Annotated in this window: 50 protein-coding genes and 1 pseudogene (1 of these 51 running past the window's edge); 23 read left to right on the forward strand and 28 right to left on the reverse strand. The window is 60.0% G+C overall.

What is annotated here, in order from left to right; all coding sequences use genetic code 11:
• Nucleotides 1-1050, forward strand: the 3' portion of a protein-coding gene (locus AXG89_RS36750; protein WP_075360098.1) for a glycosyltransferase family 4 protein. Its footprint begins 138 nt before the window's first position; the window shows 1050 of its 1188 coding nt (coding positions 139-1188); the start codon falls outside the window, past its left edge; its stop codon occupies nt 1048-1050.
• A gap of 48 nt (nt 1051-1098) precedes the next feature.
• On the opposite strand, the gene AXG89_RS36755 is transcribed toward AXG89_RS36750, so the two are convergent.
• Together AXG89_RS36755 and AXG89_RS36760 are read right to left on the reverse strand one after the other, a co-directional pair.
• A complete protein-coding gene (locus AXG89_RS36755; RefSeq protein WP_062001181.1) occupies nt 1099-1689 on the reverse strand; it encodes a phosphatase PAP2 family protein in 591 nt (196 codons plus the stop codon).
• Between the two features lie 55 nt (nt 1690-1744).
• Complete coding sequence (locus AXG89_RS36760) at nt 1745-2953, reverse strand: O-antigen ligase family protein (protein WP_075360099.1); 1209 nt, start codon at nt 2951-2953, stop codon at nt 1745-1747.
• Nucleotides 2954-4199: 1246 nt separating this feature from the next.
• Between AXG89_RS36760 and AXG89_RS36770 the strand changes: the two genes are divergently transcribed.
• Nucleotides 4200-5711 (forward strand): mannose-1-phosphate guanylyltransferase/mannose-6-phosphate isomerase, encoded by a 1512-nt coding sequence (locus AXG89_RS36770; protein ID WP_075360101.1) that lies wholly within the window; start codon nt 4200-4202, stop codon nt 5709-5711.
• A gap of 30 nt (nt 5712-5741) precedes the next feature.
• Complete coding sequence (locus AXG89_RS36775; protein WP_062001177.1) at nt 5742-7118, forward strand: undecaprenyl-phosphate glucose phosphotransferase; 1377 nt, start codon at nt 5742-5744, stop codon at nt 7116-7118.
• A 54-nt stretch (nt 7119-7172) separates the two neighbouring features.
• Here the strand turns inward: AXG89_RS36775 and AXG89_RS36780 are convergent, their stop codons facing one another.
• Nucleotides 7173-8759, reverse strand: coding sequence for an esterase/lipase family protein (locus AXG89_RS36780; protein ID WP_075360345.1), 1587 nt, complete (start codon nt 8757-8759; stop codon nt 7173-7175).
• Nucleotides 8760-9038: 279 nt separating this feature from the next.
• On the opposite strand from AXG89_RS36780, the gene AXG89_RS36785 reads away from it, so the two are divergent.
• A complete protein-coding gene (locus tag AXG89_RS36785) occupies nt 9039-10538 on the forward strand; it encodes a SulP family inorganic anion transporter (protein WP_075360102.1) in 1500 nt (499 codons plus the stop codon).
• A 25-nt stretch (nt 10539-10563) separates the two neighbouring features.
• On the opposite strand, the gene AXG89_RS36790 is transcribed toward AXG89_RS36785, so the two are convergent.
• From AXG89_RS36790 to AXG89_RS36810, 5 genes are all read right to left on the reverse strand, one after another.
• Entirely contained in the window at nt 10564-13740 is a 3177-nt protein-coding gene (locus AXG89_RS36790; RefSeq protein WP_075360103.1) for an EAL domain-containing protein, read from the reverse strand.
• A gap of 164 nt (nt 13741-13904) precedes the next feature.
• Nucleotides 13905-14459, reverse strand: coding sequence for a spermidine N1-acetyltransferase (gene speG, locus AXG89_RS36795; RefSeq protein ID WP_119024786.1), 555 nt, complete (start codon nt 14457-14459; stop codon nt 13905-13907).
• A 72-nt stretch (nt 14460-14531) separates the two neighbouring features.
• Nucleotides 14532-15086 (reverse strand): hypothetical protein, encoded by a 555-nt coding sequence (locus AXG89_RS36800; RefSeq protein ID WP_075360346.1) that lies wholly within the window; start codon nt 15084-15086, stop codon nt 14532-14534.
• A gap of 70 nt (nt 15087-15156) precedes the next feature.
• On the reverse strand, nt 15157-16551 hold the full coding sequence (locus AXG89_RS36805; RefSeq protein ID WP_075360105.1) for a selenium-binding family protein: 1395 nt from the start codon (nt 16549-16551) through the stop codon (nt 15157-15159).
• 98 nt (nt 16552-16649) lie between these two features.
• Nucleotides 16650-17540: a LysR family transcriptional regulator gene (locus AXG89_RS36810; RefSeq protein ID WP_062001171.1), complete on the reverse strand. Its 891-nt coding sequence runs from the start codon at nt 17538-17540 to the stop codon at nt 16650-16652.
• 129 nt (nt 17541-17669) lie between these two features.
• Here AXG89_RS36810 and AXG89_RS36815 point away from each other — a divergent pair, with 129 nt between their 5' ends.
• Both AXG89_RS36815 and AXG89_RS36820 read left to right on the forward strand, forming a co-directional pair.
• Nucleotides 17670-18413: an SDR family oxidoreductase gene (locus AXG89_RS36815; RefSeq protein ID WP_075360106.1), complete on the forward strand. Its 744-nt coding sequence runs from the start codon at nt 17670-17672 to the stop codon at nt 18411-18413.
• Between the two features lie 73 nt (nt 18414-18486).
• On the forward strand, nt 18487-19044 hold the full coding sequence (locus tag AXG89_RS36820; RefSeq protein ID WP_075360107.1) for a hypothetical protein: 558 nt from the start codon (nt 18487-18489) through the stop codon (nt 19042-19044).
• A gap of 15 nt (nt 19045-19059) precedes the next feature.
• Here the strand turns inward: AXG89_RS36820 and AXG89_RS36825 are convergent, their stop codons facing one another.
• Nucleotides 19060-20091 (reverse strand): hypothetical protein, encoded by a 1032-nt coding sequence (locus tag AXG89_RS36825; RefSeq protein WP_144029462.1) that lies wholly within the window; start codon nt 20089-20091, stop codon nt 19060-19062.
• 315 nt (nt 20092-20406) lie between these two features.
• Here AXG89_RS36825 and AXG89_RS36830 point away from each other — a divergent pair, with 315 nt between their 5' ends.
• The 3 genes from AXG89_RS36830 to AXG89_RS36840 are packed head-to-tail and all read left to right on the forward strand — an operon-like array spanning nt 20407 to nt 24306.
• Complete coding sequence (locus AXG89_RS36830) at nt 20407-22206, forward strand: ShlB/FhaC/HecB family hemolysin secretion/activation protein (RefSeq protein ID WP_075360109.1); 1800 nt, start codon at nt 20407-20409, stop codon at nt 22204-22206.
• A 38-nt stretch (nt 22207-22244) separates the two neighbouring features.
• Nucleotides 22245-24116: a filamentous hemagglutinin N-terminal domain-containing protein gene (locus AXG89_RS36835; protein ID WP_119024788.1), complete on the forward strand. Its 1872-nt coding sequence runs from the start codon at nt 22245-22247 to the stop codon at nt 24114-24116.
• Nucleotides 24079-24306 (forward strand): hypothetical protein, encoded by a 228-nt coding sequence (locus AXG89_RS36840; RefSeq protein ID WP_075360111.1) that lies wholly within the window; start codon nt 24079-24081, stop codon nt 24304-24306. The genes AXG89_RS36835 and AXG89_RS36840 overlap by 38 nt, the downstream gene beginning before the upstream one ends.
• Nucleotides 24307-24352: 46 nt before the next feature.
• Here AXG89_RS36840 and AXG89_RS44545 read toward each other — a convergent pair whose 3' ends face one another.
• Nucleotides 24353-24679 (reverse strand): SymE family type I addiction module toxin, encoded by a 327-nt coding sequence (locus AXG89_RS44545; protein WP_305954652.1) that lies wholly within the window; start codon nt 24677-24679, stop codon nt 24353-24355.
• 34 nt (nt 24680-24713) lie between these two features.
• Here AXG89_RS44545 and AXG89_RS36850 point away from each other — a divergent pair, with 34 nt between their 5' ends.
• Together AXG89_RS36850 and AXG89_RS36855 are read left to right on the forward strand one after the other, a co-directional pair.
• Nucleotides 24714-25028: a hypothetical protein gene (locus AXG89_RS36850; RefSeq protein ID WP_075360113.1), complete on the forward strand. Its 315-nt coding sequence runs from the start codon at nt 24714-24716 to the stop codon at nt 25026-25028.
• Nucleotides 25029-25771: 743 nt separating this feature from the next.
• Nucleotides 25772-26566, forward strand: a complete 795-nt coding sequence (locus AXG89_RS36855) for an SDR family NAD(P)-dependent oxidoreductase (protein WP_075360115.1) — start codon at nt 25772-25774, stop codon at nt 26564-26566.
• Nucleotides 26567-27172: 606 nt separating this feature from the next.
• Here the strand turns inward: AXG89_RS36855 and AXG89_RS36860 are convergent.
• On the reverse strand, nt 27173-28582 hold the full coding sequence (locus AXG89_RS36860) for an amidase (protein ID WP_119024789.1): 1410 nt from the start codon (nt 28580-28582) through the stop codon (nt 27173-27175).
• Between the two features lie 121 nt (nt 28583-28703).
• Between AXG89_RS36860 and AXG89_RS36865 the strand changes: the two genes are divergently transcribed.
• Complete coding sequence (locus AXG89_RS36865) at nt 28704-29285, forward strand: TetR/AcrR family transcriptional regulator (protein ID WP_075360117.1); 582 nt, start codon at nt 28704-28706, stop codon at nt 29283-29285.
• Between the two features lie 121 nt (nt 29286-29406).
• Here AXG89_RS36865 and AXG89_RS36870 read toward each other — a convergent pair whose 3' ends face one another.
• Together AXG89_RS36870 and AXG89_RS36875 are read right to left on the reverse strand one after the other, a co-directional pair.
• Nucleotides 29407-29742 carry a DoxX family protein gene (locus AXG89_RS36870; protein ID WP_236873679.1) on the reverse strand — a complete coding sequence of 112 codons (336 nt, stop codon included), beginning with the start codon at nt 29740-29742 and terminating at the stop codon, nt 29407-29409.
• A gap of 2 nt (nt 29743-29744) precedes the next feature.
• Nucleotides 29745-30668 carry an NAD-dependent epimerase/dehydratase family protein gene (locus tag AXG89_RS36875; RefSeq protein WP_075360347.1) on the reverse strand — a complete coding sequence of 308 codons (924 nt, stop codon included), beginning with the start codon at nt 30666-30668 and terminating at the stop codon, nt 29745-29747.
• Between the two features lie 242 nt (nt 30669-30910).
• On the opposite strand from AXG89_RS36875, the gene AXG89_RS36880 reads away from it, so the two are divergent.
• Nucleotides 30911-31405, forward strand: a complete 495-nt coding sequence (locus AXG89_RS36880) for a TetR/AcrR family transcriptional regulator (protein WP_236873707.1) — start codon at nt 30911-30913, stop codon at nt 31403-31405.
• A gap of 89 nt (nt 31406-31494) precedes the next feature.
• Here the strand turns inward: AXG89_RS36880 and AXG89_RS36885 are convergent, their stop codons facing one another.
• Complete coding sequence (locus AXG89_RS36885) at nt 31495-33039, reverse strand: methyl-accepting chemotaxis protein (protein WP_075360348.1); 1545 nt, start codon at nt 33037-33039, stop codon at nt 31495-31497.
• Nucleotides 33040-33472: 433 nt separating this feature from the next.
• Between AXG89_RS36885 and AXG89_RS36890 the strand changes: the two genes are divergently transcribed.
• The gene (locus AXG89_RS36890) at nt 33473-34429 is read left to right on the forward strand and encodes a DMT family transporter (protein WP_075360120.1); all 957 of its coding nucleotides are present in this window, start codon (nt 33473-33475) and stop codon (nt 34427-34429) included.
• A 34-nt stretch (nt 34430-34463) separates the two neighbouring features.
• Nucleotides 34464-34655, forward strand: coding sequence for a hypothetical protein (locus AXG89_RS36895; protein WP_075360121.1), 192 nt, complete (start codon nt 34464-34466; stop codon nt 34653-34655).
• Here the strand turns inward: AXG89_RS36895 and AXG89_RS36900 are convergent, their stop codons facing one another.
• From AXG89_RS36900 to AXG89_RS36910, 3 genes are read right to left on the reverse strand one after another with little or no spacing between them, the layout of a single operon-like run.
• Nucleotides 34656-36116: an efflux transporter outer membrane subunit gene (locus AXG89_RS36900; protein ID WP_075360349.1), complete on the reverse strand. Its 1461-nt coding sequence runs from the start codon at nt 36114-36116 to the stop codon at nt 34656-34658.
• A gap of 19 nt (nt 36117-36135) precedes the next feature.
• The gene (locus tag AXG89_RS36905) at nt 36136-37728 is read right to left on the reverse strand and encodes an MDR family MFS transporter (protein ID WP_075360122.1); all 1593 of its coding nucleotides are present in this window, start codon (nt 37726-37728) and stop codon (nt 36136-36138) included.
• Nucleotides 37721-38860: an HlyD family secretion protein gene (locus AXG89_RS36910; RefSeq protein ID WP_062001158.1), complete on the reverse strand. Its 1140-nt coding sequence runs from the start codon at nt 38858-38860 to the stop codon at nt 37721-37723. Before AXG89_RS36910 ends, AXG89_RS36905 begins: the two co-directional genes overlap by 8 nt.
• A 99-nt stretch (nt 38861-38959) precedes the next feature.
• On the opposite strand from AXG89_RS36910, the gene AXG89_RS36915 reads away from it, so the two are divergent.
• On the forward strand, nt 38960-39772 hold the full coding sequence (locus tag AXG89_RS36915; RefSeq protein ID WP_075360123.1) for a CerR family C-terminal domain-containing protein: 813 nt from the start codon (nt 38960-38962) through the stop codon (nt 39770-39772).
• Between the two features lie 65 nt (nt 39773-39837).
• Here the strand turns inward: AXG89_RS36915 and AXG89_RS36920 are convergent, their stop codons facing one another.
• Together AXG89_RS36920 and AXG89_RS36925 are read right to left on the reverse strand one after the other, a co-directional pair.
• Entirely contained in the window at nt 39838-41112 is a 1275-nt protein-coding gene (locus AXG89_RS36920) for an MFS transporter (RefSeq protein ID WP_062001156.1), read from the reverse strand.
• A 20-nt stretch (nt 41113-41132) separates the two neighbouring features.
• The gene (locus AXG89_RS36925) at nt 41133-42317 is read right to left on the reverse strand and encodes a M20 aminoacylase family protein (RefSeq protein WP_083638105.1); all 1185 of its coding nucleotides are present in this window, start codon (nt 42315-42317) and stop codon (nt 41133-41135) included.
• Between the two features lie 117 nt (nt 42318-42434).
• On the opposite strand from AXG89_RS36925, the gene AXG89_RS36930 reads away from it, so the two are divergent.
• Nucleotides 42435-43397 (forward strand): LysR family transcriptional regulator, encoded by a 963-nt coding sequence (locus AXG89_RS36930; protein WP_075360124.1) that lies wholly within the window; start codon nt 42435-42437, stop codon nt 43395-43397.
• Between the two features lie 19 nt (nt 43398-43416).
• Here AXG89_RS36930 and AXG89_RS36935 read toward each other — a convergent pair whose 3' ends face one another.
• Nucleotides 43417-44304, reverse strand: coding sequence for a LysR family transcriptional regulator (locus tag AXG89_RS36935; RefSeq protein WP_075360125.1), 888 nt, complete (start codon nt 44302-44304; stop codon nt 43417-43419).
• A 123-nt stretch (nt 44305-44427) separates the two neighbouring features.
• Between AXG89_RS36935 and AXG89_RS36940 the strand changes: the two genes are divergently transcribed.
• The gene (locus tag AXG89_RS36940) at nt 44428-45498 is read left to right on the forward strand and encodes an NAD(P)H-dependent flavin oxidoreductase (RefSeq protein WP_075360351.1); all 1071 of its coding nucleotides are present in this window, start codon (nt 44428-44430) and stop codon (nt 45496-45498) included.
• Nucleotides 45499-45501: 3 nt separating this feature from the next.
• On the opposite strand, the pseudogene AXG89_RS36945 reads toward AXG89_RS36940, so the two are convergent.
• Nucleotides 45502-46852 (reverse strand): annotated as a pseudogene (locus AXG89_RS36945) (aminotransferase-like domain-containing protein).
• A 156-nt stretch (nt 46853-47008) separates the two neighbouring features.
• Here AXG89_RS36945 and AXG89_RS36950 point away from each other — a divergent pair.
• Nucleotides 47009-47905 carry a DMT family transporter gene (locus tag AXG89_RS36950; protein ID WP_075360127.1) on the forward strand — a complete coding sequence of 299 codons (897 nt, stop codon included), beginning with the start codon at nt 47009-47011 and terminating at the stop codon, nt 47903-47905.
• A gap of 3 nt (nt 47906-47908) precedes the next feature.
• Here AXG89_RS36950 and AXG89_RS36955 read toward each other — a convergent pair whose 3' ends face one another.
• Nucleotides 47909-48895, reverse strand: a complete 987-nt coding sequence (locus tag AXG89_RS36955; protein WP_075360352.1) for a zinc-dependent alcohol dehydrogenase family protein — start codon at nt 48893-48895, stop codon at nt 47909-47911.
• Between the two features lie 110 nt (nt 48896-49005).
• On the opposite strand from AXG89_RS36955, the gene AXG89_RS36960 reads away from it, so the two are divergent.
• Nucleotides 49006-49860 (forward strand): LysR family transcriptional regulator, encoded by an 855-nt coding sequence (locus AXG89_RS36960; RefSeq protein ID WP_075360128.1) that lies wholly within the window; start codon nt 49006-49008, stop codon nt 49858-49860.
• 456 nt (nt 49861-50316) lie between these two features.
• Entirely contained in the window at nt 50317-50610 is a 294-nt protein-coding gene (locus AXG89_RS36965) for an H-NS histone family protein (protein ID WP_062001149.1), read from the forward strand.
• A gap of 39 nt (nt 50611-50649) precedes the next feature.
• On the opposite strand, the gene AXG89_RS36970 is transcribed toward AXG89_RS36965, so the two are convergent.
• The 4 genes from AXG89_RS36970 to AXG89_RS36985 all read right to left on the reverse strand — a co-directional run bounded on the left by AXG89_RS36970 (nt 50650) and on the right by AXG89_RS36985 (nt 52857).
• Entirely contained in the window at nt 50650-50967 is a 318-nt protein-coding gene (locus AXG89_RS36970; protein WP_075360129.1) for a hypothetical protein, read from the reverse strand.
• Nucleotides 50964-51380 carry a MarR family winged helix-turn-helix transcriptional regulator gene (locus tag AXG89_RS36975; RefSeq protein WP_075360130.1) on the reverse strand — a complete coding sequence of 139 codons (417 nt, stop codon included), beginning with the start codon at nt 51378-51380 and terminating at the stop codon, nt 50964-50966. Before AXG89_RS36975 ends, AXG89_RS36970 begins: the two co-directional genes overlap by 4 nt.
• A gap of 101 nt (nt 51381-51481) precedes the next feature.
• Nucleotides 51482-52249 carry a hypothetical protein gene (locus AXG89_RS36980; RefSeq protein ID WP_075360131.1) on the reverse strand — a complete coding sequence of 256 codons (768 nt, stop codon included), beginning with the start codon at nt 52247-52249 and terminating at the stop codon, nt 51482-51484.
• 2 nt (nt 52250-52251) lie between these two features.
• Nucleotides 52252-52857, reverse strand: coding sequence for a nitroreductase family protein (locus AXG89_RS36985; RefSeq protein ID WP_075360353.1), 606 nt, complete (start codon nt 52855-52857; stop codon nt 52252-52254).
• A gap of 144 nt (nt 52858-53001) precedes the next feature.
• On the opposite strand from AXG89_RS36985, the gene AXG89_RS36990 reads away from it, so the two are divergent.
• On the forward strand, nt 53002-53649 hold the full coding sequence (locus AXG89_RS36990; protein WP_075360132.1) for a 4'-phosphopantetheinyl transferase family protein: 648 nt from the start codon (nt 53002-53004) through the stop codon (nt 53647-53649).
• Between the two features lie 38 nt (nt 53650-53687).
• Nucleotides 53688-54179 (forward strand): GAF domain-containing protein, encoded by a 492-nt coding sequence (locus AXG89_RS36995; RefSeq protein ID WP_075360133.1) that lies wholly within the window; start codon nt 53688-53690, stop codon nt 54177-54179.
• An 18-nt stretch (nt 54180-54197) separates the two neighbouring features.
• On the opposite strand, the gene AXG89_RS37000 is transcribed toward AXG89_RS36995, so the two are convergent.
• Both AXG89_RS37000 and AXG89_RS37005 read right to left on the reverse strand, forming a co-directional pair.
• Nucleotides 54198-55247: a HoxN/HupN/NixA family nickel/cobalt transporter gene (locus AXG89_RS37000; RefSeq protein ID WP_119024791.1), complete on the reverse strand. Its 1050-nt coding sequence runs from the start codon at nt 55245-55247 to the stop codon at nt 54198-54200.
• 150 nt (nt 55248-55397) lie between these two features.
• The gene (locus tag AXG89_RS37005) at nt 55398-56693 is read right to left on the reverse strand and encodes an L-fuconate dehydratase (protein ID WP_075360135.1); all 1296 of its coding nucleotides are present in this window, start codon (nt 56691-56693) and stop codon (nt 55398-55400) included.
• Nucleotides 56694-56850: the final 157 nt, after the last annotated feature.

Here is a 56850-nt window from a genome sequence, read left to right on the forward strand (position 1 = left end):
GGGAAGTCGGTCAACACATCGTTTATCCAGAAGCTGCCGTTTGCGAAGAAGCGGTATCGCGGATATTTGCCGCTCATGCCGCTTGCCATCGAACAACTCGATTTGTCCGGCTACGATCTCGTCATCTCGAGTTCGCACGCGGTTGCCAAAGGGGTTCTGACAGGCCCTGATCAGATGCATGTCAGCTATGTGCATTCGCCGATTCGCTACGCGTGGGATCTGCAGCATCAATATCTACGCGAATCAGGCTTGGCAAATGGTTTGAAGTCGGTGATGGCGCGACTTCTGTTGCACTACATTCGCAGTTGGGATGCGCGCTCGGCCAACGGCGTGGACCACCTCCTGGCGAACTCGCAATTCATCGCAAGGCGCATCAAGAAGGCGTATCAGCGCGATGCAACGGTGCTTTATCCGCCGGTCGATTTCAAGGGCATGACCTTGTGCACGGAGAAGGATGATTTCTATGTGACGGCGTCGCGCATGGTTCCGTACAAGCGCATCGACCTGATCGTAAAAGCGTTTTCGCAGACGCCGGAGCGCAAACTCGTTGTGATTGGCGATGGTCCCGAGATGAAACGTATCCGCGCGGTTGCCGGGGACAATGTCACCATCCTGGGCTATCAGTCGTTCGAAGTTCTGCTCGACCATTTGCGCCGCGCACGTGCGTTTGTCTTTGCCGCGGAAGAAGATTTCGGCATTTCGATTGTGGAAGCGCAGGCTTGCGGGACGCCTGTCATTGCGTATGGCAAGGGCGGAGCGCTTGAATCGGTGATCGGACTTCCGCGTGAACGGCCAACCGGCGTGTTCTTCCGTGAGCAGACGACGGAGTCGCTACTGGACGCCGTCACTCAATTCGAAGCCAACGCAAGCCTGTTCGATCCGCGGCAGTGCAGGAGAAACGCCGAACGTTTTTCGGCGGAAAACTTCAAGGCAAAGCTCGTGGACTTCATCGATGCAAAGCTGCCGCGCGCACGCCCGGATGTGCCGTTCCTCTATCCGGTGAAGGACGTCAAGCCGGCCGAAGAACATTCGCTGGTGGATTACGGCTGAGATGTGCAGATGACGCTGCGGGTGACGCCGGACAAAGGCGTCACCCGACTAGAAGAATCGCGCGATATTCGCCGCAAAACGATTATGAAGGCCGGCGGAGTGAGCATCGATCAGCCGTTCGAACGGCGCGGTGTGTCCGTAGGTCAGCACCGAAACAAACAACAGAGCTGCTGTGACGCCGACGGGACTAAAACGCTCGGTTGCCACGCGCCAGGCGCTTCGCAAGACTGCCGCCGCAACCAGCACACCCAGAGCCCATCCAATCGCCACTTCCGATAACGAATGCGAATGGTCATGCACGCGTGCGAGTCCCGTCAATGCACCCAGCAAAAGTCCGGCAACTACGCCGATGTAAGGCGGCTGGCGCCAGCTCCTTAGTAGCAGCGTGAACGCCACGGTCCACACGGAAGTCGACAACATGGCGTGTCCGCTGATCACGCGGAAATCAAATGCGGGAAACGAGATGTCCCAGCCGGCGTAAAGGATCTTCGTCACGCCAACGAGCGCCATGCCAAGCGCGAGCGCCAGCACCCAGCGAAATGCCAGCCGTACATCCGATCTCGCGATCCAGACGGTGCAGATGAACGCTGCGGGTAACGTCATGGCTGCATCGCCAATCTTGGTGAACACTGGCCACATATGAATGAAATGTCCTTGTATTGATGGGCCGCCTCTTTCCGGGACGGCCCGTCGCTTACATTGAATAGCGGGCCGGCGGACGCCATGCCAGTAACAACGACACCACGAGCGAAAGAATCAGCACGTTCGACGGCGACACCAGCCGGTGCTCCGTCGCCGCCATCACGAGCAGGCAGATCGCCGACAACTCGACGAATCTGTACGCAGTGAAATTCACACCTTTCTCGGCGATGGCCGAAATCGCTGCGCCGTCCTTGGCCCACTGGATAAGCCTCCAGTAGAACGCGAGCATGAGCGTCAGTCCGACTATGCCAGTTTCCGCGAGGAAGTTCAGATACGAGTTGTGAGCATGTGAATCGCTATGTTCGACGGTGATCCCTGAGGGAATGCCGACCAGTCCGAAGTACGAGGTGACAGTATGGATCTGGTCATCGAACGAACCAAAACCCAATCCGATGATCGGGCTCTGCTCGAAGTAAGCGAGAGCGCGCGGCCACAGCCATTCATAGCGGATATTGAGGTTGGCGACCTTCGCATCGGAGTTCGCGATGGTGAAGGTGTAGCCCATGTAGTTGACCGTGGGATCGGTGTTGTGGATTGCCATCGCAATCGAACCGGCGAGAAGTACGACGATGAGCGTAGCCAGGCACCAGCGCTTGCGGCCAAGGAACAGGTAAGGCAGGACTGCCATTGCGCCCAGCAACGAACCCCGGCTATAGGTTGAGAAGAGCATCAGCAAGTTGAATCCGAGCATCCCAAGAAGCAGCTTGCTGCGTTGCTGCAGATAACAGGCGAGACCGAGGCAGAACAGCATGGCGAGGAAGCCGCCCGCTGCGTTACGGGCAATGAAGTAGCTGCCGAAGCTCAGGTCCGGATTGGTGAAGATGCCCAGCAAGCCGCTTTGCGTGATGTAGTACAGATACAAAGGGACGTTCAGCACAATGGCAAACGTGTAGAACGTGCGCAAGACCTTGTTTAGATCCCATCGATGAATGTAGAGGCAGCCTGCAAGGATCGGTGCATAGGAGATGAAGAAGTTGCCATCGCGCCTGTAAAACTCGAAGGTCACGAGAGAGATCGGGTCGTACAGCAAGGTCGAGATCACAGCAAGCGCAGCGAACGCGACAAGCGGAGTGATGAACCGCGGATAGTTTCTGCCGAAGAAGCGCCAGCCGCACAAGAAGATTGGCAGCAAGCCAACCGCGCTGAGAGGCACGAGATTGGTGACGGTAAGAAATAACGCCAGCAGCGTTATGTAAGCCATTGCGGGTCCTTATGTTGAGACGGCGCACGGCCGTTCTTTTGACGACCGGCAAGATGCGGCCAGTACGGTACTGCAGGTCAGGTCAAGGTGGTCCACTAAAATGAAGAGCACACAACGCATGCGTCGTGCAGTCACGCGGGATTTTACCGGTCCCGGGTGACCCGTGGGACCGGCCAATTTAAATGTGGGGTCTTAGCGGAACCTGTTCGAGACCCACAATGCAGGAACGTTCAACTCTTATGCAGAGCGCGGCGTCTAAGACAGATGTTTTGGCGTAGAACAACGACCTGATGATTGAAGGAAGGCCACGCTAGCAATGTGTACGCGAGTGCGTCTGCTTATCGTGCAAAATGCTTGCAGTAATCACGTTGTTGATTTGAAAGCGTATTCACCTGTAAGGCCTTTAAATACAGTTTTCTTAATAGCGGTTCACGCAGGTAAATCAGAGCGTATTTTATTTACACACTGTCACATTATCAGCAATGCTGACGTATTGCGGCAGCCCTCCAGTAATTCCCTTGGCCAAGGTCGCGAGGATGACACACAGGCCCGCGCCAAAACCTCAACCCTTTACGCCAGGAAAACCCTAATGCAATTTACTCTGCATATGATTCGGTCATTGATCACGCGTTTTCGAAACCTGGCTGGCTCAGGAACGTCATGCGTTATCTCAGGCTAGCCGATGCGAGAGGATCACTGCTTTCTGGTCCTTGCAAGCTTCACGTTCAACGCTACCTTACTTCGCAAATTCAGTTGTTCCGGGTTTTCTTCTTCGCTGCAGAGCTTTGTCGCACAACATCTTTGGGCTGTTCAGGCCAGTTGCTTGCTGCTGTGTATCCGTACCTCAGATGCAGGACCTAAGTCGACTCAGGATGTTTGAAGGAACCTCCGGTTCATTCTTTAGACCTTAAGCGTGGCATTGGATGATCAAGCCGCGCTGCCAAAAAAAGTTTCAGGCGCATCCGGCGCAGTTGCGATTGCCAGCACGCCGATTCGCGCACGTACGGCACTCGTTGACGTAATCAAGCGAGCGCGCTCAGCCGACAACAACGGCACGATCCAAGCCGATCAAGCCAGGAGACGCATGACCTGCTGATTCGCATTTTCCAATGCGGGACGGGAATTGTCCGCGCGATGGAATCCACGACACATTGCAGGGCAAATTATTTACGCGTTTTCATCGCGCAGAAATATTGAGCGCGCAGAGAAACGCCCGGCAACGGGCTCAAGTACAAGGAATTTGAAAATGGACAAGCTTAAGTTGGGTACGGAAGATGCCGCAGGTGCAACAGTTGTGGAAGGCGCAGCAGATTGCAGCCGCCTCGTACAAGTGATCCTTGCGGGCGGTTCCGGCACGCGTTTGTGGCCCGTCTCGCGTGAACATTTTCCCAAGCAACTGATCGGCGTGATCGGCAACGAATCCTTGCTGCAGGCTACCGTGATGCGCATGAAAGGCTTTCCGGCAGGCTGGGAAGTGGCTGCCGACCCGGTCATTGTCTGCGGTGAGGATCATCGCTTTGCAACCGGCGAGCAAGTGCGTGCGAGCGGCGTGACGGCGCGTATTGTCGTTGAGCCTGCCCGCCGCGATACCGCCCCGGCACTCACGCTTGCAGCATTGACCGCTTGCGCCGACGGCAACGATGCAATCCTCGTTGCAATGCCGGCGGATCACGCCATTGCCGACCTTGCTGCGCTTCACGGCGCGATCGATATCGCAGCACGTCATGCGCAAGCCGGCGAGATCGCCACGCTCGGCATTCCGCCGACACGTCCCGACACCGGCTTCGGCTACATCCGTCTTGGCGATTCGCTCGATCACGGCGCGCACATGATCGAACGCTTTGTCGAAAAGCCCGCTGCCGAACTCGCGGCCCAATATGTTGCGTCGGGCAACTACTGGTGGAACAGCGGCATCTTTATCGTGCGCGCATCGGTATGGCTTGCAGCGCTCGAACAGCTTCAGCCGGACATGCACGCAGCATGCGTGGCGTCGTTCAAGGAGGCCACGCGCACCGATGAATACTTCCGCCCGAACGCAGCGGCTTTCGCAACGTCGCCGTCCGACTCCATCGACTATGCGGTGATGGAACACCTCGGCAAGCCCGGTTCGCCGTTCAAGGGCGTGGTCGTGCCGCTCGAAGCAGGCTGGTCCGATCTCGGCTCGTGGGACGCCGTATGCGATGCACTGGAGAAGGACGAAGACGGCAACGTGGGAAGCGGCCGTGTGCTGTTCGAAGGCGCGACCGCGAGCTATGCGCGTTCGGAAGGCGGCAGGCTGGTTGCATGCGTGGGCACGAACAACATCATCGTGGTCGAGACGGATGACGCCGTACTCGTGGCCGACCGGTCACGCGTGCAGGACATCAAGGGCCTCGTGTCGCGTATCAAGCTGTCGAAGTCGCCCGAAGCGGACATGCACAGAAAAGTGCGCCGTCCGTGGGGCTTCTACGATTCCATCGACAACGGTCCGCGTTTCCAGGTCAAACGCATCGTGGTGAATCCGGGCGCTCGCCTGTCGCTGCAGATGCATCACCATCGCGCGGAACATTGGGTCGTGGTCACCGGAACGGCGCTCGTCACGCGCGGCGAAGAAGAAATTCTTCTCAGCGAAAACGAATCGGTCTATATCCCGCTCGGCGTGAAGCATCGGCTGGAAAATCCGGGCCGCGTGCCGCTCGAGATCATCGAGGTGCAGTCGGGCACGTACCTCGGCGAAGACGACATCGTCAGGTTCGACGACAAGTACGGCCGCAGCTAAGCAGGTAGCCAATCGTTCGGGGAGAAGAACATGCGCGGAATAAGCAAGCTACTAGCGAGGCTGTTCGACGTTTCGATGATCGTGGGCGGCGCGCTCATCGCTTCACAGATTCGTTTCGACGATGTATCGCAACGGAGTTTCTATCTGGCATTCGTGGCCTTTGCCGCGGCGTTTTCGCTTGCCGTGTTTCCGGCATTCGGCGTGTACGAATCATGGCGGGGGCGCTCGAAAGGCGCGCTTGCCGGACAAGTCGCGCTGAGCTGGCTCATCGTGCAGGCTTGCGCCATGGCGTTGATGTTTTCGCTGCATCGCATCGACTTCGTGTCGCGCCTCTGGTTCGTGTACTGGACCGGCATTTCGGGCGCCGCGATGATCGCGGGACGCATGGTGACGCATACGGTGCTCGGGCGCGTACGCAATGCAGGGCTGAACTTGTCGCAGGTCGCTATTGCAGGCATTGGCGATCACTGCGATGCAATCGTTCGCAAGATCGATACAGCACCTGCCGCGGGCTTTCGTGCAACGGCCGCATTCAACGTGCAGGCCGGCACGAAAATGAACACCCGCGTGCCGGTGTTCGACGACCATGCGGCGTTCGCCAGTTATGTACGCACGCAGAACGTGGCTGAAGTCTGGCTCGCGTTGCCGCTGACGGAAGAACGCACGATCCTGAAACTGGTCGATGAGTTCCGCGACGACCTCATCAACATCCGTTTCATGCCGGACGTACGCACGCTTTCGCTATTCGAAGGCAGCGTGACGAGCCTGCTGGGCGTGCCGACGATCAACCTTGCTGCATCGCCGCTGCCGCCGAATGCGCTGATGCAGAAAGAGGTCTTCGACCGCATCTTCGCAGCCGGTGCCTTGCTCGCTGTGTCGCCGATCATGATTGCGTGCGCGATTGCCGTGAAGCTCAGTTCGCGAGGCCCTGTGTTCTTCAAGCAACGCCGCAAGGGCGCCGATGGTCAGGTCTTCAACATCTACAAGTTCCGCTCCATGCGTCAGCATGTGCAGAAAGCAGGTGTTGTGGAGCAGGCCACGCGTGGCGATCCGCGCATCACCCGGGTAGGTGCGTTCCTTCGACGCACGAGCCTCGACGAGTTGCCGCAGTTCATCAATGTGCTGCGCGGCGAAATGTCGGTGGTCGGCCCACGCCCACATGCGCTGGAACATGACGACCTGTACCAGAAGGTCGTGTCGGGCTATATCCATCGATACCGGATCAAGCCGGGCATCACCGGCTGGGCGCAGGTCAACGGCTTTCGCGGCGAGACCGATCGGATCGAGAAGATGGAAGGGCGCGTTGCGCATGACCTGTATTACCTCGGCAACTGGTCATTCGGGCTCGACATGAAGATCATTGCTGCAACGGTGTTCAAGGGGTTTCGACACTCGAACGCTTATTAACAAGCGCTATTTGTGAAAGAAGAAGGGCAGCGAACGCTGCCCTTTTATACGTCATCACCACGGCCGCACCACCATGCGCAGCGCGCCCTTGATTCCTGGCGTACTGGCGCTGTCGAAGGGAATGATCACATCCGGTGGGACGCCCTTCGTGAAGTCGATGGCAGTTATCTGCGTCGTGCCGTTCGCCCATCCGTATTCCACTGTCCATGGACTTGCCGCCGCGTTGTCCGGCGGCGGTGTGACTCGCACGATCGCATTGCCCTGGAACAGGTCGGCGCCTTCAAAATGTCCGTCAGGCCAGAAGCGCTTTTCGATTTCATAGTCAGGAACCTTGGCCGCGAAAATCATTGCGTACGAAAGTGTGGACGAACTTCGGTCGACGCGCGACTTCTTGGAAAGAAACACGCTGCCCAGATAGATCTTTCTTGCGTTGGCGTCGGCGCCGGTCAATTGCTGGTGGGATCGAACAGCGGGTGAATCCTCCACGGACTTTCGGCGCGTGAGGAACCAGCGCTTCCCTTTTGGGGCGGCGCACATCTCGAACTGGTAAAGCGCCGTGACACTCGATGCCTGCGGAACCAGTTCATCAGGCAAGGTAACGCTGTCTATGTCAGCCCAGATGTCTACGCGTACATCGCCGAACAAGAACCTCACGAGGTTCTGGTACGCCTCTTCCGAATTGACGATGCCGAAGTAGCCCGAATGCGACCGGAACGCGTAGTTGGTGGCGACTTGCCGGGTTGCCATGTTGTCATCGACGCCCCAGAGCGACGCGTTGTCCACGCGCACCAGTCCGTCGCTGCCGTTGCCTACGAACGCGCGAACAACACCTTGCAGCACTTCGTAATCGCCGCGATTCGTTCCGACCATGCAAAAGATCCGGTCCGATGGCATCGCGCTTTGTGGAATCAGATCGACACGGCCATTGAATTGCGGCGAGATCTGCTGGAGGTTCAGGTACGTGGTCATCTCGCTACGGTTGAACGTGTTGGTCTGTTCCGCGGTGAGCCATGACGGCACGTTGATGCCGAGCACATCGATTCCATTGTGGGGCGTGGCGAAGGTAAAGAACTTGTCGGCAGCTTCGCGCATCGGTCTGAAGTCTTCGCTCGTGTTGTGAAGAAACGCACGCGCTACAAGACCTCCCATGGAATGCGCCACGAGGTAATACTTGAAGTCCTTGTCGGTCATCGGCGGGCTGCCGTCGGCCGGCTGATGCTGCAAAACGAGTTCCTTGACGCGCTTCAACAGGTCGTTCAGGCCTTGCGCATAGACTTCGACCTTTCTGGATTTACCGTCGCCGAGAAGTGCCGAGCCGTCGTCGTAGTACCGGTAGATGATGATCGATGAAGCGGGTATTCCGGGAATCGAGTTGCCATTGTCATCTCGTGGTGGCGACCAGTCCGGGTCCATGATGTCGTATCCATCCTGATACACATGCTGGTACTGATATTCCGATGCAAGCCGGACAAGCGGCGACTCGAACACGAACTTCGCGGGCTGCCTGTCCGAAGCACCCGTAGCCCTATACAGCGTGGACCCTACGTTGAAACCGCAGAACGGGTCCGCAGCTGTATCGTTTCGCTCCGATACCGTCATTGCGTAGCCGCGAATGTAGATGATGGGATAGCGATTGGGCATGGCGTCTCCGTTTTCGTTTTCGCATACCGCGTAAAACGATCCAGGGCGCATGTTTTTTAAAGGCAATGCTCGAGGCCGTTTTTAAGCGTTTGCCTCAAGTGTTGTAAAATTTGGCCTTGCTTGTTGTGTCCTCATCTTCTTCACATCGTCACCCCTTGATCAGACCCATGTAGTTGCGCAGGCATTGTCCACACGTCATCACGGCTCCCGGTAGTCAAAACGCACACACCATCTGCCGGCGCTGATCCCGTATTGCTTCAAGCACAATCCACGCACCACATGAAAACCGGCTCTTCTCTGCAGCGGCAAAGCCGCTTCGTCCACGATATAAAAAGCAACGTCCTCGCAGGCCTTACGTCGTCATTCGCGCTCGTTCCTGAATGCATCGCCTTTGCGCTCGTGGCACAAGTGAACCCATTGATGGGTCTGTACGGTGCTTTTATGATCTGCACGATCACAGCGCTGTTCGGCGGACGGCCCGGCATGATCTCCGGTGCGGCGGGCTCCATGGCCGTGGTCATCGTTGCGCTGGTTGTTCAGCACGGCGCGCAGTATCTGTTAGCCACGGTCGTGCTGAGCGGCCTGATCATGGCAACGTTCGGCTTGCTCAAACTCGGCAAGCTGATCCGCATGGTTCCGCATCCGGTCATGCTGGGGTTTGTGAATGGGCTGGCGATCATCATTGCCATGGCGCAGCTCGAGCACTTCAAGCATGTGACCACCGAAGGGGTGCAATGGCTGCAAGGGACCGAGCTGTATGTCATGTGCGGCCTCGTCGCGTTGACGATTGGAATTGTCTATTTGCTGCCGCGGCTGACGAAAGCGATACCGCCGGCACTGGCTGCGATTGTCGGTATCGGCGTGCTTTGCCAGCTTTTGCACGTTCCCACGCGTACGCTAGGCGACATGGCCCATGTTGCAGGCAGCTTGCCCGTGTTCCAGTTTCCCGCCGTGCCCATGACGCTCGAAACGTTGGGCATCGTGTTGCCGTATGCGGTGCTGATGGCGATTGTCGGCTTGCTGGAAACCCTGCTTACGCTGAATCTCACCGATGAAATCACCAGTACGCAAGGTCAGCCCAACCGCGAATGTCTCGCGCTTGGCGCGGCGAACGTGGTGTCGGGTCTCTTCGGCGGAATGGGTGGATGCGCAATGATCGGCCAGACCATGATCAACCTCAGTTCAGGCGGCCGTACACGTCTTTCTGGCGTGGTCAGCGGCGTCATGATCCTGCTGTTCATCCTGTTCCTGTCGCCGTTGATCGAGCGCATTCCGCTCGCGGCTCTGGCAGGAGTGATGCTCGTCGTGGCGCAGCAGACCTTCGCATGGGGATCGTTGCGTGTCCTGGGAAAGGTGCCGCGCAGCGACGCGGTCGTGATCATTGCGGTCACCGTCATTACGGTATTCACGGACCTGGCCATTGCGGTGTTGTGCGGGATCGTGATCGCCGCGGTGAACTTCGCGTGGCAGCACGCCCGTGACATTCATGCCGATGTCACCGCCAGCACGTCCGGCGACAAGACCTACATCCCGCGCGGCACGTTGTTCTTTGCTTCGACAACGCGCTTTCACGAACTGTTCGATCCGCTGAAAGATCCAGGCCGGATCGTCATCGATTGCGGTCATTTGCATCTTGCCGATCACTCGGCAATAGCCGCGCTTGAAGCGTTGAACCGGCGCTACGAGAAGGTCGGCAAGCAGCTCGCGTTCATTAATGTGTCGCCGCGAAATCAACGCCTCCTGCAACGGGTAGGATTCGATTTCGCAAGCGCTTCATAACGCTTTCAAGCGTGTGTGACGACGTTCAAACAAGTGCTTGTTCGTCGGCCCATGTCCAAAGCAGCGAGGGTTCCATGGGGCGCGCAAACAGAAACCCTTGCAGTTCGTCGCAACCGATATCGCGCAGAATCCGCGCCTCGCGCTCGGTCTCCACACCTTCGGCCACGACCTTCAATCCAAGCTCATGTCCGAGTCCGATGATCGATTTGATCACGGCGAGATCGCCGGGTGCATCGAGCATGTCATGCACGAACGCGCGATCGATCTTGATGCGGTCGAGTGGGAAACGATTGAGGTAACTCAGGCTCGAATAGCCCGTGCCGAAGTCATCGAGCGAGAGTTTCACGCCGAGCGCACGAAGTCCGGTAATGGCATCGAGGTAGTTCTCCGCGCTATCCATCAGCACCGTTTCCGTGATTTCGAGTTCGAGCAAGGCAGGGTCTACCTCATGAGCCGCGAGTGCATTGCGCAAGGTCTCGACAATATTTGTATCGCGTAGCTGGATGGCGGAGAGGTTGATCGATACCTTCACGGTCATGGAGTCTTCGTCGCGCCATTGCGCAATCTGGCGGCATGCTTCGTCGATCACCCACGCGCCAATGGAGATGATCAGGCCTGTCTCTTCGGCGATGTGAATGAACTGCGCGGGTCCGACCGGTCCAAGCTCGGGATTGGTCCACCGGAGCAGACCTTCGACGCCCGCGAGTGCGCCGGTTTGCGCATCCAGGCACGGCTGGTACGCGAGCCGTAATTCGTTGCGCTCGATCGCCGAGCGCAGGCACGTTTCGAGCGATAAACGCATCCGCGTGCGCTCCGCCATGTCGGGCGAAAAGAACCGCACGAGGTTGCGACCGTCTGCCTTGGCCTGGTACATGGCGGCATCGGCGTTCTGCATCAGCGTGCTGATGTCCTGGCCGTCGGCGGGGTACATCGCCACGCCTATGCTGCTCGATACCTGCAGCGTAAGTCCGCCGATCTGATGCGGTTCGCGTAACAGCGGAATGAGCCTTTCATCGATGATCTGCGCCGCTTCCGCAGCGTTGCACACCCCGCTGAGCGCAACGGTAAATTCGTCCCCGCCAAGACGGCTGACCGTATCGCCCGAGCGAACTGCGGCCAGCAGGCGGCGCGATACGGAGCGCAGCAAACCGTCGCCAACATGATGGCCGAGCGAATCATTGATGTTCTTGAAGCGGTCCAAATCGATGAACAGCACCGCCGCGCAACCGCCGCTGCGTTCTGACTTGTGCAATTCGTTGTCGAGCCGCTTGGAGAAAAGTGCGCGGTTTGGAAGCTCGGTGAGCACGTCATGCTCCGCGAGAAACTGGATCCGTGCTTCGCTGCGTTTGCGCTCGGTGACATCGATCAGCGTGCAGATGTAATGCGAGACGTTGCCGCGTTTGTCGCGCACCGCGCTCACGATCAGCCACGCCGGATATTCGCCGCCATGCGGGCGCCGGACCTGCGCTTCGCCATGCCAGTTGCTCGCGCGTCCCACCGCGGCGGCGACGCTCGCTCCCTCGTTGCTGCCGGGCAGTCCAATCGAAATGAATTCGGGCTGCTTACGCAATACATCGTCGGCGCCGTAACCCGTCGCGCGATAAAACGAGGGGTTTGCGGTAAGCAGACAGTATTCGCTGTCGAGTATGAGAATGGCCTCCGACGATGCCTCGAATACCTTCGCCCACAGTTCCAGGCGCTGCTCCATGAGCTTGATCTGGTCGATGGGCGTGAACGCCGTGAGCACCGCGTCCTGTCCCTGAAAGACGAGACGCCGCGCGGACAGCATGGCCCACGTGGGTTCATCCGTTGCACGCCAGCGGACTTCGAACTGGTCGACAGCGCCACGATCCGATAGCTGCTGGAAAAAGCGTGCCCGTACTGCGGAGTCCAGGCCGCGCGCCCATGGGTCGGCAACACTGTGGTTCAGCCAGAAGAGGGCGGGCTTGTTGGCGTGGAGGATCTCATGGCCGGGAATCGCCGTGACGACCATGGGCACCGGTGTGGCTTCCACCAGCGCGTGCTGCGCTTCCGAAGCACGCGCGGTCGCGGCAAGTTCCTTTTGAACGTCGCGCTCGTGATCGAGTTGTTCGAGCATTTCGTTGAAGCCGATCACGAGCTGCCCGATTTCATCCTGGCTGGGCCAGCTTGCGCGCAACGAATGATCGCCGGTGCGTCTGACGGTATCCATGACGCGTGCAAGTTGGCGCAACGGCCGCGAGATTTGTTGCGCCACGAAAAATACCATCACGAGGATGCCGCACAGCAGGAAAAGCGCCGTGCCGAGATGCAGCCACATGCGCGAGAACAGGCCGCTCACGCGGGCTCGCAGCAGGCTGGTTAGCTCGCTAGCTGTGTTGCGCCATGAATCCCGCGCGAGCCCCACCACGGCCTGTTGTGCCTCATCGGCGGACGTGAGGAGCGCCGGGTCGGCAGCCGCGCCGAGATCGACGGTGGCCCGCGCGACTTGGCGATAGGTTTCGATCGCCTCCAGCATCTTGCTGACCGAAGGCGTGAGCGCCACCGTCAGGCTGTGATTGGCGGCGGTGGCTTCGGCGAAATCGGATCTGAACCCTTGCAGTACGGCGTCGAGCTGCCCTTCGAGCACGAGGTAATGCGTGCGCATCTGCTCGGCTTTCGACGGCGTGACAGGCGTATCGCGCAATTGCGCGCCAATGCCGTTGATGGATTCGAGCAGCGCGGGGTAACGCAGCACGGACAGGGACATTGCGTAATAGCTGTCGAGGTCCGGATCGAGGATCAGGTTCGACTGGTTACCCACGCGCGTGATGAGTTCGCGGCAGGCGGTGAGTGCATCCGTGACCGAGGCGGCATCGGGTTGCGTTTCCTGCGCCAGCAGCTTCAGCGTGTCGCGCACATGGTCGTTAAGTGCAGCGCTTTCCATGTTCGCGCCGTAAAGCTGCTCGGCAATCGCAAGGCGTTCGGCGTCCTGTCGGAGCCGGGCCGACGTCATGTGTTTGCCGGCGCCGATCAGCGTGACGTCGATCAGCGCATCGCGCACGGTTTGGAGATAGGCGTTGCCGACGATTTCCTTGTCGGAGAAATCGATGGCGATGTACTTCTCGTGAATCAGGATGCCGCTGATGAACACCACCGCGCTCAGGTCGAGCAGGTAGATGAGCAGGAGTTTTCGGCCGACTCGCAGGCGGGCCAGCATCCGGAAGAACAGGTTCCGCTTCATGGTGTGCAGCCGTATCGGATCAAGGGCGATGCAACTCGCGCGAATAATGCCACGCCTGTACGCGGTTTATCGGCCTCGATGATCCGTTACTTGAGCGGATACTTAATATTCACATCTGCGGTGCACGGATTCTTCGCGGTGGTGCGTCAAACCACCGCGAATGGCTATCTCGCGGCGCGTGTACCGGCCTGTGCCTGCTTGAGAAATTCGTGCTGAAAAATGCACATGCGGTAGGCGTTGTGATATCTGCCGTTGCTAAAGAACTCTTCAATCAGCTCTGCTTCCCGCTTGAATCCGCATTTTTCGTAGACGTGAATCGCGGCCGTATTCGACACATCCACGATCAGATAAAGCTTGCGCATGTTGAGCACGGAGAACGCATAGTCCGTTGCAAGCAGCGTTGCGCTCGTTGCATATCCCTGGCCTTGCGCACTTGGCGCGATGATGATCTGAAACTCGCCACGGCGGTGGATATAGTCGAGTTCGATCAGTTCCGCGAGGCCGATGGGTTCGCCGGATTTATCGACGGCAACAAAGCGGCGTTCGCGCAGGTCGTGCACGTGACGGTCGTAAAGCTGCGAGAGTTCGGAGAAAGTTTCGTACGGTTCTTCGAACCAGTAACGCATGATCTTCGCGTTGTTATTCAGGCCGTGTACGAAGTGCAGGTCGGTGCGCTCGAGCGGCCTTAGCATGAGCTGGTTGTTTTCTTCGATGATCATTATTGGTACTCCGTGAACTTTGGTTCTTCAAAAGCAAGAGCCAATATAACCCACTGGCTGAGCACTGACGCGTCAGGCGGTCGCGATCAACAATACGCCCGTGCCCACGAGCCCGGCAGTCCAGAGCCTGTCGAAATTGATCCAGCCGCGTCTGAGCACGCCTACGCCGAGCCAGTCATAAACCAGCAGCGCGATGGCACCGGTCACGAACAATGTGGTCAACGTATGCAAGCTGACCGCTGCAATGGAAACGATCAATGGGCCGGATGAATGAACCGGCATCGCGCTGCATAGCGGAATCAGGACAGGGATGAGCATCAGTCCTGCGCCGTGTGCGGTCGCCATCAGGAACGACCATACGACGAGCCCGACGAACCCCGTGGTCATGCCAACCCGCACGCGGTGCCGGTGGCCGTACTTGACGTGATAGGCGGCCCACGCAATCAGCAAGGCACCGCTGGCGATGCGGATTGCGTGGCCGTCAAAGACAAAGCCCGTGGCGAGCACGAGACCGGCCACCACGCCGATCGATAACGCATGCCCGAGCGCCATGGGCGGAAGGGCCCACAGCACCGCGCGCCGGCTGCGCCTGTGCAACCCGAGTGTCACCGCAAAGAGCCATCCCATGGCCGGATTGATGCCATGAAACAACCCGAGCCCGGCGATCGCAAACCACTCCCATGCCACGTTCAGGCGCTCATGGATAACAGTACGAGTCTGACGAACAATCGCCGCCTTCCAGCCTCACCTGATGCGGCCGGTGCGTCGAGGGCCACTCCACCAGAAAACGCGGATCGAATTCAATACCGCCATCGGGCGCGGCATCGAGCTTCACCATCCAGCCCTTCAGGCCTTCGGGATAAAACTGGTCATCGATCACGCCGTACAGCGAGTTGGTGAAATACACGCGGCGTCCATCGCGGCTGACTTCAACCATTTGCGGACCACCGTTCAGCTTGCGCCCATCCGCTTTCGGATGCGATTCGCGCGACACGATCCCGCCAATGCGTACTGTTCCCGTGAGCTTGGGCGCGAACGGATCGGAGACATCGTACTGACGCAGATCGCCCGTACCCCAACATGCGACGTAGAAAAAACGATCGTCCATCGACAAGTCGATATCCGTCACGAGCGGCGGCACCGCACCAAAGCCCTTGAGCATGGGCGGCAGCAGATCGGGATCGGCCGGCTCGGCCGGAATCTCGATGATCTTTTTGACCGCCCACTTGTCGCCATCGCGATACCACGTCCAGATCGATGACGACAAATCGTTCAGGCTGATCACCGAATTCACGAAGCCATAAGCCTTGGTCGGATCATGTGCCGGACGCAGTTCGAACACGAGCTGGTTCTCTTCGCCGAAATCGATTTCCTGCTTGTGCTTGCGTGTATGCAGGTCCCAGAAGTGCAGCTTGTGGCCGTACTTTCCACCGAGCAGGATTTCTGGAACCAGGCCGTTCTCGAACGTGGCGGGCAGACCCCATTCGCTCGTGACCATGGTGTCGTGTCCCAGATGCCACCATGCGTCGTATGCGAGTTGTTGTGGGCCGCGGTCGATTTCCCATTGACCGCGTATGTCGAAGGTTTCGTGATCCATCAGGAAGATGCCGCCAGGCGCTTCGCCTTGCGCGTTGCCCAACGCCGCCACGTAGATGCCTTCAGGTCCGCAATGGATGGTGTGCGGCCTCGTATAACCGGCTTTCTCAGCAACTTCCGCGGGCTCGAGCACGCGCACGATCTTCGGATTGCGCGGGTCCGCCTTGGTATCGAGGATATGGATTCTTGATGACCGCAGACCCGGCACGACAAGATAGCGGCGTTCTGCATGCGGATGCGGCGCATTGGGACACAGGCACGAACTGCACGCGTTCCAGCCGAAATGATGCAACTCGTCGCCCGTGTTGGGCATGCTGACGTTATTGAGCAATTGCGAATATGTCGGGGATGCGGGGTCCAGATCGATGATCGCGATGGCATCCGGCACCTGCCGTGTCGGGTCGAAGCTGGCGACGTAAGCAAAGGTCTCGGGCGGCGCCTTCATCGCCATGCGTGGGGAAGGATAGAAGCTCGGATCCGGTGTCCAGTTTGCCATGGTATGTCTCCAGGGAATCGCCACGCCGTTCGTTTTACCCGCAACTCGCGGATCAAATATACCCCGTTTGAGGGCACGGATTGGCGGATTAAAACGGCTTAAAAAGCCGCTTCAAAGATATCCCTCAGCCATTGCGCAAAAACCCTCACCCTCGACGACAACTGCCGGTTTTGCGGATAAAGCACGCTTACCGGCATGGGCGGCGGCGCAAACGCATCGAGCACGATCTTGAGCTTTCCTTCCGACAGTTCCTCCTTGACCCGATACCGCGGCACCTGGACCATCCCGAGTCCAGCCACTGCGGCGCCCGTATACAAATCCGCCCCGGTCACCGATAAAACCGCCGGCAACTGCATTTCGACCACGCGGTCATCGACGGTAAATTCCAGCGGGAACACGCGTCCCGATCCGCTTGATACATAATTTACCGCCCGATGTGCGCTCAGACTTTCGAGCGTCAGCGGCTCGCCGAACTGCGCGAGATACGCGGGACTTGCGACCGTCACTTGTTCCATCAGCGCGACGCGGCGTCCGACCATCGATGAATCCTGCAGCGTGCCTGCCCGCAGCACGCAATCGATCCCCTCGCGCACCAGATCGACCAGCCGGTCGTCCTCGCCGATCTGCAATTCGATATCCGGATACATCGCGATAAACCCCGGCAGCGCGGGCACCACAAAATTCTTCGCGAGGGTTCCCTGCACGTTCACACGCAGCAGACCCTTCGGCGCGACGTTGCGAAACGAGCCCTCGGCTTCCTCCATATCGGCGATCAGGCGTACGCAGCGCCGGTAAAACGCCTCGCCGTCGTGCGTGAGGCGCACCGTACGCGTGGTGCGCTCCAGCAGGCGCGTGCCGAGCCGTTCTTCCATGCGCTTGAGGAGGTTCGTCACCGTGGCGCGCGGTATCTGCAGGTCATCGGCGGCCTGGGTAAAGCTGCTGCGCTCCGCGATGCGAATGAACACCTGCATTTCCTGGAACCGGTCCATGGCTCACACACTCTATTGTTAAAGTAAATGGAACGATATTACCAAATATGAGGTGATTATCAATCTGCATCGATGATCGATACTTCAATCACGCACTGCCCATTTGCAACTCAACGAAAGGAGCGAATCATGAATGCAATCAAGAACAGCCAGGTAGCCATTGTCACGGGCGCATCGCGAGGTATCGGTGCTGAAGTGGCGCGGCGTCTCGCCGATGACGGGTTTGCCGTCGCCATCAACTACGCATTGAGCTCGAAAGAAGCCGATGCGCTCGCAGCGGAACTGACGGCGAAGGGTACGAAGGCCATCGCGATCAAGGCGGATGTATCGAAGGCAGATGATGTCCGCGCCATGTTCGATGCCGCCGAACAGCAGCTCGGCAAGATCGATGTGCTGGTGAACAACGCCGGTGTACTGAAGACCTTGCCGCTTGCCGAAACCTCCGATGCGCTCTACGACCAGACCTTCGGCATCAATGTGCGCGGCACGTTCAACACCCTGCGGGAAGCGGCGAAGCGGATGAACGACGGTGGCCGGATCGTGAATTTCTCGAGCACCACGCTTGCGCTGAACATGCCCGGCTACGCCATTTACAACGCGACGAAAGCCGCTGTCGAAGCCTTTACGCATGTGTTCGCGAAGGAATTGCGCGGCCGCGATATCCGCGTGAACGCGGTCGCGCCGGGTCCGATTGCGACCTCGCTTTTCCTCGATGGAAAAACCGAAGAGCAGATCCAGACCTTCGCCAAGATGCCGCCGCTGCAACGCCTGGGGCAACCGGAAGATATTGCATCGATTGTCTCGTTCCTTGCGGGCAAGGATTCGGGCTGGGTCAACGGACAGGTGCTGCGCGGCAACGGTGGTCTTGCCTGAGCGTTTGAATGGCACATTGAAGCGTGCGTCGCCATTTGCGATCTCCGCGAAGCGACCGTGAGGACTCGAACACGTGACTAAAACCGGGCGTTTTACCCGTGGCGCATGGCTTGGCCTTCTTTTGCTGACCGCCGCTGCATGCGGTCAGCAGGGCCACGCGAATGAGGGAGGTAACACGGCCATGAAGGCATCGACGACGTATTTGTATTTGCTCAGGAAGACGCCGTTTTTCACGGCGCTGACCCATGAGCAGTTGCGCTGGACCATCGACCATTCGAAGGAATGGGAAGCGTATGCAGGGACGGTCGTGGCGGAGTGTGGGCCGGCGGTAAGCGATGATGCGAACTGGATCCTGCTCGATGGCCGATGGCAAGTCGAACGCGATGGCCACACATACCCGGCAGGACATGCCGATCCGGGGAAGTGGTTCGATTCATCGGAGACGCACGGAAGCTGCAAGCTGGTGACGACGGAACACAGCTACGTGATGAAGATCACCCGCGCTGATATGAACGATATGCTGATGCGCGGGTTCGGGTTTGGCGTGCATCTGGAGCAGGGGCGCGAGTATTACAGGACGATGTTTGCGCAAAGATCGATCGAATCGCCATCGATAAGGGATGCAAAGTAAAATCTCTGAGAAGCGCTAGACCGGCAGATCGTCGGTCGTGGCCGCACTCGACCGCCTGGCGCCTGTCAGCGGCGGGATATCCACTACCACGACGACCTTGTTGTAACTCTGCCTGCCCGTGAATGGATGAACGACCCGTGTCGATGCGCGAAACACACCCGGGATTCTTTCTTCGCGACGACCACCGATCGCCACGGACTGATAGATCGTCCACTGCATGGCCGCGGTCTTCATGCAAATAAAATAGATGCCCGATGCGGGTCCGCGAATCGCAGCTTCCCAGTAGTCGTTGACGTTTTGAGCCGGGAGGCCGCGCATGCGATCATCGGCATTGATGCTTTGCAGGTGCTGAAAACCTTTGGCCGCGTAGGCTGCATCGTCGGCATACAGTCCGTTGTTGTCGTGACAGAACTTGATGAGCCCCTTAGCCGGATTGACGTAGATTCGCAGGGAACATCCATTCATGCCGGCCGTCAGCGCCGTGGTATTCAACGGCACGTCATAGCTGACGTCACATTCGCCGACGCCCGTCTCAACGTAGGGATACCAGTACGTCGTGCCGTCGCCACCAGGTGTCGTCGTCAGAGCGGAGACCGCGGTGCCAGACTCGTATTCAAGCGCCACGTCGAGGTTGGTGGCACCGTTCGTCCCAACAGCATCAAGATGGCGACCGCCTGCCACGATACAAGGGCCTCCGAGGTTCGATGCACCCAATTGCCGGAAGATCAGTGATCGTTGCGCAAGAAGGCTAAGCGGCGCGGCGCCGAACGTCAGCCAGTGATGTGAATTAAGGTCTTCTTCGCTCGGCATGGCGATTTCTTTCCTATGGTTTTTGGTTGTGAAAATCGATATAACGCTTCGACGGCGGCGGGATGCGCTGCGCACGTCAGCAGCGAATCGTCGATCCGTTTTCAATATCGGCGAGTTATTGCCGGTACTGCCGGTACTCATAGAACGCTGAGATCGCACGTTTATTCCATCGGCACGAAAAATCAAAGCGCGTGGCAATCGCTGTGAAGTTGAGCTCCGCAGCATTGCGACCTGCATCCTCAAAGCTCAACGAAGATCGTTACAGCCCGAGAGCCCCTGGTTTTCGGCGATGAAAGAAAGGTCGATCCGCTTTCAGGCTTGGGAAGCGCGTTGGCGTAGGCGACTTGCTTGGTACGAACGGGCGGAGTCACGTACTCTAATTTGACGTCTAAATCAACCGGAGCAATCACTCTACGAACTTTAGGAAATTACTGAGCCGTTATTCTGGAGTCCACACCTTAATATTGCGCCCCATTTGAAAGTGTTTCCATTCCTACCCAACGGGCTCAGGGACGTTGCCTTGTGCCGGGAATAATTCCGACCATTGAATCCATGATTCCAGTTCGCGCGACTCGCCGCACGTTGTTTGCCCTCGCTGCAGGACTGGCTTTTCTGAGTGCAACGGGATATAGCGCGGCTCAAGTCGCGCAGATCAATGCACCAGGTATCGACGCCCAACGCCGTCAGGACGAACAGCGTCAGCAAACCGAGGAACGGGCGAGCGAACGGCCGAGCGTGCAGACTGAGGCGCCTGTTTTACCGGTAATTGATCTCGCTTCGTTGCCACAAGAAACGCCGTGCTTTGCGGTGCGCGAACTCCACCTGCTGCACAACCCTTTTGGTTGGCTCGATGCACTGTTGCAGCCAGTAATCGGTGCCTGCATCGGCAAGCAAGCGGTTCGCATCATTGGCGAAGCGGCAAGCAATGCGCTGATCGCGCGCGGCTTTATTACCTCGCGGGTGTTGATCCCTGAGCAGAACCTGGCGTCGGGTGTGCTGAACATGGAAGTGATTGCCGGGCGCGTGAGCGCGGTACGCGTTGCCACAGCGGAAGATTATGAACAGTCGCCGGCGGCGCCTTCCACCAAAGGGGCGGCCGAACAGCCTGGTGCCGCCGCTTCCAAAGTTGGCCGCGAGATTGGCTGGTCGCGCATGGTGCTTCCCACCTATCCAGGCGCAATCTACAACCAGCGCGATGTCGATCAGGCGCTCGAATCGATTCGCCGCTTGAGCGGACAGGCCGTCACCGCCTTCGATATCCAGCCAGGCCACACCTTGGGGGAATCGGTACTACTCATCAAACCCGCCGCCGATCCGCTTGTGAGCAAGCGCTGGCACGCGACCATAGGCGCCGACAACTACGGCATCGATTCGACCGGACGCTTCAATCTGAACGGCACGTTCACATTCGACTCGCCGCTGCACTTATACGATCAGCTCACGCTCTCGGGCAGCACCAACGCCGACTTTACTGATCACCAGAAAGCCTCGCGCTCGGGGTCCGTCAACTGGAACGTCCCTATGGGCTACGCGTCGTTCTTTGTGAACGCGAGCACGTCGCGTTATCTGCAAACCGTGGCCGGATACATGGAGCCGCAGCAATATCGCGGTGACAGCGCCGAGGTCAATGCCGGGATGGGCTACGTGCCATATCGCAGCGCATCGGCGCGCACCAGTGCCCAGGTCAAGTTCTATCACCGCTTTAATCACGCGTATCTCGATGCCCAGCCAATCGATTACCAGGCGCGCGATCTGATTGGCTTGGAGACGACGCTTGCGCATCAGCAATATTTTGGACCCGCGGTGGTGAGTGGTGGCATCGCCTGGCGGCAAACGCTCCTGGGCATGACCAAGCTGCCTGGCACGGTAATCGGCGAACCCGACTGGAACGGCAAGACAAAGATTCTGAGCGGCAATGCGCAGGCCACGATTCCGTTCACCGTTGCGAACCAGACGCTGCGATACAGCGGCCAGTTCAACTGGCAGCACGCTTATACGCCCCTGATTCCGAACGATGACCTGACCATCGGCTCCCCGTACACGGTGCGCGGCTTCGACGGTCAGACGACGCTTGCCGCCGAAAGCGGTTGGGTCTGGCGCAACGAACTCGGGCTGAGTTTCGCTGGACAGATGCCGTTCGTCGCATTCGATGCGGGACGGGTGAGCGGCCCCAATGTGCAGTATCTGCTGGGGCAAACCTTGATGGGCGCCGCGCTGGGCGTGCGTGGCCATGTTCCCGCGAGCCTTTATGCCGCGATCGATTTCGAGGTCACGCTCGGCTGGCCAGTGGTCAAGCCTCGCGGTTTTCCGGGCGGCCCGGCGCTGATGTTCCAGGCGAGCACGCTGTTCTAGCACGCATAAAAACAATAGCAACAACAAGAGGGAGAAGCATGAATCAGGGTCGTTTCCGGTTAGTGTTCAGTGGTCTGCACGGCATGATGATGGCGGTTGCCGAGTTCGTGAGCGCACAGGGCAAAGCCGAAGCGGCGGGTGATCGGAGTGCTCCGGCCAGTGCGCATGAATCGTCTGACACGCCGTGGTTCGCCACTCGCAAGTCCACCTTCGCCGCGCTCTGCCTGTTCGGTCTGCAACCGCTTCTGGTCGATGTAGCGCACGCGCAGGCCGCGCTGCCCGTCACACCCGATCGCAACGCAAGCGGTGCGCATCCGGTGGTGAGCGTGGCTGGAAACGGCGTTCCAGTGGTCAACATCGTGGCCCCGAATGCGGCCGGCACGAGCCATAACAAGTACACGGATTACAACGTTGGACAAAAGGGTCTGGTTTTAAACAACAGCGGCCAGAACAGCCAGACGCAAACCGCAGGCTGGGTGCAGGGCAATCCGTTCATGGGCAACCAGAGCGCGCGGACCATCCTGAACGAAGTCACCAGCGGCAATCGCTCGCAACTGCTTGGCATGACCGAAGTCGCAGGCCGCGCGGCCAATGTCGTCATCGCCAATCCGGCGGGGATTTATTGCAATGGCTGCGGTTTCATTGCCGCGCCGCGCGTGACGCTCACCACGGGCGTGCCTGTGCTGGACGCCAATGGCGCGTTGAGCCGCCTCAATGTCATGCAAGGCGCAATCACGATTGACGGTCAGGGGCTCGACACGCGTGGTGCCAGTCAAACTGATCTGATAGCGCGTGCAATGGAGATCAATGGCCAGATCTGGGCGCAGCAACTGAACGCAACGGCAGGCGCGAATCAGGTGAACTACACCGATGGCGGTGCCACACCGATTCCTGGAACCGGTGCACGGCCGGTGGTCGCTATCGATGTGTCGGCGCTCGGCAGCATGTACGTCAACAACGCGGTGCGGCTGGTGGGCACCGAACTGGGCGTGGGTGTGAACCTCGGCGGCACGCTTAATTCGCTCACCGGCGATATCCAGGTGGCGAGCAACGGTGACGTCACGATTACGCCCAAGGGTGCGTTGCTCGCTGCGAACAATGCGCAGGTCAGTGCCACGTCGATTACTAACGCGGGGACGGTAGCAAGCGATGGCAATGTCGCGCTCATCGCGACCCAGGCGCTCACAAATGTGGGAACCGTCACGGCCAGAACGAATCTTGGCGGCACGGGCCAAAGCGTGGCGAATAGCGGCACGTTGGCGGGCGGTATCGCGACCGATGGCACCGTGAACGCGGCAGGGAGCGTGAGCGTCATTGCGTCGGGTGTATTGCAGAACAGCGGCACGATTCAGGGTGGGCAGAACGCACTGGTGCAAGCCGCGAACGGTGATCTGTCGAACGGCTCGATTCACGCGGGCAAGGTTGCCACGCTCGCCGTTGCAGGCGACGTGCTGCACACCAACGCAACGCTGGACGCGCCCTCGCTCGATGTGCGCGTTGGCGGGACGCTTACCAATCAGCACGGCTCGATTGCGAGTCAGGCACCGTTGAACCTGACGGTGGGCGCACTCGATAACCGTAGCGGCGTGGTGTCCTCGCAAGGCTCGCTCAATATCGATACCGCGAACGTGCAGAACGCCGGCGGCCAGCTTGTCGCGCAGCAGGACATTGCGGTGCATGCATCGAATATCGGCAATCAGGGCGGCACGATTGGATCGGTGACGGGCGCGGCGGCGGTATCGGCGATTGTGCTCGATAATTCCAGCGGCACGATCAGTGCCGCGCAGGCCAGCAGCGTCACCGCAAGCAACCTGACGAATGCGCAAGGGCACATCAGCGGCGATTGGGTACCCTCTTGGAGCCAAAAGCAAAATGAGCAAGCTGGAAGCAATAGTGACGAGCCCGCCTGATCGTGAAAGTGTGGTCTTTGAAATCTTGTACGAGAATCGGCAGGTTGCGGAAATATCGAAGGAACCTGGTCATGGTTACGAAATTGAAATTTATCCGGCTGCCAATAACGGCGCTTGGCACTTTGATTTAAACGAATTTAAAGCGATGCTGGACGACGGCATCAAGGAGTTGGCAAGCAATCCACAGTAAGATTAAAACAACGAACCCGGCCGCAGCCGGGTTCGTTGTTTGTGGTTCAAGCTGGCGTAATGATCAACTTACCGTCTTCAACATGAACGCAAACGCGACTATCGGGTTTAAAGCCAGCCTGCTTGAGCCAGCGGCCCATGAGCCGAATACGCGGGATGGGCCGTTGCCTCGCTGGTCGATGCGACGGATGGTCTGTCCATCGAATGGCTCTCTCGCAGGCCATAAAGCGTTCTGTAACGGTCGAGCTTGATTTAAGATTGGCGTCAACCATGGTCAACTCCTTCTGTGAGTTGGTGGTGGAAAGAAGGCGGTACGTATCGAGCGGAAATGCAGGCGGCGGGCGCTGCGCTCGTGGGTGGTTTGGGTGAGGCATAGCAAGTGCGGCAGGTTCAGCAGCGGGCGCTGGTTTGGCATCGATATCGGCAGGCAAGCTCAATGTGCTGAGCGATTCAATCGCCAACTCCAGTCCGACGGCTAATGCAGATATCGACAGAACACTAGGGAATATTGTGACGAACGTGATTGCCACGGGCACGGGTGCAGCGGTCGGTGGTGGCGATGCGGGTGCGTTCGCAGGGTATAACGTTGACCGCTTCAACCGGCAACTTCACCCTGAAAAGAAAGTGATCAAGGATTTATCGAACGGTGATAAAGATAAAGAACACTGTCTCGAGGCTGCTGGCTGTGCACTGGTCCACTGTGCTGCTGAATCAAAGCCCTGATAATGTCATCAAGCGCGTCGGCCGCCGCGAACAGCCTATTGAGCGAGATGCCAATGGCGACCGAGATGCGTTCGCGTGAGTGCTGTCGACGCAGTACGCGTCGCGCAGACCGCGATAGTGCGGTACGTGTCATATACAGTCCCTTTTCGGCGCGGGCGCGTAACTGCTGCCGACGACCCGCGGAGCCGACCGGAAACGCATGAATTGCTGCATCTGGAGATCGACAGATCGCGTCACCACGACATGTTGATAACCTCAACCCTTTTCGCCATCTTGCAGGGCTTTTATGCCACATGCTTCGTGGGATCTATGATTCGCGCGTACACGATCCGACGCTAAATCGCGTGGAGTACTGTGTTTTCCTTGGTGTGCTTCCCGAAGTGATCTGTCGAAAGCTAAAAAATAACCGACATGAACCGGCAGACATGGTTGCCGCGTCAATTCCACCGTTTAGGTACCCGATCTATTCTTTATAAGAATGAATCTTATGAACGGGTTGGGGATTATCTTCAGCGCAGATAGCTTATACAATTCGCCTCTAGTTAAGAACAGAGAAAACGTCGTCTACGTTTCATTCTTCGAGAAAGTGTTTTGGGTTCAAGCTTTCCAAAACGATTAATAGTCCTTCAGAGTCATCTTGAACTGGTCATCAGGGCACTGCCGTCTTATCCGCTTCGCCGAGACGCTTCGCCAAAGGCCAACTTGCGTCTCCAACGCCAACTAATCTGCTTAAGGAAAATTCTATGAACATCAATCTAAAAGGCCGGAAGGCAATCGTAACGGGCTCTACCGCCGGTATCGGTCGAGCGATTGTCGAGGGGCTGGCGCGCGCTGGAGCGTCTGTCGTGATAAACGGCCGAGGCGAAGAACGGGTTAGCAAAGCTGTTCAGGAGATACGTCAGCTATTTCCCGAGTCCGATATCGATGGCGTCGTCGCCGACTTGGCCACAGCTAAAGGCGCAGCATCTTTTTTCGAGCAAGTGGAAGGCGCCGACATTTTGATCAATAACCTGGGCACGGCAAAGCCCAAGCCCTTTGACGAGCTCACCGATGATGATTGGCTCAACCTGTTCCAGATCAACGTCTTGAGTGGTGTAAGGATGACTCGCCATTACCTACCGAAAATGGTGAAGCGAGGGTGGGGACGAGTTGTGTTCATCAGCAGCGAGTCCGCACTGGCCATACCAAAGGAAATGATCGACTACGGTATGACAAAGACGGCGCAACTTGCAATTTCCAGAGGAGTTGCGGAAACAGTCGGCGGAACAGGTGTAACGGTAAATTCAGTCCTTCCAGGCCCGACGCGCTCCGAAATCATGTCGAACTGGATGAAATCCGGGGCCGAGAGCCAAGGCATCACCCAAGAAGCCGCCGAGCAGCAATTTCTAAAAACAACGCGTCCCACATCGCTCATCAACCGATTCGCAACCACGGAAGAGGTTGCAAATATGGTTGTGTACGTCTGTTCAGAGCAGGCTTCGGCCACTACTGGTGCCGCGCTACGAGTGGACGGCGGCATCGTCAGATTTGTTGCGTAAAGCTAAGCGTATTTGGACTTCACGGTCGACTTGGCACCGACGGATGATTCGATCGATTCGCCTATGGTCGGCTCACCGCTCGGCTGTGCACGAACGTTGAAATCGCTTCGACGAGTTGGTCCGCCAGAGGCAAGTCTGGATCCGAGTGCGCGGCGAGGTTTTTGTTCCGGTCTGCCTTATCGACACGCTTGAGGACGTGGTTTGCGTTGGCGACCAGCACGAGTCCGGCCTGGGGGTACGAACGACATCTATCTCTAGCGACAATTGTCAGCGATCCAGAGTTTGGTGTCGATTGTCCGCTCGTGGCCGGGCTCTGCACTACGGACGATCGGCCGTACCCGACCCCCAATCGACCTTTGAAGGGCCGCGCATCGAACGGCCGTTTTCAAGGTATTGCAGACCTTCGCGCACTCTTGCCAAACGACCCCTTGTCTCGTCTTTAGTGTCGACTTCCCTTGCACACCAAGCAACATCCGTATTTAGCAAGAACAGACGTGCCCGCTATCAGGAAACATCGTGCGACAAATGCATCTGCATTGCATGCGAGCATGCCTCCTTCGTATTCGGTGTCCCTCAGGGACTGATGGTTCGCGAAGGCCTTCAAGATCAAAGCGCCGGATGAAGACTGCGTACCGGGCTCACCGCTTCGAGCAGGGAGGCGACGTGGAGAATGGTGGATTCCGCTTGCCACGCGCCGACGACCTGCACGTTGATTGGCATCCCTTCCTTGCTCGTACCGAACCGCATCGCCAAGCCCGGCAAGCCAGTTACGTTCAGCGGCACCGTTGCGCCTTGCAGGTAGGTGGCATCTACCGTCTGACCGTCGATGACGAAGCTTTCGACGCCATGTTTGTGAGCTGAGATCGGCAGCACATGGGTGATCAGCGCGTCGTATCGGGTGAAATAGTCGGCATAGCCATCGCGCAGTCGCTCGGCTGCCTGCTCAGCCTCGATAAAGTCCTGCATCGACGTATCAGGCAATGAGAGCATCGTCTTGGCCATCTTGTAGATTTCATTCTGGCTGCGGCCTGCCGTGGCGGCCGCAAAGGCGGGCTTCATTTCCATCACATGGAGCTTGTTGAATACGTCGAGCGCAAAATCGCGTTCGAGTGCAGGGATACCGACGGGTTCTACGAAAACGCCTTGATCCTTTAGTGCGTCGGCGGCTGCCTTAACCGTCGCCGAAACCTCTGGATCGACGGGCCCGAAGCCAGGGCCGACCATCCAGCCTACGCGTAAGGGACAAGCCGGGGCGCGACCCATACCCGCATCGAATTGGACCGTGCTGCTCGCAAACGCATCCTTGCCGTCTGGTCCGCTCAATATCGAAAACGCCAGCGCGATGTCACGCACCGAGCGGGCCATCGGGCCGACATGCCAGAATCGACGTGGTGCACGGGGCCAAATACCTGTCATCGGCACACGGCCATGCGTAGCTTTCATGGAAGTGATGCCGGTCTGTGCCGCCGGGCCACGCACAGAAATAGCGAGGTCTGTCCCTAGTCCAATCGGAGACATCCCTGAGGCGATTGCCGCCGATTCGCCGCCGCTCGAGCCACCTGGCGTGCGGGTCAAATCCCACGGGTTATTCGAACGACCGGACAGCAGATTGTCAGTCTCGATCCAGTAGGAAAACTCGGGGAGATTCGTCTTTGCGAGCAGGATACCGCCCGCTTTTTTCATGCGCGCGACACTGGTTGCATCGGTATCCGGGCGGCGATCTTTGAAGATGGGCGATCCGCGCTGGGTCAACACGCCAGCCGTGTCGATCGAATCTTTGACGGTGAAGGGGACGCCATGCAGCGGACCCAGTTCATCTCCGGCCAGGACCGCGGCTTCGGCGGCCTTTGCAATCTTCAGCGCTTCGTCCGCTACCGTCACTATCGCGTTCACTTTCGGGTTCACGGCGGCAATACGGTCAAGGTGCGCCTGCATGACTTCGACCGGCGAAACTTCCTTGGTGCGGATAAGTTCGGCCAGCGCTGTCGCGTCTTGAAAGAATAAGTCGTTTTTCATAGAGCAGCCTCTTGGGTTGGGGAGCGGTCAAACGGCGTCAAATAAAACTAACTAACGTTTGTTAGGTAGACGATAGACGCTATACTTGTCGTCGTCAACACTTCTTTCACCGCAGGGATTTATGAAGAACCAGCCGAGCACAAGCCCGAGTTCCAGCGACAAGATTCTTGTTGCTGCGACCAGAATTGCGCAGGCCCACGGCTTTGGCGGATTGAACATGCGTGCGCTTGCCGATGATCTGGGTATCAAGGCCGCTAGCCTTTATTACCATTTCTCCAGTAAGGCGGACCTTGCCGCCGCGGTGGCCAGACTTTACTGGGAAGACTCGGCGGCTACGCTGGAAGCCTTCTTGATCGAGACCCCTGCTCCTGCCGAGTGTTTGCGCAGATACCCGAATACGTTTCGTAAATCGTTGGAAAGCGACAACCGCATTTGTCTTTGCAGCTTCATGACGGCCGAGTACGACGATCTCCCCGAGGGCGTGAGGGCCGAAGTGCGGGCATTCACTGAAGTGAACGTCGCGTGGCTTAAAAGGGTCATCGTGGCGGGCGCGATGGTTGGCGCCCAAGACGCCGAAAATCGTGCACGGGCGATTTTTGCTGCAGTTTCAGGCGCGCAATTAATGGCGCGTGGCCGTTCCGATATCGCCCTCTTCGATGCCTTGATAAACAGTTATCGCGAGGCCGGACTGATCCCGGCATAAAAGAGGCATGCGGAATTGGTCTCCGCTGGACGCGTCACATCGACCGTAATAAAGCGTCTGCTATTCCCTTGAAACTGCAAGGTGAATCGAGACTGGCCGCGTTCCATTTAGCGAGAGAGCCTCAACCGTTGACCGCCGCAGTAACCACAATGAGAGCCGAAAAGACCAGCGCCGGGGCGAGATGCCGGAACGGCTCCCGATTTCGTAGCAGCGTGAAGAGCGCACCGATCATGATCGCACCGGCCAGCGTCAGGCCTAAAACCCTGGTTTGCCGTCCAGGAAGAAGTGTTGCACTGAGCAGTTCGAGAGCGCCACACAGCAACGGAAACCATGCCGGGTAACCCCATCGTGCGAAGTCGCGCTTCACCGCGCCGAGCCCCGCGAGATTGACCACCCCGGCAACCGCGAACAGAACCGCTGCGATCGTCGCGAGAATCGACTGGAAATTCAACGCCATCGTCATGCTCCGGTGCTTTGCTGAAAATGCGTCTGTGCGGAAAGGTCCGTAATCAGGCTTGGGCCGTGGGGTTCCCACGCGAGAACGCGCCGGGCATGCTGGCCGCTTATCGTCTGGTCGAGCGCCAGTGCGTCAGCAAACGGGCCAAGCGATTTGCGAGCATCGTCGAGCGGCCATAATTCGACACGCTCGGCGCCGACCGAGGCCCGAATCGCTTCCCCCATACCGGCAACGGCAACGGCATTTTCCGCGACCACGTTGAAGATCTGTCCCGTCACTCGACCGTCCCCGCTTGCCGCCCGCTCCACCGCGCTCAGATAGGCAGTGGCGAGATCATCGACGTGCACCGCGGGCCAGTGGTTGCCGCCATCTCCGACGATTCTCACAGTGCCGGTCTGACGGACCATGCCGGCAATCATGCCGAAGACGCCGCCGCCGTGGCCGTGCACCATCGCCGGCCTGAGGATCACTGCGGCAATCGAGCGGCGTGCTGCCAGCGCCAGCACCTGCTGCTCCACTGCGGGCCGCCAGGCGACGAGTGGTGTCGGGTTCAGCACCGATGCTTCAGCCGCGGGCTCTCCTGCCTTATTGCCGTAGACCCAGGTGCCCGACGTGTAGACAAATGCCGCGCCCGGGTGCAAATGCGAAAGCATCGCTACAACGGCAGCCTCATCGGCTGCGGCGGCGGAAGCATCGTTGGTCGACGCCGTGTGAATCACACCATCAGCGGCACCGGCCGCCGCCGCGAATGACTGTGGCTCACGCAAGTCACCGCCGTGCAGTTTCACGCCGAGCGGTACCAGCGCGCTCGCCGCCGCCGACCTGTCGTCGCGCACCAGCGCCGTCACCTGATGGCCGAGGCTGATTGCCTTGCGTGCGACCGCTTGCCCGATGTAGCCCGTACCACCTGTAACGAATAGTTCCACAGCGTTCTCCTCGATGATTGCCTGTAAAGGGACAAAAAACATGCAAACGAGACTGGTCAGTCTCGTTACGACAAATCTAAACGAGACTGACCAGTCTTGTCAACTATTCGATGATCTGTTATTTATCTGGCATGAACACATCCTCTCTCCCCGACTTGAGCCCGTTGCAACTCCGTAAGCGGTCCGCCATTCTCGACGGCGCGAAAGCCGTTTTTTTAAGCCAGGGGTTCGGCTTGGCAACGATGGACGATGTCGCCGCTGCTGCTTGCGTCGGCAAACAGACCGTCTACCGCCATTTCAAGTCGAAGGAGGCACTCTTCGTTGGTCTGGTCAGCGAGATGTGCGCTCAGGTGGGCGTGCTGCTTGCCGGCGCTCAGGGCGAGCAAACCGATGGCGCATCCGAGGTCGAGTTACGCAAGTTGGGATGGATGCTGGCGCGAAGTCTTATCACGCCGGACTATCTCCGGCTTTACCGGGCCATCGTTGCCGAGGCCGAGCGTCTTCCGGAGCTCGGCCAGGTGTTTTACGAGAATGGTGCAAAGGTCGTGCGAGCCTTCGCCGCACAAATCCTGCGAAAGCGATTCGACGATTCGACTGCTGCATTGCGGGCAGCGACATTCGTTCAGTTGGTGCTCGGCGACGCGTATCTGGAACTGTCAATTGGCTACGCGGTGCCCAATGTCGAGGCGCGCTTTGCGCTGCAGATCGACGAGGCGGTGGCGGCTGCGCTTCGCTAAGAAACGCCGCACAAGATGTCGGGCCGCTGCATGCGAAGCGCAGCAGCATGTAGCGTGAAAGCAAGGCCGCGCTTCCGGATTCTCATTCCTTAAACCCGAAACACCGCCACCGCCACATCCAGCCGCTCAGCCTGCTGTTCCAGCGAAGCCGCCGCAGCCGCCGCTTCCTCCACCAGCGCGGCGTTCTGTTGCGTGACTTCATCCATCTGTGCAACGGCGCGATTGATCAACTCGATGCCTCCTGTCTGCTCCGATGAAGCCGCGCTGATCTCGCCGATGATGTCCGACACACGCTTCACCGCCGCGACGACCTCGCCCATCGTCTGCCCGGCCTGTCCGGCGAGCGCGTTCCCCGTCTGAACCTTGTCCGCCGATGCGCTGATCAGCTCCTTGATCTCCTTCGCCGCAGCTGCGCTGCGTTGCGCGAGGCTGCGCACTTCGCCCGCGACCACGGCAAATCCGCGTCCCTCTTCACCCGCCCGGGCCGCTTCGACCGCCGCATTCAGCGCCAGGATATTGGTCTGGAACGCAATCCCTTCGATCACCCCGATGATGTCCGCAATGCGCGTGGAACTCGTGGCGATATCGTCCATCGTGTGAACGAACTTGCCTACCACGTCGCCGCCGCGCACTGCCGTGGTCGATGCATCCACGGCCAACTCGCTCGCCTGCCGGGCGTTGTCGGCGTTCTGCCGCACGGTCGCCGTCAACTGCTCCATGCTCGATGCCGTCTGCTGCAACGAAGCGGCCTGTTCCTCCGTGCGCTGCGACAAGTCGATGTTGCCCGCCGCGATCTCCCGCGCGCCATGAGAGATCGCGCCGGTGCCGCCGCGCACTTGCGTAACCGTCCCGACCAGCCCCTGCTGCATGCGCCTGAGCGCGGCGAACAAGCGGCCCATTTCGTTATCACGGGATGCATCGATAGTTGCCGTCAGATCCCCCGCAGCAATTTGCTCGAAGTGATGAATCGCTGATTCGATCGGCTTCATCACGGCCGCGCTCAATGCACCCCGTGCGATGAACCCAAGCACCAGCGCAAGCGCGGCGATCACCACGGCGCCCGTTGCCATCGCGTGGAATTGTCGCTGCGCTTGCTCATAACGCGCTTGCTGCCGCGCGATCTGCAACGCTTCGAGCGCGGACATTGCGTGATCGTAGGTGGCGTATAAACCGTCCGCTGTCTGGACCTGCAGCGTGCGGAAGGTGTTGAAATCGTTTTGCGCGAGGGCATCGAATTCAAGATTCAGCGCCTTCGCAATCAACGCCGTGCGTGCGGTTCTGGCGGCTTGCGCGAGTTGCTCTTCCTGCGTATCGCGCGGCTTCGCGAGGTACGCGTCGAACTCGGCGTCGCTGATCTTCAGCGTCTTGCGCGCGTTCGGCAGCATGTCGTCGCTCGCCTTGCCGAGCATGAACAGCGTCTCGTAGTTGCCGAGCGCGAGACGCACTTGCAGGAGCCGTTGCGAACTCGTCTTCAGGTGCGTGATGGCCGCGGTATCGGTTGCGACCATCTGTTCGAGCGCCTGGTTGCTCTGGCGCAGGCACGCGGCAGCCGCGAGCAGCACCGCGACAATTGCGAGCGTGTACCCGGCGATAGTGATCGTGAGACCGCGGCGAATCGTGAAGTTATTGAACATGGCGATGAACGCGCCGCGCGCGTGGTTCCTCAGGTATCGTTTAGTTTTATTGAATAAACGGAAAGCGCTGACTGCACACGCAATGCGCCCCGTAGCGCGATTCTTGCGGAATGTGCGTATTGGCGACATCGGGAAATGTGCGCCTTCAGATTTGGCACGTCCGTGCCGATAACCGGTGATGCCCAGCGCAGCGATCACGCAAAAGAATGAAGACAGCGTGAATGACACCGCAAGAACCGATAGCAATTTTTCTCACATACCGGTGAGAATTGCTCGTTTGAAGCCCTTCAATCCCGCGTCTACGATGGCAGCATGAATCGCAGGTCCGGCGAGCAGTGACATTTCGCTTCAGGATGAAACGTCACGAGTTCGAGCATCGATATGATGGCTTCGCCTTCCGGCCCAACTATGCGACGCCCCTCGCCAAAATCTGATGAACCCGACCAACATCGTTCAATTGCTTGTTCTCGCCGCCCTTTGGGGTGGATCGTTCCTGTTCATTCGCGTGGGTGTGACCGACTTCGGCGTTGCGCCGCTGATGGCGTTGCGTGTGGGTATCGGCGCGCTGTTCCTGCTGGTGCTGCTCTTCACGCGCCGGCCAGCCCGCGAGGCGGTGAACACCATGCGCAAGCACGCCGGGTCGTTGCTCGTGGTGGGCATCCTCAACTCCGCCGCGCCGTTTTGCCTGTTTGCGTTTGCGGAACTCACGCTGTCGGCGGGAGTGACGTCGGTTATCAATGCGACCACGCCGCTGTGGGGCGCCATCGTTGCATTCCTGTGGTTGAAGGACCGCCTGAGCACGCTGCGCGTCGCCGGCCTCGCGATAGGTTTTGCCGGCGTCCTCGTGCTCGTCTGGAATCAGATCGCGGCGCCGCAAGAAGCGGGTATGTCGCCGGCAACGACCGCGCTTGCCGCGTTGGCTGCGTTGGGGGCGACGCTGCTTTATGGGATTGCGGCGAGCTACACGAAACGGCGCCTTACTGGCGTCGATTCGCTGACGGTCGCGGCCGGGACCATGACGGGCGCGACTATCGTGTTGCTTCCGTTCGCGATCTTCTGGTGGCCCGTTGCGCCGGTTTCAACGGTTGCGTGGGGATCGGTGATTGCGCTCGGCGTTGCGTGCACGGGCGTCGCTTATATGCTGTTTTTCCACCTGATCGCGGTCGTCGGTCCGGCGCGCGCGATCACCGTGACCTTCGTGATCCCGGTCTTCGGCATCCTCTGGGGTGCGATGTTTCTTGGCGAGCAGGTCTCGGCGGGAATGGTGGGCGCATGCGTGATCATCCTGATCGGCACGGCGCTGGCCACGGGCGTGGTGAAGAAGCTGCCGTTCGCTCGCGCATCGATTGCGAAAGCAGCGGACGTCATCACGTTGCGCGACAAAACCTGAGGCCGTATTCACACTCTTCCGAAGAGGTGATGTCATGAATCCGATCTGGTATGAGATCCCGTCAGTGGTCGTTGTCCTCGTGTTCGTTGGCATCGTGTTGATACGGGCGTTCACCGCGCCTGTGTCACAGGACGACGATCGTATCGATATCTTCATGCGCCGTCAGTTGCCCGGCGGCGCGTCGGCGGCAGATGCGCGACCAACGGAAAAATCGCAGCCCCGTTGATCAGCCGTTGAGCTGCCAGCCAAGCCCAAGGCTCTTCTGCAGCGATACAAAATCCTTCAGCAATTCAGCCTGCCCCGCGACAACGTTCTGCTGGGCGCTGAACTGGGTGCGCTGTGTATCGAGCAGATCGATAAGGCTCGATGCCCCTGCACGATACCGCTGCCGCGTCAGCGTGGCCGACCGGTCCGCCGATGCCTGCACCTTCTGCAACGTGACGAGATGCTCACGCTGATGCCCGTAACGTGACAACGATGTATTCGCGTCCTGCAGGGCGCCGAGCACGGCTTTGGTGTACTTGGCATCGGCTTCATCGCGCGATGCCTGCGCGCTGTGAACGCTCGACAGCGTGCGTCCGAAGTCGAGAATATTCCATTGCAGATACGGCACGCCGAGCCAGCTAAAGTTGCTCTTGCGCACCAGATGTCCTGGATCGGCGGCGCTAAAACCGATGTCTCCGAGCAAGGTCACCTTCGGGAAAAAGTTGGCGGTCTGCTCGCCGATTTGCGCATTGTTCGATGCCAGCCTGCGTTCGGCAGCGCGTACATCGGGCCGCTGTTGCAGCATCGATCCCGGATCGCCGACCTGAACCGATGCGGGCAGCGCCGGCATCTCGCGCAAGGCCGACAATGCGCTATCCAGTGCGCCGGGCGCCTGGCCCGTCAGCACCGCGAGCTGGTCGAGCGACTCGGTCACCTGCTGATCGAGCGGCGTGAGCGTTGCGCGCGTGTTCTCGACTTGCGTGGTCAGGCGTTCCACGTCCACGTCGGCCGCCGTTCCGCCTGCGCGGCGTTGTTGCGTCAACGTGAGCATCTGCTGTTCGAGATCGGCGCTTTGCTGCGCCAACTGCAGGCGATGCTGTTCATCGCGTAAATCGATGTACGCCTGGGCCACTTCGGCGGCGAGCGAAACCTGGGTATCGGCGAGATCGGCGTCCACGGCATCCGCTTCCGCCGACGCCGCCTCCACCGCGCGGCGCGTGCCGCCGAACAGGTCGATTTCCCACGATGCATCGAAGCCCGCGGTGTAAAGCGACAGCGGACCACGGCCGGAAGATCCCGACGAACCATCTTGCGACGACGTGAGCGAACTCACATCGGGCGAACGTGTGCGCAGCGCGGCGGCATCGAAGGAAGCGGTAGGCATGCCGTTCGCCTTCGAATGTTGCAACTGGGCGCGCGCTTCACGCAAGCGCGCCTGTGCGGCGTGGACGTCGGGGTTGTGTGCCAGCGCGGCGTCGATCAATGCGTTCAGTTGCGGATCGTTGAGCGCGAGCCACCATTGGCTCGGCGCGCGCGTGCTCACCATGCCGGTCGCGGGCGTACGCACGAAACCTTGAGCGTGCGCCGCGTCGGTCGCGACTTGCGGTGCGCCCGAGTAGTCGGGACCCACGGTACATGCGGCCAAGAGAGCCGCAGCGAGCAGCGTTAAAAAAACAGGAGGCGTAGAGCGAGAGAACATCATCGATATCATTTTTGAGCCGTCAATGGCCGGCGGAGGACGACACGGGTCCGCTAGGCGTCTTCAGCAACAGCGCGAGCGGGATGCAGGCGAGGAGCGCGAGACCAAGCAGGTAGAAGGTTTCCGAATACGTGATCACGGTGGCCTGCATATGGATCTGCGCGGCGATCTGGCCGATCGCGCGCATCTTCGCGTACGCCATGTCACCGGTTTGAGCGAACCAGCTCGCGGCGCTGGATGCAACGCGATCCTGACCGATCACCGAATTGGCCGTCAGCGATTCGCGGATCATCGCGGTATGAAATGTAGTGCGCCGGTCGATGACCGTACCGATCACCGCCAGCCCCACCGAGCCGCCCAGGTTGCGGGCCATGTTATAGAGGCCGGCGGCATCGCCCGAATCCTCACGCGAGACGGCGGCCATGGATGCCTGGTTCAGCGGCATCATGGCGAGGATCTGCGCGCAGCCGCGTATCAGTTGCGACCAGAAAAAATCGTGACCGACACTTTGCGCCGTCAGGTCGATATCCAGCATGCAGCTCCACGCAAAGAGCAAGAGCCCGACGATCACCAGCACGCGGAAGTCGAGCTTGCCGAGAATGCGCGGCAGGAACGGCATGATCAGGAACGCAGGCACGCCGGATATCAGCATGATCGCGCCCGATTGCTGCGCGTTGTACCCGGACACAATGCCGAGAAATTGCGGCAGCAGATACGACACGCCATAAAGACCTGCGCCGACCGCGAACACGATGATGATGACGCTGGCATAACGCGGGTTGCTCATCAGGCTCAGCCGCATGATGGGTTTTTTCGCGGTGAACTGCGAGATGGCGATCAGCAGGAAGCCCACCAGTGTCACGCAGGTCAGCGTGACGATCTCGCTGGACTCGAACCAGCGCTCGCGCTGTCCTTCCTCCAGCACCACGGTCAGCGAACTCAGGCCAATCGTCAGCCCGACAATGCCGATCCAGTCAGCCTTGAGAAAGGTACCCCAGTTCGGTTTGTCGGACGGCAGCCCGACAATCAGCAACGTGATCAGCGCAATACACACGGGCAGGTTGATGAAAAAGCACCACGACCAGCTAATGTTTTCTGCAAGCCAGCCGCCGACCACGGGGCCGAGCAAGGGCCCGAGCAGCACGATCAGTCCGAACATGGTCATGCCGACAGGCATCTGCGAGCGTGGCAGGCGCGTGCGGATGATGGTCTGCGCAGTCGGGATCATTGCACCGCCGGCGAAGCCCTGGCCTATGCGGCCGGCGATCATCATGGGCAGGCTGTGGGACCAGCCGCACATCATCGAGAACATGATGAACAGGGTTGCGTTGGCGAGCAGGAAGTTGCGCAGGCCGAACACGCGCGTGAGCCATGCGGCGAGTGGGATCATCACGATCTCGGACATCAGGTAGCCCGTCGAGATCCACGTGCCTTCCGTGCCGGTCGCGCCGATCTCGCCCTGGATCTGCGGCAGCGCCGAGTTCGTGATGGAAATATCCAGCGTCGCCATCAGCGCGCCCAGCGAGCCGGCCGCGACCGCGAGCCAGTCCGCCGCGCTCGCGCGCTCAGCCTCGGCGGCCGGCGCTCCAGGCGCCGTGCTCGTTGCTTCAGCCATGATCGTTCTCGGCTTCGATGCGCTTGTCGCCTTCGCGCGAAGAACGGGTATCGACATCTGCTGTCACCGATAACCCCGGCAGCAGCACGCTGCGCGTTTCCGGCCCGGTATTGATGCGGATGCGCACCGGCACGCGCTGGACGATCTTCGTGAAGTTGCCGGTCGCGTTCTCCGGGGGCAGCAGCGCGAACTGCGCGCCCGTGCCCGGCGCAAAGCTGTCGACCACGCCGTGCAGGTCGGTTCCGGAGAGCGCATCCACGTGCAGCGTCACCGGCTGGCCGATACGCATATGGCCAACCTGCGTTTCCTTGAAGTTCGCGACCAGGTAGGTGCTCTGGACGGGGACCACGCTCATCATCCGCGTGCCGGGCTGCACGTACTGACCGACCCGCACCGAACGATCGCCGACCTTGCCGGGCAAGGCGCTGCGCACGATGGTGTCCTGCATGTCGAGTTGCGACTGCTTCGCGCTGGCTTGCGCGGCTTCGAGCTGGGCGCGGGCCTGCGCGATTTGCGCCGTCGTGGAAGCGATCTGCGTTTCGGCCGATTTCACCGCGGCCGTATTCGCCGCAAGGGTTGCGTTCGCCTGATCGCGGGTGTTCGTAAGCTGGGCGAGACGCTCGCGGGTTTCCGCGCCCGTGGCGGTGAGCGGCGCATAGCGCTGGACTTCATCGCGTGCGTGCTGGGCGCTGAAACGCGCGACCTGTTCCTGCGCCTTTGCCTGATCGATATTCGCGTGCTGCTGCAGGATATCCGCCTGCGCCTTTTGGATGTCCGCCGTGCGCGCCGCGATGGTCGCTTCCGCCTGCTCGAGCGACGCCTGATACTGGCGCGTATCGAGCCGCACGAGCGGGTCGCCGGCCTTGACGGTCGCGTTGTCGCCCACGTACACGTCGGTTACATAACCACTCACTTTCGGCGCAACGGTGACGCTGTCGGCCTGAAGATACGCGTCGTCCGTGCTTTCAATGAAGCGCCCGACCGTCCACCAGCGCGCGAGCCAGATTCCGCCCACGACAATGACCACGAGCCCGAGGCCCATCAGGATCAGGCGGCGTCGGGAACGGGGAGCTTGAGCGGCGGAGTCTTGCGGCAGGCGATCCTGCGGAGGTGATCCGGCGGTTGTTGACATCGTTTTATAAAATCCAATTTATTCCAATCGGAAGAATTATTCCAGTTGGAAGAATTGTGTCAAGTGATATATTTTGCACCTGGACGTTGGGAGGCTGGAATGAGCGACACAAAAAGGCTGCGCCGTCCGTCAGAAGGCGGTTACGTACGTGGAGACGAAACACGGCTGCGAATTATTGTGGCGGCGATCGAATCTTTTGGAGAACACGGGTTCGATGGCGCATCGACACGCGAGATCGCTGCCCGCGCGGGCGTCAATGCCCCGGCGCTGCAGTACTACTTCGAGAACAAAGAGGGTGTGTATCGCGCGTGTGCGGAATACATGGCCGACGAAGCCGCGGTCAATTTCGAGCCGGTCGTGGCGCATGCCAATCGGGTGCTGGAAAACAACGCCGCCGTGCCGCTGCTGATCGATGCTTTCATTCGCATTCAGGAAGCCATCGCCGACCGGATGTTCGCGAAAGGTTGCGGGACGACAAATCACCGGCTGTTTTTCGCGCGGGAACAGGTGGGCCACGAGCCTTCTATTGCAACCGAGATCCTGACGCGCCGTGTACGCCAGCCATTGAACGATGTCACCTCGCGGCTGATGGCGCGCATCACGGGCACCACAGCCGATGACCCCGTGACCCTGATCCGCATGATCAGTTTGAACGGTCAGTTGCTGATGTTCCACGTTGCGCCGCGTACGTCGCTCGGGCTGCTCGGCTGGACGGAAATCGATGCCGAGAAGGGCGAATTCCTGAAGCGGATCGTGCGCGAGCAGACCCGCACGCTGCTCGAGAAATGGGCGCGCGAGACGGCGGCGAGTGAACGCAAGGGCAAGGGTGCATTGAAACTTGCCGCCAGGCCGGCCGCGCGAAAGCGGTCCGCGACGGCTGGCGCCACGAAGAAAGCCGGCAAGCCGGCGTAAGTTCGGCCCGAAAAAAAAGCCGGACGCGCGAGCGTCCGGCCTCCAAATGTCTTGAGCTCACGCAGTCATGTCAATTCACGTCCGCCGGTTTCATCGAGCTTGGACACTGCAATCAGCGAGATCACCACGCAGATGATCATGTACCACGCCGGCGCCATTGTGTTGCCAGTGATCTTGATCAGCCACGCGACCACAAGCTGCGCGCTGCCGCCGAAGAGAGAAACCGCCACTGCGTAAGCGCTCGCCAGATAGCCCGCGCGCAAATGCTTGGGGAAGTTTTCCGGCATCAGCGAATAGGCGGGGGCCGAACCCATCGTGTAGAACAGCATCAGCAACACGATCAGACCCATCACCACGGGCAGGGACGGATACTGGTTCATCAACCAGAAGCACGGATACAGCAACACGATCAACGCAATCCGTCCAGCCAGGATCAGTGGTTTGCGGCGCTGCATCTTGTCCGATAACGCGCCCCATACCGGGCACAACGCCAATGACGCGACCGCGGCGCATATTGAAACCAGCATGGACAGCTTGGCCGGCACCTTGAGGTACTGGATCATGTACGTGGGAATGTAGTACATGAGAACGTAAGTGGCGACCGTCATGCCCATGATCGCGAACACGGTCAGGATCCACTTGCGGACCATCCCGGGTTCGAAACCGGACGCATGCGCCCTGGCCGGTTTCGGCGGCTCTTCCACAATGTGCCGGCGCAGATAAACACCTACGGGCATGATCGCCGTGCCGATCAGGAACGGCACGCGCCATCCCCAGTCGAGCAGTTGCTCGGGGCTCAACTGATACGTGAGCAATGCTGCGATACCGGAACCCATCAGCGCCGCAGCGCCCTGACTGGCGAGTTGCCAGCTTGCACGAAAGCCGCGACCCTTGGCCGATCCTGTTTCCAGTAGCGTGGCTGTCGCCGCACCGAATTCGCCGCCTTGCGCGAAGCCTTGCAGCAAGCGCGCGAAGATGATCAGCGCGGGTGCCGCCAGGCCGATGCTCGCGTATGTGGGTGCAAGGCCGATCATCGCGGAGCCGAGCGCCATCAGGAAGATGGTCAGCGTAAGGGCGGCGCGTCGGCCGCGTTTATCGGCGTAATGTCCGAGCACGAAACCGCCGACCGGACGCGCGACGAAACCAATCGCGAACGCGGACAACGCAAGCAAGGTCGACACCACCGGATCGTGCGCCGGGAAAAACAGCTTGGCGATAGTCAGCGCGAAAAAGCTGTAGACGGTGAAGTCGAAGAACTCGAGCAGGTTGCCAATGATCGCCGCAATGACGATCTTGCCTTGCGACACGGCTTTGGCAGGTTGGACTGTTGTGGTCGCCATGGGATTCCGTAGATGGTTTTTTATCGCGCGAGGAAGCGCTCGACCAGACGCGTCCAGTACGCGGCGCCAACGGTCAGGTTGTCATCGTTGAAATCATAGGATGCGTTGTGAAGCATCGGCGCGCCTTCACCGTTGCCAAGACGCAGGAAACAGCCCGGCTTCTGCTGCAGGTAATAAGCGAAGTCCTCGCTGCCGGCGATGGGGCCGAAGTTATCGACCACACGATCTTCTCCAACCAGTTCACGCGCCACTTCGAGCGCCAGTCGGGTCTCCGCTTCGCTGTTGATCACGACCGGATACCCCGGCACGTAGTCGATATCGATCTTCGCGCCGTAGCCGCTCGCATGGGCTTCGGCGAGCGCGCGAATGCGGGTTTCGAGCTGCTTGCGCACGGTGGCGTCGAAGGAACGGACGCTGAGCTGCAGCCGCGCCGATTCGGGAATCACGTTTGCCGCGTGTCCCGCATTGAATGCGCCGACCGTGACGACGGCGGTTTGCATGGGGTCGATACTGCGCGCGACCACCGTCTGCAACGCCATTACCAGAGCCGAGCCGATCACGACCGGATCGATCGACAGATGCGGGCGTGCGGCGTGACCGCCGCGGCCATACACGGTGATGTTGACCGTGTCCGATGCCGCCATGAACGGTCCGCTGCGGAACATAAATGTGCCGGTCGGATAACCCGGATGATTGTGCAGCCCGAAGATCGCTTCGCAGGGGAACCGCTCGAAGAGACCATCTTCGATCATGCGTTTCGCACCGCTGTCCGCGCCGATTTCTTCGGCCGGTTGGAACACGAGATGCACGGTGCCGTCGAAAGCACGTGAACGAGCGAGATGGCGCGCGGCGCCAAGGACCATGGTGGTGTGGCCGTCGTGACCGCAGGCGTGCATCAAGCCTGCGTTGCCGCTTGCATAGGGCAGACCGGTTTCTTCGGCGATAGGCAATGCGTCCATATCGGCACGAACGGCGACGGCGCGCGTCCCGGTGCCTGCCGTAAGCGACGCCACCATGCCCGTTCCACCCAGGCCGCGCGTGACCTTGTAGCCCCACGTTTCCAGCTTCTGCGCCACGAAGTCAGAGGTCTGGAATTCCTTGTACGCGAGCTCCGGATTCTGGTGAAGGTGATGACGGATGACGCTGAGTTCATCGCGCAGATCGCTCGTGTCTTCGAGTAAGCAGAAACCCTTGGTATTTTCCATGATCGATGGTGCCTGTATTTGGGGAAACGGAATCGGCCAGTATTCCGGTGCAAAATCACTCAAACAATGACGTTCCTTCGCCGATAATGTTGACCTGAATGTCAACATTCAACGCACATGACGATCGATATCTCTTCCTCGCGCGAATCCGTTTTAAGTGCCCGAAGCCTGCGTTATCTGCATGAAGTCGAGTCGCACGGCGGCGTACGAGCGGCGGCTGACGCGCTCGGTATCAATCCGTCGGTGATCAGCCGGCAAGTCGGGCAGCTCGAACGGGATTACGGCGTCGTCCTGCTTGAGCGAAGCGGGCGGCGCGCGGTGCTGACCGAAATTGGCATGAGCCTCGTCGAACATTTTCGCGAGAGCAAGCGGCGCGATGCCGACATGCTCGCTCAACTCGGAGACTTCAAGAGCCTGCGGCGCGGGAGGCTGGGGATTGGCGTGGGCGAGGGGCGTATCGAAAATCTGCTGGCTACCGTCATGGAGCGGTTCAGCTTGCAGTTTCCTGACATCGTGGTGGAATTCCGCAGTGGAGCGACCTCCGAGATCATTGCCATGGTGCGCAACGACGACGTGGATCTCGGCCTGTGCGCGGGCGGCAAAAGTGATCCCGCGATTCGTGCGCGGATCTTTCGCGCGGCGCCGTTTTGCGCGATGGTCAGTCCGCGTCATGCACTTGCCGGCGAGCGTCGGATCCGCTTCGAGCAGTTGCGCGATCAGCGGTTGATCTTCATGCCGGAGCGGTTCGGCGTGCAGCAGTACCTGGACGCCATCATAAGCGCAGAGCGGCTGACGGTGACGCCGTCGTACAGATGCGACCTGTTTTCCGCAGCTCAGGCAATCGCGGCGGCGGGGCTGGGCGTGGCTTTCATGTCCACCGATGCCGCGCGTCAGTATCTTGACGCCGGACGTCTGGTAGCACTTGAAATCGAGCATCCGATAGCGCGCGAATTCAGCAGCCAGGTGATACGCCGCGTGGGGCGGCGTTTGTCGCCAGCGGCCGAGTTTTTATGGCGGCAACTCGTGGAAGCGATGCAGCGCAGATGGGCGGCCTCGGGAAGAGGAGCCAGCGCGGGTTAGCCGACCCGATGCGCCTGCTTCAGGCAGAAGCAAGCGCAGGCATCCCCACCGGGCGCGCGATGGCGAGAAACGCGTTCATGGCGCTGCTTGCATAGACGTCGTGACGACGCACGAACACCGTATCGACGAAAGCATCGTCGGGAGCAAGCTCATGCAGGGCGACCCGTCCTTCACGCGACGCCGCCATGACCACGCCCTTCGGCAGGAGCGTCACGCCGACGCCGGCCGCGACGCATCCGAGCATGGCATCGAGTGAACCGAATTCGAGCGGTGTGCTGACCTGCAGGCCCAGCCGTGTGAGGACGCTTTCAAGCCGCGCACGATACGAACATCCCTGCCGGAACACGATGGTCTTCACCACGCCCGTTTGCGCGAGATCCCTGACGGACCGGAACCTGCGCGCGGTGACAAGCGCCATTTCCTCGTTGAAGATGGTTTCCGTATGCAGGTCTTCGTGAGTGACAGGACCGGCGACAAACGCACCATCGAGCCGATACTGCAGGACGTCTTCCACCAGACTCGCCGTAGTGCCGGTTCGCATGACGAGTTCGACCTTCGGAAACGTTACGGTAAATTGCGCGAGCACGTTCGGCATGCGCAACGCGGCGGTGGTTTCGAGCGTACCCAGAACCAGCGGTCCGCTCGCGACGCCTTCGTCTTTCACCGCTGTCCGGGCATCGTCCAGCAGCCGCGCCATCTGCCTGGAGAAAGGCAATAACCTGCGTCCGGCCGCTGTCAGTTCCACACCTCGATGATGCCGGTGAAACAGCGTCGCGCCGAGTTCTTCTTCGAGCAATCGAATTCGCGCGGTCACGTTCGACTGCACGGTATGAAGCTCGAGCGCCGCGCGGTTCATGCTGCCGTTTCGTGCAACCGACTCGAAGATGCGCAGATCGGCGGCGTCCATGATGGCTCCAGGTATCGGAAGAAGTGATAGCAATTATCACATCAAAGCGCCGCTCGCCTGATCAAAGCTTGTTAAGCTGGACGGCACTGAATGACCAAGCAATTATCCGGGAAAGGAGCGAACATGGGCACCTGGCGTGATCGTCGGATCATCGAGCTGTTCGGCATTGAAGCACCCATCATTCTCGCTCCAATGGCCGGGCCGGGTACACCGGAACTTGCCATAGCGGTGGGCGAAGCGGGCGGCCTGGCATCGCTGCCTTGCGCGTTGTCGAGCGTGGAGCAAGCGCACGATGCGCTCACGTTGATCCGCTCGAAAACCCGCGCGCCGGTCAACGTCAATTTCTTCTGCCACACGGCGCCGCAGGCCGATGCCGCACGCGACCTCGCGTGGCGCGAACGGCTCGCTGAGTATTACATCGAGCATGGGATCGATCCTGAGTTCACATCTGCGGGCGCAGTCCGTCGTCCCTTCGATAACGAGTTTTGCGCGCTCGTAGAAGAATTCAAACCCGAGGTGGTGAGCTTTCATTTCGGACTCCCGGAGAAACTGCTGTTCGATCGCGTCAAGGCGACCGGCGCGAAGATCATTGCATCGGCCACGACGGTGGCGGAAGCCCGGTGGCTCGAAGCACATGGCTGCGATGCAATCATCGCGATGGGGTTCGAGGCAGGCGGCCATCGCGGCACGTTCCTCAACCATGACATGGCGACGCAGGTCGGCACGTTCGCGCTCGTGCCGCAGATCGCTGACGCGGTATCGGTGCCGGTGATCGCAGCCGGTGGTATCGCCGATGCACGAGGGATTGTCGCCGCACTGGCGCTGGGTGCATCGGCGGTGCAGATTGGCACGGCCTATCTGTTCTGCCCGGAAGCGAAGGTGCCGGAGCTGCATCGCGTTGCGCTGCGCGAATCCGGCGATGATTCCACCGCCGTGACGAACCTGTTCACCGGACGGCCGGCTCGCGGAATCATGAACCGCGTGATGCGGGAAGTCGGGCCGTTGTCGGACGCGGCGCCGGCGTTTCCGCTTGCATCGGCTGCGCTCGCGCCGCTGAAGGCGAAAGCCGAAGCAGCGGGCAAGGGGGACTTCACGAGCCTCTGGTCAGGACAGGCGGCGCGGCTCGCGCGTGAGATGCCTGCGGGCGAACTGACGCGGGCGCTGATTGCGGAGACCCTGGCGCGTTTGCCCTGAGTGCTAAGCATGCATCGCGCGTTCGAGCACCTTGAAGACGCGCGGGTCGCCGCATTGCGCGACGTTGAAGCGCAGGAACCGGCCGGCGGATTGCGCAACGCTGAACGCATTGCCGGGCCGCCAGAACGACGTTTTCGACCAAAGCGCGCCGGGCCACATCCGCCGCATCGATCCCTTCGGGCAACGCACACCAGAGGAACATCCCGCCGCGTGGCTCGATCCACGGCTTGATACCCAGCGCGGACAGTTTTGCGCTTACGGGTCCCATCGAACGGGACAAACGTTCCCGCAACGCTTCCATATGCTTGCGATACGTGCCGTCCTTCAGCACGCTCAACACGAGTTCGGATGAAAGCCGCCCGCTGCCGAACGACGTCGCGATCTTCAGATCGATCAGACCTTCGATCCAGTCGTGCCGTGCCGCGATGAATCCGCAACGGACCGCCGCCGAGAGGCTCTTGGAAAAGCTGCCGATATGCACGACGCGGTCGAGGCCATCGAATGCGGCAAGGCGGGGCGACGGCTCGTGCTCGAAGTCGCCGAAGATATCGTCTTCGATGATCGTGAGGTCCGCCTGATCGGCGAGCTTCAGCAGACGATGCGCGACCACAGGCGCAAGCGTCGCGCCGGTCGGATTGTGCAGCGCCGAGTTCGTGATGTAGAGCCGCGGCCGGTGCTCCGCGAGCGCCTGGGCGAACAGTGCCATGTCGGGGCCGGAGGACGTGTACGGAACGCTGACAATCTTCGCGCGATGTGCCCGCAGCAGCGCTAGAAAGTTGAAATAACACGGGTCATCGACGAGTACCGTATCGCCCGGTTCGAGCAGGAAACGGCACAGCAGGTCGATAGCCTGCGTGCCGGATTCGGCGAGCATGATCTGGTCGGGCGCGGCGTCGACTCCGCGGTCCGCCAGGCGCCGCGCCAGCAGTTGCCGAAGCGCGGGAAGCCCGAGCGACGTGCCGTAGTCGGCGAGCATGGTCACGTCCGCACGCGCGGCGGATCGCAACGCACGGCGAATTCCGGCCTCCGGCAGCCACGACCCGGGCAGCCAGCCGCAGCCGGCTTTCAGGGTGTCGTCGGCGGCATCGAGCGACTGGCGCGATACCCAGAACGGATCGACCGCCCGGTCCAGCAGTGGACCGAGTTCGGCCAGTGAAAGCGGCGGCAAGTGGCCAGTGACGTAAAAGCCCGATCCGCGCCGCGACTGGATCACGCCCTCGGCCGCGAGCCGGTCATACGCCTCGACCACAGTGGATTTGGATACCTGCAGCGTCTCTGCCAGGCCGCGAATGGACGGCACCCGGGCGCCTGCCGAAAGTGTGCGATTCGAGATTCGCTGCTGGACGGCCTGCATCACGCGCTCAACGAGCGTTCCGCTTTCGGCCTGGATTGTGTCTTCCATGTGTACTGGTTCCCGACCAAGACAGTTTTGCAGAACTGTAGTGCACTGTCTCTGGAAAAGCCATGCATCCCCAACCGATACTTCGAGCTTGAATCCAGAGGTAAGAGAATGAGCGAGACAGACAAGGCAGCGAGCGGGTGGATGAACGGTTTTCTCGGGATGCTGATTTTCAGCGGATCGCTTCCCGCTACGCGTCTTGCGGTCGCGAGTTTCGACCCGGTCTTCCTGACCGTGGCGCGTGCGTGCATTGCGGGTGCGCTCGGCCTCGTGCTATTGCTGGTGTTCCGTGAAAAACGCCCCGAACGCAGTGACCTGATACCGCTTGCCGTGGTCGCGTTCGGCGTGGTCATCGGCTTTCCGTTGCTGACGGCGCTCGCGCTCAAGCACATCACGGCGGGGCATTCGGTGGTTTTCGTGGCGGTGTTGCCGCTCACGACCGCGATCTTCGGCGTGCTGCGCGGCGGCGAGCGTCCGCGTCCCGCGTTCTGGCTTTTTTCCGGGCTTGGCGCGGTACTCGTCGCAGGATTCTCGCTGCTGCAGGGCGGCGGCGCAGCTTCTATCGGCGATGTATTGATGATCGGCGCGGTGATCGTCTGCGGTCTGGGTTATGCGGAAGGCGCGCGGCTCTCGCGCAAGCTCGGCGGCTGGCAGGTGATCTCGTGGGCGCTGGTGATGTCCCTGCCCGTCATGGTTCCGGCGGCGCTTGCGACCTTGCCGGCGTCATGGGACGGGATCGGCGAACCGGCATGGATGGGACTCGGCTACGTGTCCCTGTTCAGCATGCTGATCGGCTTCGTGTTCTGGTATCGCGGGCTGGCTCAGGGCGGCATTGCCGCTGTCGGGCAATTGCAGTTGCTTCAGCCCTTTTTCGGGCTGGTGCTCGCGGCGACGCTGCTTCACGAACCGGTTGGCTGGTCGATGGTCGCCGTCGCCACGGCCGTCGTGCTTTGCGTGGTCGGCGCGAAGCGGTTCGCGCGGCCGGTGGTGGTGCTGGCGGCGCGTTGAACGTCAGCGGATATCGACCACGAGTTTTCCGTTGGCGGTGCCGTCGGTCATCGACTGGTAGGCGAGTTCGGTGCTGTCCAGGTCGAAGGTGCGCGGATCCAGTTTCGGCACGAGCTTTCCTTCTTCAGCAAGTGCAGTCGCGACCTTCAGGATCTCGCCATGATGTTCGCGGTGCTTGCCCGTCAGAAGCGGTGCGAGCGTGAATACGCCGGAATAGGTCGCCTCGCGAAACGACAGCGGGGCGAGCGAATGCGTGCCCCAGCCGAGCGCGCTGACCACGTGCCCGAATTGCTTGACCGCTGCAAACGACGCATCGAGCGTGGCGCCGCCGACGGTATCCGCGACCACGTCGAATCCCTCTGCGTTCGTGTGCGCTTTCACGTACTGCTCGACGGAAAACGTCCGGTAATCGATGCCCGTCGCCCCATACTGTTGCATCAGCGCCACGTCCGCCTCGCTGACCGTGGCGAAAACCTGAGCGCCCAACGCCCGCGCAAGCTGAACCGAAACGTGCCCGACGCCGCCAGCGCCGCCTTGCACCAGCACGGTTTGACCGGCTTGCACACGCGCTCTGTCGACGATTCCCTGATACGACGTGATGAAGCTTAGCGGCAGTGCGGCTGCTTGTTTCATGGACAGATTCGCTGGTTTCAGCGCAATCAGCCGCGCATCGACGGCGGCGAACTGGGCGAGCGAGCCCTGGATTCCCGCGACACCGCCGGTCATTCCATAAACTTCATCGCCGCGCTTGAACTGCGACACGCCTGCGCCGACAGCTTCGATTACACCAGCCATATCGATACCCAGGACAAGCGGCAGCGGGTGCTTCGCGTGAGCGGCGCTGCCGGCACGGATCTTCGTATCGAGCGGGTTGAGCCCCGCGGCCTTGATGCGCACCAGCACTTCACCCGCTTGCGGGACGGGCTGGGGAAGCACCGTGCGTTCGAGCGGTCCGTTATAGCGCTGCAGAACCAGAACTTGCATGTCCATGATGTTTCTCTCCGAGGCGAATGAATTTGCTTGATTCATGTTCGTCCATGCGGGAAAGTACGGCAATCGACGTTACTGCACGTGGGCTAAACATTTTTGCATGAGGAAGAATGGACTGGAGCGACGTACGGATCTTCCTCGCGATTGCGCGCACCGGCACGCTCAGCGCGGCGGCGAGGCAGGCGGGGCAGACACAGCCGACCATGGGACGGCGGATTCGCGCGCTCGAGGAAGCGATCGGACAGACCTTGTTCCAGCGCACTGCCGACGGTTTCATCCTCACCGACGAAGGCTCTGCCGTGCTCGCGCACGCGGAGCGAATGGAGGAGGACGCGCTCGCGTTCGAGCGCTCGCTTGCTGGCAAGGAGACGCATCTCACAGGCGTGTTGCGGGTATCGTCGTCGGACTGGTTCGGCGTTCACGTCCTGACGCCGGTGTTCGCCGAGTTCCTGCGGGCGCATCCGAGGGTCAGCATTGAACTCGTCACGGATTCCCGCCGCTTGAGTCTTGCGCGACGCGATGCCGACCTGTTATTCCGTATCACGCCGTTCGAAGAGGCAGACGTCATCCAGCGAAAGTTCATGCACATGAACTACGCGCTCTACGGTCCCGCCGATGAACCCCCGCCCCGCGCCGGCGACGGTAAGGGCTACGGACTTGTCACCATGGACAGCGCGTTCGGTACGCTGCCCGACGTCAACTGGATACGACGCACATTGCCGCATGCTCACTTGGCGTTCGGCAGCAATAATCGCGACGCGCAGGCGAAGATGTGCGCGCAGGGCGCGGGGCTGGCCGTCCTGCCATGTCCGCTCGGCGACACCACGCCGGGCATTCAGCGGATCGACCTGGGTGAAGCGCCGCCCGGACGCGACGTATGGTTTGGCTATCACCGCGACCTGCGCCGTCTCGCAAGATTGCGGGCTTTGCTTGATTTGATTATCGAAAAGCTGGCAAATCTCTAAGTGCGACGGTGAACATTGATTATCCAAAACATTGAAATAAGTCCTTAGTCTCGGGGCTTTATCGAAACCTTTCAGCGTCGCGACAACAAAAGGGGATTATCACGAAGGCGGTTCTTATGCTTTAATAGCGTCAATGCGACGCCATCCCGCGCGCCGCCGACTAAAACGCGTACACTTGACCCCGCTGCAACGAAGAGGCGCAAAGCCGTCCCGCGGCTTCCCAGACTTCTTCCTCTGCCGGCATTTCCTGGCACGCGCCTGATCAAGAGTTTGCTGCCAAATTGGGGCGGGAATACTCGGGTCAAAGCTGACCTTCCGGTTTTAACCGGGTCGCATTGAAATATCGCAGCGGAACAGTCCTGCAATCCTCGACATGGTTTCGCACTGGCATATCCGGTGCTGCGCCCGAGAACATCAAAGTGCTTTTGAACAACAATTTTTATAATGCAAAGTGAAATGCCCACCCTCAAAGAACTGCTTGCGCAGCGCGAAGCGCTGCAGGATCAATTGGAAGTAGCGCGGCAACGTCAGGCTGAAATCGTTCTCGCGGAGATAGTCGCGAAAATGGGCGAATACAAGATTTCGCTGTCCGAGTTGATGGGACACAGCGTTCTGGCAAAGGCGCCCGTTGCAACCGTCACCGCCCCTAAATACCGCGACACAACGACTGGCGCCACATGGTCAGGGCGAGGACGCGCGCCACACTGGATCGCCGATAAGAATCGTGCCGATTTCCTGGTGGGTGCTTAAGCAGGTTTCTGGTTGCGCGTATGAGCGCTTTGCTCGTTTCTACTGTGAGCAAAGGGTTGTCGCCTCTATAAGCGACGCATGCAACGCAGTGTCACGAAGCAGTCCTTCAACGCTGCGATTCTGGTCATGCGCATAGGCTTCAAGGCACCGCGCGGTATTCACGCGGGCGCTTGGCACTGCCATCCTGATTCCAGCGAGCAACAACGCCACGCCGATGATCGCAATGGTGGCGCCAAGCCATGTTATCGATGAATGGGTCCTCTTCATGCCAGCCATGCGGTGCGAATCATGGTTCACTTTTTTCCTGTTAATGGTTAGCAAGACAACTATTGACGACCAAAAATTGGCGGAGGTCATGCCAGCGCTTTTCTCACTTCGTGCATCGATGTGACGGCGGATTCGAATAATTCCGGACCGATCTTTCCGCGCAGGGTTCTGGCAATTCGCGCGCTGGCGTTGTTGATCGGGCGGTCGAGCGCACGGCCTGCCGCGGTCACACTGACTGTCCACTCGCGGCCATCGGTCTTCGCCTGAATGCGCTCGACCAATTGTTTTTCGCACAGGCTGTCGATAAGCCGCGTGGCAGTCGGCCTCGCTATTCCAAGAATGTCCGCCACCTGGCTGCTGAGGCAGCCGGGCGTGGCGAGGACAACCCGAAGCACGAATCCTTGTGGCGGCGTGAGGCCGAATTCAGCGTACACGGCGGTCCACTCGCGTTCCACGAGGCGCGCAAGTGCAGCGGAGTTGAAGTAGAGGCAGTGATCGAACATGGAGGCATTAAAGCACAGGATAGTTAGCAAAACAACTATTTGTCTGGACCAGTTCGGCCGTCATTATGCGGACCTGCGGATGCTGTGCGGATGAACGGAGGTTATCGGCCGTTTTCGTTGCGCTTGCTCCATCCAAACGCGTGGATGGTGTTTATCGGCGTCAAGCTGCAGATCGACGCACAAAGTTGTCCGGGCATGGGCAAGTCGAACACGTACCATGCTCCGTTTGCGGCGAGGTCGTCGGCGCTGTCGGGACTATCAGTAGCCGAACGATGACCGGCCGCGCTCAGCAAGCTGTTGTCACGCGCCCGCTGTCTGCCGAAGGGCAGGGGGCTGGCGGTATCGGACAAAGGAGCGTCCGAGCCCGATCCGAACGATGGCAGCGATGTCCCGAGCCCTACCTGCGCTGCACTGATGGCGAGCATGATCCATACGCCCGCAGAGCCTATATCCGCGCACAGGACCGTATTGGTTCCGGTCGCCTGGGCGAGCAAACGGCCTTTCGCATCGTCCCGAAGATCGACCGCGCTCGGCTCGCAGCCAAGCAGGCGCGCGACGGCCAGCCTAAGCACTGCGCGGCTCGATATATAGCGGTATCGCAATGCGGGACTTGGCAGCAACGCGGCGCGGCGCGTCTCGTCTTGCGTGAGCCACGTTGCTGCATCGTGCGCGCTGATGCGCTGCCATTGGCTTCGGAAACGGAATACGAAGACTTCGCCTTTCGGCGGAACGCGCGGTTCCATCGACAGGGTTTCGTTCATGCGCAATGGCATGAACTGCGGCGGCGGACCGTGATCGACGCGCTTCACAGGCTGGACATCACGGGGCCGGTCCGGGCGCGAAATGTCAGTCAGAGCAGGGCTTGCCATAGTCAGTCCGTGCTCTGGACGCTTGCCTCGAACCACTCGGTGACGTAGGCGTCGCTGGAAGGGCGCGCGATTTCGCGCGTGCCTTCAGGTGGTGTGCCGACGAACAGGAAGCCAAGCAGCCGATCCGTATCAGCGAGTCCGAGCGCGCGGTGCATGCCGGGTTCGTAGCTGTCGGCGCCGGTTGCCCAGAAGCCGCCGAAGCCCAACGCGTGGACGGCGTTCAGCATGTTCATGGCGGCAGCACCGACGGCCAGCAACTGCTCGACTTCGGGCACCTTGGTTCGCGTCGTGATCGATGCCACCAGCGCAATCACCACAGGCGCCGCCAGCGCACGCCCGCCGCGGTGTTCGTGCGCCGAGCGCGGTTCGCCGGGCGAGCGCGAAGACGCGAGGTCGACCAGCACTTCGCCGAGTTTCAAACGCGCGTCGCCACGGATCAGCACAAAGCGCCACGGGCGCAAACCGCCGTGATCGGGCGCGCGCAGGGCGGCATCGAAGATCTGCCTGAGTTGCGCGTCATCGGGCGCCGGCTCGGTGAGCGGCCAGTGTGACTGGCGCGTCATCAATAGCTGCAACGCATCGGCGCCAGCATGGGTCATGGTTTCCATGGGAAATGTCCAAAGCTTTCCGAAGGCGTCCATGATGGCCAAAAATCACGCTAATTGCAAATGATTCTCAATACCAGAATTTTGTCACGGCAAGACCTTATACTTCCGGCTTTGGATAACGCTGCTTTTTTCTCCTTCCGACCGATGCCCACCCTGCTCGCCAATCTTGGCCGATGGCCCTCCGATATTGCGTTATGGCGCGTTGACGTGGAGCTCGCCGACACTTCGGCCTGCGTGAACCGCGTTCTCAGCGCGGACGAACGGGAGCGGACGGCGCGTTACAAGCGGCTCGAGGATCGCGTGCGGTTCGCGGTCGCGCGAACGACTCTGCGCGCGATTCTAGGCGAGCGCGTGGCGCGCGATCCGGCGCAACTCGAGTTCGAGGTGGGCGCTCACGGACGACCAGCGCTTGCAGCCTTTCCACACGTTTCCTTCAACGTGTCGCATTCGGGCCAGCGTGTCCTGATTGCGGTATCGACGCTGCGAGCGGTCGGCGTGGACATTGAAGAAGCGAATCCGGCGCTTGACTGGCGCACGCTCTTGGACGCGGTTTGCGTGAACGAGGAAGCGCCAGGAATAACGGCTGTGCGCGAGTTTTATCGATGCTGGACTGCCAAGGAAGCGTTGCTCAAGGCAACGGGCGCGGGGATTGGAATTGGCGACGGCTTGAAGTCCATCGATCTGGCGAACGGGCGCATTCCGCCGGGGTTCGACTTCGCGTGGCTCGATGATGTCGATGGTTACGAAGCCGCCGTCGCGTTCGGCGTCCCTGCCGATACCGGTCCGCTGTGATATGTTGAAATGTCCAGCATCCATCCAAGAAGCATCTTATGTCGCTGACAATCCAGCCCACTACCGGCTCCAAAGCCGAGCAATATCAGGAACTGCTTGCGCAGGCCCGCTCGCTCCTCGCCGATGAAACCGATCGCATCGCCAATGCCGCGAATTTCTCGGCGCTCGTTTATCACACGCTGTCCGACCTGAACTGGAGCGGCTTTTATTTCTTCGATGGCGCCGAACTCGTGGTCGGTCCGTTCCAGGGGAAACCGGCTTGCGTTCGTATCGCGCTTGGCAAAGGCGTTTGCGGGACCGCCGCACAAACCCGCGAGACGCAGGTTGTGCGCGATGTCCACGAGTTCCCCGGACACATTGCGTGCGACTCGGCGTCTCAATCGGAGATCGTGGTGCCGTTGATTGCGAAGGACGGGACGCTCGTTGGCGTGTGGGACGTGGATAGTCCCATTGTGAATCGCTTCGATGCCGACGATGCTCAAGGCATGGAAGCGCTCTGCAGCGTGTTCATGGAACTTGCCTGGGCTTGATTATATTTATAAGCGCTATTACGTCTCGAGCTCGTCGAACCGTTTCCAGCGGTACACCGCGGCTGAGACCAGCCAGCTCGCCGCAAACACGCCAACGATCACGTAGCCGATCATGCCGAAGTTGTCGTTGAGGCTGCCGACCGCATTCCAGAACCATCCGCCAAGTTGCAACTTGTCCGCAAGCAACCCCAGGCCCTCGATACTCCCGACCAGCAGCGCGACGAGCACGGAAATCGTGGTGATGGTGATGTTGTAGTAGAGCTTGCGAATGGGCTTGACGAAGGCCCAGCCATAAGCGCCGAGCATCAGGATGCTGTCGGTGGTATCGATCAGCGTCATGCCTGCGGTGAACAGCACGGGAAACACGATGATCGACCAGATCGGCAAGCCTTGCGACGCGCCCGCGGCCGATATGCCGAGCAAACCGACTTCGGTGGCGGTATCGAAGCCGAGGCCGAACAGGAAACCAAGCAGGTACATGTGGCGGCTTTTCGTGATCAGGCGAAACAGCGGCCTGAAGATGCGCGCAAAGAAACCGCGATTCGCGAGCAGCAAGTCGAAGTCTTCATCCACATAGGGCTCGCCGCGCCGCACGCGACGAAAGGCGCCAATTACCGCGCGCAGAATGACCAGGTTCATGATCGCGATGGCGAACAGGAAGAACGTGGAAACCAGCGTGCCAATGAGGCCGCCGATCTCCTTGAACTCCGCCATGCGTGTCTGCAGCGCCATGGCCGTTGCGGCGATCGCCACCGATGCAAGCACGACTACCGTCGAATGTCCCAGCGAGAACATCAAACCCACGGTGACAGGACGCCTGCCGTCCTGCATGAGTTTGCGCGTGACGTTATCGATAGCCGCAATATGGTCGGCGTCCACCGCGTGACGCAAGCCGAACGAGTACGCAAGCAGGCTTGTTCCGAGCAGCAGCGGGTAGTGATGGAATGCGACGAAGGCCCAGATCCAGGCGCCGGCATTGAAGGCAATCAGTAAGGCATAAAGGCTGAAGATCTTTTGGCGCATGTGGCCTTGTTCGTCGCCGAAGACTGCCTTTATCAGTGCTCGCATTGATATTCCGTCTTTGAGTTTTGGGTGCCGGACCGAGCAAGAGACCTGGCTGATCACGATAGCGCTCGAATGATAGCGTGCCAAAATTCTCTGGCCGCATTCACGATCGCTCCGATCGGAATATTAAACCGCGTGTCACTTATGCCCGACTTAGGCCCATCCCTCGCCATCGGGGAAATGGAATCGATCTAGCGAAGCGGCATGCATCTCGATGCTATAGCCGGCTGAGTCCGGCGGCATGTATCGGCCATTGCGGATAACGACCGGGCTGACGAAATGCTCGTGCAGATGATCGACGTATTCGAGCACGCGACTATCCAGCGACGCCGACACGCAGACATAATCGAAGATGGAAATATGCTGGACGTACTCGCACAAACCCACGCCGCCCGCGTGCGGACACACCGGCACGCCGAACTTGGCGGCCATCAGCAACACCACGATCACTTCGTTCAGGCCGCCTAGCCGGCAACTGTCGATCTGACAAAAGTCGATGGCGCCCGCCTGCAGCAATTGCTTGAACATCACGCGGTTCTGGCAATGCTCGCCGGTGGCGACGCCGATGGGCGCAATCCGGCTACGGATCGCGGCGTGGCCGAGGATATCGTCGGGACTCGTGGGCTCTTCGATCCACCATGGGTCGAACTGCGCCAGGCGGCGCATGTTGGCGACGGCTTCGTCGACGTCCCAGACCTGGTTGGCGTCCATCATCAGTTTGCGATCGGCGCCGATTTCATCGCGAAGAATGCGCGCGCGGCGGATGTCTTCTTCTATGTTGCCGCCGACCTTCTGCTTGAAATGCGTCCATCCCTGGGACACGCCTTCGCGCGCGAGGCGGCGGATCTTTTCATCGTCGTAGCCAAGCCAGCCTGCCGACGTGGTGTACGCCGGATAGCCATCAGCCAGCATTTCTTGCTCGCGTGCTGCACGGGTCGGCGAGTGACGGCGCAATATTGCCAGTGCTTCTTCGGGCGTGAGCGCGTCCGTGACGTAGCGGAAATCGAGGCAGCGCACGAGTTCTTCGGGGCTCATATCCACGAGCAGTTTCCACACGGGCTTCTGCGCGGATTTCGCCCACAGGTCCCATACGGCGTTGACGACCGCGGCTGTTGCAAGGTGGATCGCGCCCTTGTCCGGACCGATCCAGCGCAACTGGCTATCCGATGTAAAACCGCGCCAGAAGTCACCCATGTTTGCCGTGATGTCCTCGAGCTTCTTGCCGATGATCAGCGGCGCAAGCGCCTTCACTGCGGCCACGCAGATCTCGTTGCCGCGTCCTATGGTGAACGTGAGGCCGTGACCATCGAGCTTCGTGGGTGAATCGGTTTCGAGGATGACGTAGGTGGCGGAATAGTCCGGCGCCGCATTCATTGCGTCCGACCCATCGAGCGATCGCGAGGTGGGAAAGCGGATGTCCCTGACGGACAAATCTGTGATCGTGGTCATCTGAACACCTCCGTGCAATGGCAGATTCGACTCGGTAGAAACCCGGGCGCGCGCTCAGCAGGCGCGCGCTCAGCAGGCGCGCGCTCAGCAGGCGCGCGCTCAGCAGGCACGCGCTCAGCCGCTGAGTTTGTTTGCAGGCATGCTAGCACGGGGTACA

The organism is Burkholderia sp. PAMC 26561, from assembly GCF_001557535.2.
GTDB lineage: Bacteria > Pseudomonadota > Gammaproteobacteria > Burkholderiales > Burkholderiaceae > Caballeronia.

What these genes read in the sequence shown, in the direction of transcription:
- AXG89_RS36810 (WP_062001171.1), bottom strand. Translation starts at nt 17,540, where the DNA reads ATGGACCGGTTCCAGGAAATGCAGGTGTTCATTCGCATCGCGGAGCGC.
- AXG89_RS36780 (WP_075360345.1), bottom strand. Translation starts at nt 8,759, where the DNA reads ATGCCCAATCGCTATCCCATCATCTACATTCGCGGCTACGCAATGACG.
- AXG89_RS37005 (WP_075360135.1), bottom strand. Translation starts at nt 56,693, where the DNA reads ATGACCACGATCACAGATTTGTCCGTCAGGGACATCCGCTTTCCCACC.
- AXG89_RS36975 (WP_075360130.1), bottom strand. Translation starts at nt 51,380, where the DNA reads ATGTTCGATCACTGCCTCTACTTCAACTCCGCTGCACTTGCGCGCCTC.
- AXG89_RS36770 (WP_075360101.1), top strand. Translation starts at nt 4,200, where the DNA reads ATGGACAAGCTTAAGTTGGGTACGGAAGATGCCGCAGGTGCAACAGTT.
- AXG89_RS36980 (WP_075360131.1), bottom strand. Translation starts at nt 52,249, where the DNA reads ATGGCAAGCCCTGCTCTGACTGACATTTCGCGCCCGGACCGGCCCCGT.
- AXG89_RS36800 (WP_075360346.1), bottom strand. Translation starts at nt 15,086, where the DNA reads ATGGGATGGCTCTTTGCGGTGACACTCGGGTTGCACAGGCGCAGCCGG.
- AXG89_RS36880 (WP_236873707.1), top strand. Translation starts at nt 30,911, where the DNA reads ATGGACGATGTCGCCGCTGCTGCTTGCGTCGGCAAACAGACCGTCTAC.
- AXG89_RS36870 (WP_236873679.1), bottom strand. Translation starts at nt 29,742, where the DNA reads ATGGCGTTGAATTTCCAGTCGATTCTCGCGACGATCGCAGCGGTTCTG.
- AXG89_RS36910 (WP_062001158.1), bottom strand. Translation starts at nt 38,860, where the DNA reads ATGTCAACAACCGCCGGATCACCTCCGCAGGATCGCCTGCCGCAAGAC.
- AXG89_RS36855 (WP_075360115.1), top strand. Translation starts at nt 25,772, where the DNA reads ATGAACATCAATCTAAAAGGCCGGAAGGCAATCGTAACGGGCTCTACC.
- AXG89_RS44545 (WP_305954652.1), bottom strand. Translation starts at nt 24,679, where the DNA reads ATGCCTCACCCAAACCACCCACGAGCGCAGCGCCCGCCGCCTGCATTT.
- AXG89_RS36960 (WP_075360128.1), top strand. Translation starts at nt 49,006, where the DNA reads ATGGACTGGAGCGACGTACGGATCTTCCTCGCGATTGCGCGCACCGGC.
- AXG89_RS36775 (WP_062001177.1), top strand. Translation starts at nt 5,742, where the DNA reads ATGCGCGGAATAAGCAAGCTACTAGCGAGGCTGTTCGACGTTTCGATG.
- AXG89_RS36865 (WP_075360117.1), top strand. Translation starts at nt 28,704, where the DNA reads ATGAAGAACCAGCCGAGCACAAGCCCGAGTTCCAGCGACAAGATTCTT.
- AXG89_RS36785 (WP_075360102.1), top strand. Translation starts at nt 9,039, where the DNA reads ATGAAAACCGGCTCTTCTCTGCAGCGGCAAAGCCGCTTCGTCCACGAT.
- AXG89_RS37000 (WP_119024791.1), bottom strand. Translation starts at nt 55,247, where the DNA reads ATGCGAGCACTGATAAAGGCAGTCTTCGGCGACGAACAAGGCCACATG.
- AXG89_RS36965 (WP_062001149.1), top strand. Translation starts at nt 50,317, where the DNA reads ATGCCCACCCTCAAAGAACTGCTTGCGCAGCGCGAAGCGCTGCAGGAT.
- AXG89_RS36815 (WP_075360106.1), top strand. Translation starts at nt 17,670, where the DNA reads ATGAATGCAATCAAGAACAGCCAGGTAGCCATTGTCACGGGCGCATCG.
- AXG89_RS36955 (WP_075360352.1), bottom strand. Translation starts at nt 48,895, where the DNA reads ATGGACATGCAAGTTCTGGTTCTGCAGCGCTATAACGGACCGCTCGAA.
- AXG89_RS36950 (WP_075360127.1), top strand. Translation starts at nt 47,009, where the DNA reads ATGAGCGAGACAGACAAGGCAGCGAGCGGGTGGATGAACGGTTTTCTC.
- AXG89_RS36885 (WP_075360348.1), bottom strand. Translation starts at nt 33,039, where the DNA reads ATGTTCAATAACTTCACGATTCGCCGCGGTCTCACGATCACTATCGCC.
- AXG89_RS36900 (WP_075360349.1), bottom strand. Translation starts at nt 36,116, where the DNA reads ATGATGTTCTCTCGCTCTACGCCTCCTGTTTTTTTAACGCTGCTCGCT.
- AXG89_RS36940 (WP_075360351.1), top strand. Translation starts at nt 44,428, where the DNA reads ATGGGCACCTGGCGTGATCGTCGGATCATCGAGCTGTTCGGCATTGAA.
- speG (WP_119024786.1), bottom strand. Translation starts at nt 14,459, where the DNA reads ATGATCATCGAAGAAAACAACCAGCTCATGCTAAGGCCGCTCGAGCGC.
- AXG89_RS36915 (WP_075360123.1), top strand. Translation starts at nt 38,960, where the DNA reads ATGAGCGACACAAAAAGGCTGCGCCGTCCGTCAGAAGGCGGTTACGTA.
- AXG89_RS36995 (WP_075360133.1), top strand. Translation starts at nt 53,688, where the DNA reads ATGTCGCTGACAATCCAGCCCACTACCGGCTCCAAAGCCGAGCAATAT.
- AXG89_RS36790 (WP_075360103.1), bottom strand. Translation starts at nt 13,740, where the DNA reads ATGAAGCGGAACCTGTTCTTCCGGATGCTGGCCCGCCTGCGAGTCGGC.
- AXG89_RS36905 (WP_075360122.1), bottom strand. Translation starts at nt 37,728, where the DNA reads ATGGCTGAAGCAACGAGCACGGCGCCTGGAGCGCCGGCCGCCGAGGCT.
- AXG89_RS36890 (WP_075360120.1), top strand. Translation starts at nt 33,473, where the DNA reads ATGAACCCGACCAACATCGTTCAATTGCTTGTTCTCGCCGCCCTTTGG.
- AXG89_RS36970 (WP_075360129.1), bottom strand. Translation starts at nt 50,967, where the DNA reads ATGACCTCCGCCAATTTTTGGTCGTCAATAGTTGTCTTGCTAACCATT.
- AXG89_RS36755 (WP_062001181.1), bottom strand. Translation starts at nt 1,689, where the DNA reads ATGTGGCCAGTGTTCACCAAGATTGGCGATGCAGCCATGACGTTACCC.
- AXG89_RS36895 (WP_075360121.1), top strand. Translation starts at nt 34,464, where the DNA reads ATGAATCCGATCTGGTATGAGATCCCGTCAGTGGTCGTTGTCCTCGTG.
- AXG89_RS36985 (WP_075360353.1), bottom strand. Translation starts at nt 52,857, where the DNA reads ATGGAAACCATGACCCATGCTGGCGCCGATGCGTTGCAGCTATTGATG.
- AXG89_RS36920 (WP_062001156.1), bottom strand. Translation starts at nt 41,112, where the DNA reads ATGGCGACCACAACAGTCCAACCTGCCAAAGCCGTGTCGCAAGGCAAG.
- AXG89_RS36830 (WP_075360109.1), top strand. Translation starts at nt 20,407, where the DNA reads ATGATTCCAGTTCGCGCGACTCGCCGCACGTTGTTTGCCCTCGCTGCA.
- AXG89_RS36860 (WP_119024789.1), bottom strand. Translation starts at nt 28,582, where the DNA reads ATGAAAAACGACTTATTCTTTCAAGACGCGACAGCGCTGGCCGAACTT.
- AXG89_RS36825 (WP_144029462.1), bottom strand. Translation starts at nt 20,091, where the DNA reads ATGCAGGTCGCAATGCTGCGGAGCTCAACTTCACAGCGATTGCCACGC.
- AXG89_RS36840 (WP_075360111.1), top strand. Translation starts at nt 24,079, where the DNA reads ATGAGCAAGCTGGAAGCAATAGTGACGAGCCCGCCTGATCGTGAAAGT.
- AXG89_RS36760 (WP_075360099.1), bottom strand. Translation starts at nt 2,953, where the DNA reads ATGGCTTACATAACGCTGCTGGCGTTATTTCTTACCGTCACCAATCTC.
- AXG89_RS36935 (WP_075360125.1), bottom strand. Translation starts at nt 44,304, where the DNA reads ATGGACGCCGCCGATCTGCGCATCTTCGAGTCGGTTGCACGAAACGGC.
- AXG89_RS36925 (WP_083638105.1), bottom strand. Translation starts at nt 42,317, where the DNA reads ATGGAAAATACCAAGGGTTTCTGCTTACTCGAAGACACGAGCGATCTG.
- AXG89_RS36930 (WP_075360124.1), top strand. Translation starts at nt 42,435, where the DNA reads ATGACGATCGATATCTCTTCCTCGCGCGAATCCGTTTTAAGTGCCCGA.
- AXG89_RS36835 (WP_119024788.1), top strand. Translation starts at nt 22,245, where the DNA reads ATGAATCAGGGTCGTTTCCGGTTAGTGTTCAGTGGTCTGCACGGCATG.
- AXG89_RS36805 (WP_075360105.1), bottom strand. Translation starts at nt 16,551, where the DNA reads ATGGCAAACTGGACACCGGATCCGAGCTTCTATCCTTCCCCACGCATG.
- AXG89_RS36990 (WP_075360132.1), top strand. Translation starts at nt 53,002, where the DNA reads ATGCCCACCCTGCTCGCCAATCTTGGCCGATGGCCCTCCGATATTGCG.